Raw genomic sequence first — 55,328 nt, 5'->3', positions numbered from 1 at the left:
ACCACCGAGCCGAGCGGCGTGTTGCCCTGCCGTGGATCGCCAGCGATCAGGGTCTTGGCCTTTTTCGCAAGCTTTTCGACAAACGCGTCGGCAATGGTATCCATCACCACGATCCGCTCCGTCGACATGCAGATCTGGCCCTGGTTCATGTACGAGCCAAAAGCTGCTGCCGCCACTGCCGCATCGAGATCGGCATCGTCGAGCACGACAAAGGGCGCTTTCCCGCCCAATTCCAGCAAGGTAGGCTTGAGGTGCCGGCCAGCCTTTTCCGCGATCACCCGTCCGACCCGCGTCGAACCGGTGAAATTGACCCGGCGCACAGCCGGATGCGCGATCAGCGTTTCGACGATCTCGGCGGCATCTTCTGGCGCGTTCGACACTGCGTTCAGCGCGCCTTTGGGCAGGCCCGCTTCAATCAGGGTTTCAACGATCAGCCGATGGGTGCGCGGGCATAGTTCGGAGGTCTTCATCACCACTGTATTGCCACAGGCCAGGGGCGTCGCCAGAGAACGCACGCCCAGGATAACCGGCGCATTCCACGGTGCCATCGACAGCACTACCCCTGCCGGTTGCCGCACCGCCATGGCGAGGCTCCCCGGACGGTTGGAAGGCACGATTTCGCCCTTGATCTGCGTCACGAGGCTTGCAGCTTCGCGCAGCATGTCTGCGGCGAGCGTGACGTTGAACATCGCCCAGCCTGCCGTGGCCCCGATTTCCGATCCCATCGCCTCGACAAACCGCGGGCCCTTTGCCTCAAGCAGGTCGGCGGCCTTGAGCAGGATCGTGCGGCGCTCTTTTGGCGACGTGCGCGACCACTCCGGAAACGCGGCGGCGGCGGCATCGGCGGCCCGCTGGGCGTCCTCTACCGTGGCGGCAGCGGCCAGCGTGGCGACTTCGCCGGAAATAGGGTTGAGCCGCTCGAACACCGCCCCGCCCGTCGCCCCATGATCTTCATTTGCAATGAGCAATCCAAGCTGATCCATCGCACTTTCCTTTCCAGATCAAGCGGCTGTGCCGCCAAGAAACGCCTGTTGAACCGCCGCATCAGTCTTGAGCGCTTCGGCGGCACCTTCTCCAACAATTCGGCCCGTTTCCATCAAGTAGCCTCGGTCCGAGATTGAAAGGGAAATCGATACATTCTGTTCGACCAGCAGCAATCCAACGCCGGTCTGTTTGATGCGCCGCAGCGCCCCAAACAATTCAGTCACCACAATCGGAGCCAGCCCTAGACTGGGCTCATCGAGCATCAGATATCTGGGATTGCTCATCAGTGCCCGTCCGATCGCCACCATCTGCTGTTCGCCGCCGGACATGGTGCGCACCATTTGTTTGCGGCGTTCCGCAAGGCGCGGGAAAAGCTCGTAGATCAGCGCGTTGCGTTCGGTCTCCGTGGCCCGCGCCCGGCGGGGGTTGGCGCCCAGCACCAGATTTTCGGCGACGGTGAGATCGCCGAACACGCCCCTGCCTTCCGGCACCAGCGCGATCCCGGCTTCAGGTATCCGATGGGGCGCCATGCCAACGATGGATTCCCCGTCGAGCCGGATTGCCGAACCGTCGTCTGGACGGGCCAGCCCCGCAATCGCCTTGAGCAGAGAGGACTTTCCAGCCCCGTTCGCGCCAAGGATGACGACCGTTTCACCTTCGGAGATCCTGACGGTGACGTCATCGAGTGCCTGGTGACGGCCATAGTGCAGCGACAGATTGACGACTTCAAGCATGGCCTTCTCCCAGATAGGCCGCGATCACGCCCGGGTCGGCGAGCACTTCGGCGGTCGGACCATCGGCGATCTTCTTGCCCACATTCATCACCACGGCGCGGCTGCACAGCGCCCGGACGGCCTCCATGATGTGCTCGACCAGAAGAATGGTCATGCCCCGTTCGCGCAGGGACATGATCAGGTCGATGCCGATCGCCAACTCAGTGGGATTAAGCCCCGACAGCCATTCATCGAGCAATAAGAGGCGCGGTTCTGCGGCAAGCGCCCGTGCCAGTTCCATCCGCTTTTGATCGATATAGGTCAGGTCGTCGGCATGTTCTCCGCCACGCCCCGCCAGCCCGACGTCGGCCAAGAGGTCCGAAGCTCGCTCCAGAGCAGGCGCGCCCCAAAGGGGATTCGGTCGGAATGCCAGGGCCGCGATGACGTTTTCCGCCACCGTCAGCGACGGCAGGATTTTCACCAGCTGGAACGTCCGCGCCACGCCCTTATGGGCGATCTTATGCGGCGGCAGTCCGGAGATCGTGTCCCCGGCCAGTGCGATATGTCCGGCAGTCGGCGTCAGGGCGCCGGAAATCATGTTGAGCACCGTCGTCTTGCCTGAGCCGTTCGGCCCCAAGAGCGCGACAATTTCCCCCTCATTGACGCCGAAGCTTACATCACTGACTGCGGCCAGCCCGCCGAACTGCTTTTTCAGTCCCGTGATTTCAATCAACGCAGTCATTGCGTTGCCTCACTTGCTTCAACTGGCACTTCAGGAGCACGGCGCGAACGAACCTGCTTTAGCGCATCCTCGAAAAACGCGAGCACACCACGGGGGACGACAAAGACAATTGCGATGAACATCAGGCCGAGAATAATCGAATAATGGTTCGGAAAGTTGGCGCTGAGCCATTCGAACAGCAAGAACAGCGGAATCGCACCCAGCATCGGCCCCCACAACCGGTTCGCACCGCCCAGAAGCGCCATGATCAGCGTCAGGAACGAGATGGTGGGATTGAACACGATCGAAGGTTCGACATAGGTCCAGCGCGGTGCCTGGATCGCCCCCACAAGCGTGATGATGGTGGCGCTCACCGCAAACAGGGCCAGTTTGACCCCCGCGATATTGATCCCCGTATGGGCGGCGACGGTTTCGTCATCACCGATCACCTTGAGCGCCAGCCCGATCCGCGAGCGGGAAATCCACCACCCGATGGCGATGGTGATCGCCGCAAGGCCCAATAACTGCCAGTAAATCTGCTCGGAACTGATCGGCAGGAAAATGTACCGTCCCAGCGTCCCGGTGACGTTCACCTCGTACCAGGTGACCAACTGCCGGATCAGTTCGGCGAGCCCAAATGTGAAGATCACGAAATAGATCCCCACCAGCCTCAATGTGGCCAGCCCCACGACAAGCGCCACCACCAGCCCGATCACCCCCGCAATCGCCAGCACCAGCGGATAGGGCAGGCTCTCACTGAGCACGGCGACCGTATAGGCACCGATCCCGAAAAACGCGACGGTCGCCAGCGAGATGTAGCGGGTCGGGCCCGAGAAAAGCGCCCAGGCGCTGGCCAGCGTGACGTAGCCGGTCATGCCCAGCAACAGCCCCACGCCATAGGCCCCAAACCGGGTCGGCAACCACGCCAGCGCGGCCAGAGCAAGCGCCGCAAGCCCAAATCCACCAACGATACGGATCATCGTCCCGCCGCCTTTCCGAACAGGCCAGACGGCTTCCAGAGCAATATGGCAAGAAAAATGACATAGGTCGCCGCCAGCGTCAGTCCCGGATCGACATAGGTTGCGACCATCGTTTCCACCACGCCCAGCAACAACCCCGCCACCAGCGCGCCCAGCAGATTGCCTAGCCCGCCCATGATCACGATGACCAGCGCCTTCATGGTGAACACGACCCCCATCGACGCGGTGAACGTCTGGTACATGGAAATCATCACCCCGCCCGACGCCGCCAGCATGGTGCCGAGCGCAAAGGCAAACCGCGCCGTGCGGTTGACATCAATACCGACCAGCGGCGCTGAAGCGGGCGCCACCGCCACCGCGCGGATGGCCGTCCCCCAGCGCGATCGGGTGAGCAGCACATACAGCGTGCCCCCGATCACCACCGCCATCGCAAACGCCAGCAGCCGGTTGGCGGCGATGTTGGAGCCCAAAACGTTCACGCCGAAATTGAGGAAACTGTAGCTCATGTAGTTCGAGCCGAACCAGACCAGCATGATGCCCTGAATGACGAACATCAGCCCGAATGTCGCGAGGATCGAATCCACCTCAAGCGTGCCGCTCCTGGCCGACCGCTTCACCAGCGGCTGCATCATGATCCCATAAACGAGATAGCCGAACGCAAACGCGCCGGGCAGCACAATCAGCATCCCCACGAGCGGATTGATGCCGAAGGTCGAAAACAGGATGAAGGCGGAGAAAGCGGCGAAAATCGTGATCTCGCCATAGGCCAGATTCATGATGCGCGAGATGCCGTATTGGAGCGTGAGGCCCATGGCGACCAGCGCATAGGTCCCCCCCAGAACCAGACCGGAGATGAGCGCTGTCAGAAGCATGGCAATGCCTGTCCTCGTATGCGTTTGGCGGCCCTGCGCCCGTTTCCGGGCGCAGGAGCCTAAGTCTTTACTTCCAGGGCTGCTTGGGCAGCCGGATTTCGCTGGCGCCTTCACGGTCAGAAGGTTCCAAAGCGACGAAAACGCCATCCTGCCACTGCCCGGTCCACCACAGGTCGCGCAACTGGTTATTCTCCAGCTTCGTTTCACCCAGGATGGTGGTGAAAGTACCGGTCGAGAGCTCCGAGGACACCGCCTCACGGTCGAGCCCAACCCGCTTGATCGCTTCCTCCAGCATTTCGAGGCCGGCATAGGTCATCTGCGACGCCCAGAAGTCAGGGGCCTGCCCGATGAAGTCCTCGTGCCGCTGGCGATAATCCATCAGCGCCGCGTTGGACGTATCGATGCCTCCAAGGCTCAGCACGCCTTCGGCATTGTCGCCATTGGCCCCGATATAGGTCGGGAACGGCGTCCCCACCCCGAGATAAAATACGTCGGGATTGAAGGCCGCAACCTGCGCTTGCTGGGTAAGGGCAAAGGTTTCAGGCGGATAGGAGAAGGCGACGAAACTGTCGGCACCCGAGGACTGCGCCTCGTTGAGCATCGGCGAGAAATCCGTGATCCCCGGCGGATAAGTGCGGTCCATCACGATGTTGAGGCCCGCGGCAGCGAACGTTTCTCGGGCCGCATTGACCAGATCGATACCAAAGCCATCGGCAACCGAGATAACGGCCACATCGGCGTTGATCTCGCCCGCCGCATGGGCTTCGCCGAGCACTTCAGCCAGCGCTCCGGCATAGTCGGCGCCCCCGCCCAACAGCCAGAAGCTGCCCGGCCAGCGCTCGGCGAATTCGGCGGCACGATCGGTCACAGCGGCCGAAGCGATCAGCGGATACCCGAACCGGTCCAGCAGCGGCGCAACGGCGAGATTGAACCCTGTCCCCCAGGGCGACAGGACGAAATCGACCTCGTCCTGGGTAACGAGGCGTTCGACGGCCCGCACAACCTCTTCTGCCGAGGACCGGTCATCATATTCGACCACCTCGATGGGCAGGCGCGATCCGTCCGGCAGTTCCAGTCCGCCGGCTTCGTTCACCTCATGCACCCAGAGGCGATAGTTTGGAATGGTGGTGATGCCTGCGCCCCCGGCGTTGCCGCCAGTGATCGAAACGGCATAGCCGATCTTGACCGAAGTACGGTCCTGCGCATGGACGGCAGCGGAGCTGACCCCGGCCAGAAGGGCTGTGGCAATACCGATGGTACGCAGGACATGCCTGCGGGAAATCAATGTCATGAAGTCCTCCTCTCGCCCAATCGGGCAATCACGCGCCCGGGAATTCTCCTCTTCCAGCGCTCAAGCCAGATTAGCCTGCTGGTCCCTCTGCCAGAATAGACTTTTTGCAGAGAAACTTGTACTTTTGGCGGAGCGTGGACGATAAGTTGGAGGCTTCAAGATGAACACGATCCTGTCGGCGGCCTCACCCCGAAGCCGTCTGGACCGGGCCCTCGAACTTGAAACCCAGGCCATCGGCTCTACGCTCGACACCGCGCAATGGTCGTTGCACGGGCGGCGCAACCGCATCTTCGTCCTGGTGGCTGGCACCGGAACAGTCCGCCACGCGGGCGAGGAAGCGCTGTTGCAGGCCCCCACTCTCGTCTGGATTCCCGTCGGACAGGGCGCCACGCTCACGCTCCATGCCGGTTCGCGTGGCGCGTGGCTGGCCATTGGCGAAGCGGTGCTGGGGCAACTGGTCCTCCCGGGCAATATCGGCGAAGATCTCAGGCGGCTTGCGACCCGCCCCCAATTGGGAACGCGGATCGACCGCAGTGTGGCCGACCGGCTCGCCATCCTGATGCAAGTCATGGAAACCGAATTGCGCGATGGCCATACCGGCGCCGAGGAAATGGTCCGCCATCATCTGGCCATCGTGTGCATCCTGCTCTGGCGGCATTCCGATCTCGTACCGGTCGATCCCCAACCCGCGCCGCGCGCCATCGTCGCCAATTTCCTGCGGCTGGTCGATCAGCGCATGCGCAGCCACTGGACCGTGGCCGATTATGCATCCTATCTGGGCGTTACCACCGATCGTCTCAACAGCGCCGTCCAGCGGGCGACGGGCCGTTCGCCCCTCGCCATCATCCATGCGCGGTTGCACACCGAGGCCCGCCAGATGCTGGAAACCTCCGGCATGCACATTGCACAGATCGCCTCGGTTCTGGGTTTTGAGGACCCGGCCTATTTCAGCCGCTTCTTCAAGCGCCTCAATTCAAAATCTCCCAGGCAGTACCGGGCAGATTTCGTCCGCGGCCAAACGCGGATTTCGGGTTCATTCGCCGCCTGGCCCTGATGGGCCACGCGACTCGGGCTCACCCCTTGCCTCTCGCGCCATCCGCATGGCTTTGAGCAACAGTCTCGACCAGTGGTCCTCGGCCGTGTTCCGTGTATTCACCGCTGCGATGCGGACTGAACGAGCAGCCCGGAATCCCTTCGGGGCAGGCGTCGCGCGCACCGGCGTTTGCGGGCGAAAGCCCGCAATCTTGCGCCGCAACTGTTCGAAATTGAGCGGCCTCGTCAGCGTCTCGATCGAGCGATACCGCGCCGCCATCGCCTCCTTGCCCCGCGCGATGACGAACGCCATGGGCACCCCATAGCCCATCAGGGTCTCGACCAGGTGCAGGACCTCCGCACCGAATTCCTTCACGTCGACGATTGCCCCGTCAAGACGGCGTTTACCGATGATCAGGCTCGCATAGTGGACGGTGGGCGCGGGCCCGAGTACCTCGACCCCATAGCGCCTCAGATCATCGCAGACCGCGCGGGCCAGCGCCTGGTCGCCTTCCACCACCAGTACGCATTTTCCGGCAAGAGAATTCAAGAATCCCTCGTCGCCCCGCCCGCTCATGTTGCCGCCACCGCCGCCATCATCGCCACCACGGCACCCTCCTCTGCTGTCCTGATAACAAGTGCTGGCCCAAGCTTTCGTTGCACGGCTGAGACTGCGGAACACGCCTTCGCCAAATTCGTTGACAGTGGCCCGGTGCGGTCGAACACAGGTGTAGGCCGCGCTACATTTTTGTCTCTTAACCTGCGTTAACGTTAATTGCGGAGCGGCACGATCACCCTATGACACCTCCCCTCACAGCCCCTGCACCCTGGCACTTTGATTTCCATCCCAGCGTCAGATGACCCGGAGCGCCAGTTGACCGAGTTACTTGTCGCCCGGCTGCAAAGCCATCTTCCGCTCGATCAGGCCGACCGAACCGGTCTGCTCGGACTGCCTGTCCGCGTGCTCCGCATCCCCGGTCGCAGGTCCGATCTTGCGGGCACGCTCGCCAGGGATCACATCCATGTCCTTGTCGATGGCTTTGCCTGCCGTTACCGCGATCTCCCCGACGGGCGGCGACAGATCATCTCTTTGCTGGTTGCGGGTGACGTCATCGATTTGCGCCGGTTCGTGCTTGGCGGTGAACTGTCACCGCTGGCGGCGCTCTCGCCGCTTGGCATTGCCGCAATCCCAGACGCGAGCCTGTTCGCCCTGCTCGAAACCGCACCCCGGATCACCCGCGCCCTGTGGAGCACGACGCTGATCGAGGAATCCATTTCCCGTGAATGGCTGGTGAGCATTGGCAAGCGCTCCGCCATCGAGCGGGTCGCGCATCTATTGTGCGAAACTTATCTGCGGCTGGCGGCGGTAGGCCGCAATGATGGCCACCGCTTTCCCTTGCCCCTTACCCAGAGCGAGTTGGCCGATGCGCTGGGCCTCTCCACCGTCCACGTGAACCGGACTTTGCAGGAACTGCGTCGCCTGAACCTGATTGCGTTTCACTCCGGCATCGTCGAACTCTTCGATTTCGATGCCCTGGCCCAATTGGGCCTGTTCTCGCTCCAATATCTGCACTTGCGCGTTCCTGCCCGCCCCCGTTGACGTTTTGCCCTACTCCAGCTGATCCTTGCGCAAGGACTGCCGCGTTTTCGCATAGCCCGACCAGAAGGCGCTGCCTGCCCGCTCGATTGCCGCGTCGAGCGAAAACACATTGGCCGCCGCAAGGCCCTCGATCTCGTCCCAGTCCACCGGAACCGCGACAGGCGCGCCTTCCCGCGCCCGTGTCGAGAACGGCGCGATTGCGGTCGATCCGCGTTCATTGCGCAGATAGTCGATGAATAGCCGCCCTTCGCGCGCTTTTTTGGACAGCGTCGCCGTAAACCGCTCCGGTTCATCTTCGGCCAATTGCCGCGCGAACCCTGCCGCGAACGTCTTGATGTCCGGCCATTGGAAACGGCGCGTAATGGGGACGACCACATGGATGCCCTTGCCGCCTGTGACCAACGGAAAACTCGTCAGCCCCCGCTCGCCGAGCTTGTCCCTGATATCGCGCGCCGCCGCCTTGACTTCGGCAAAATCCAGCCCTTCGTCGGGATCGATATCGAACACGATGCGGTCGGGCTTTTCGATGGCATCGCGGCGCGAACCCCAGATGTGGAATTCCAGCACCCCCATCTGAACCCCGGCCAACAGCCCACCAAGATTATTGAGCGTGAAATACTTGTCCGTGCTGCCGTCCTTCTCCCGGATCGCCACCGTGTCCATCCCCTGTGTGAAGCCCCCGGTATCGTGCTTTTGAAAGAAGCATTGTCCGGTTCGCCCGGCAGGACAGCGCACCAGACTGAGGGGTCGGTCGGCGATGAACGGCATCATCGTATCGGCAACAGCCGCGTAATAGGCCGCCAGCCTGGCCTTGGTTATGCCCTGTTCAGGATAGAGAACCTTGTCGGGACTGCTCAGCTTCACGCCTGCCTGTTTGGCAGCTGCAATGCCGTCTTCGTCGCGCAGCGTCATGGCGCCTCCTTTCAGCCCCGCCGGTTTTTCCAGCGCAATTCCCGTTGCCCGTTTGTCCTCGCGCAGGCCCAGAAACGAGGGATGGCGCAACGCTCCGTCCGGGGTCACCTCCGTATAGGCAATTTCCGCCAGATGCCTGGGCGAGACCCATTGGGCGTCCTTGGCCATCGCGACGGGCACTCCTCCGAGCGGTGCTGTCTTGCGGCGGTCGGCTTCGAGCATGCTTTGCAACTCGGCGCGCACCGCTTCGGAAAATCCGGTGCCGACCCGCCCCCGATAGACGAGCTTTCCGTCCTCCTGGGTCGCCAGCAGCAGCGAGGCAAACACCCCGGGTCGCTTTTTTGATGGCGACCAGCCGACGATGACAAATTCCTGCCGCAGCGTGCATTTGATCTTGAGCCAGTCGCCGCTCCGTCCCGACCGATACGGTGCATCCGGCGCCTTGGCGATGATCCCTTCATGGCCATTTTTGCAAATTGTTTCGAAAACTTGCGCCCCGTTGCCGGCAATATCGGGCGAATATTGGATAGGATCATCGCGTTTTCGCGTCCCCAACACCCCCCTGAGCAACGCCTTGCGTTCCACTAACGGCTTGTCCCGAATAGACTTCCCCCCCTGCTCCAGCATGTCGAACACAAAAAACACCAACGGCCCCCCCTCCGACAGGTGCGTTTTCAACACCGAAAATCCCCCCCTCCCATCCGCATTAAATGCGCAAACTTCGCCATCCAGAAGCACGCTCGATCCGGTCAGTTGCGCCAGCGGCAGCACCAGTGGCGCGAACTTTTCGGTCCAGTCGAGCCCGGAGCGCGTGTAGAGCCGGACGGTGTTGCCGGAGATCGCCGCCAGACAGCGATAGCCGTCATACTTCATCTCGAACAGCCAGTTCTCACCCCCGGGAACCCTATCGACCAGCGTCGTCAGTTGCGGCTCCACAAAGGCCGGCAGCGGCAGGACGCCAGCGCTTTTTCTTTTCACCGGTGGCTTGCCCGCAGCGATCGCCTTCATCTTGCGGCCCGTGCTGACGCTGGTTGCCGCGTCGAGCAAGGCAGCGCCATTTTCGGAAGTGGCATACTCATCCACTTCCTTGATCAACAACCAATTCTCGCGCTTTTCGCCCGGCCTGGGCTTCATGCGGATCAGCGCCCAATTGCCTTTCATCCGCTCGCCGTCGAGCCGGAATTTCAGCTTGCCGGTGCGGAAACCTTCTTCCGGGTCCTCGATCGGTGCCCACGTGCCAAAGTCCCAGAGCATGACGGTGCCTCCGCCATATTGCCCTTTAGGGATAGTGCCTTCGAAGGTTGCATAGTCGAGCGGGTGATCTTCGGTGCGTACGGCGAGCCGTTTGTCCGCCGGGTCGGTGCTCGGCCCGCGTGTGACGGCCCAGCTTTTGAGGACGCCCTTGTATTCCAGTCGGAAGTCGTAATGCAGGCGCGTCGCATCGTGCTTTTGAACAACAAAAACATTGCCGATCTCCGCCCGATTTTCGCCCGCAGGTTCTTGTGTCCGCGAAAAGTCGCGCTTGGCGCGATACTCGGCCAGCAGATCGTCAACGCGGGTCATGTCACCCGCACCCATCTGTGGACCGACCCTGTCCAGCCCTTGCATGGCATCAATCCAACCAAGATTGCGCTCCCTTTACGGTCGCTTGCTCTCTGGCTGATCAATTCTCTGGAGTGCAGGCTGGTTCCCCCCCTGGCTTTCCAGCACGGCGGATCGGAGGCAGTAACCGGAAGAGTTCAGGCAGCAATGGTTCGCGTCAATGTGGGCCTTGCCAACGCCGCCATGGACATCATCAACGCCTGGGCAGACGACGTGCCGGTAACACTGCTATCTGGATGCACGCCCCTGGCCTCGCTCACCTCCATGCCGCCATAGAGGGCAAAGAGCGGACCGCCATGCCTCCCTGCCAGCGTTTAATCAGGTGATTGCAAATAACCACGCACTGCACGAATCTGGCATAGCCTCACCATCGCGGCGATCCATTCTCCCTAAACCAATCTCTTGCCAACCAGCCCGGACACATCCCCGACCAGGTCGTTTTCTTCCGCGAAATCGCGGCCGTAGAGAGTCGAGAGGATGGTGAGGCCGGCGTGGTGCAGCGGCATGTCGACGCCCGCGGCGCGGCCAAGATTAATCAGCGGGGCAAGGCCGAAGGGCGCGTCTTCAAGCACATATCGGCTCTGTTCGGTTGTCGGGCCCATCTGCCCGGCTCCCTCGGCGCGAATGGCGATGGCCATCGTCTCCAGTGGCGCGATAGCAAAACCATAGGTACGATTATAATGCTCGGCCATGGTGCGGACCGTCAGCCCGAGCTTCGTCGCCAACGCCAACCGTTCCCCATCGAGCTTTTCGAGAAAGCGGGCGACGCCGGAGGTAAGGTTTTCGCTCTGTCCCCAGGCCTCGCCGCGCTCCATGCGGGTGAAGTTGGCCAGCGCCAGCGCCAGATGCGCCTGCGGGTTGATGTTGGACAGCGAGATCGACAGCATATCCGGGCGCATCTCGAAATGATCGCCAAAGGCTGCCCGGCACAGCGCCACCGCCGCGTCCGTACCCGAGGCCGACATCGCCATATCCACCGATTTGCGAATGGTATTGACCCGCACGCCCGATGCCCCCACCGCACGGCAGCGCAGCAAAGTGGTGCCCCAGACAAGGATCGGATTGGCTTTGCCCTCGTCGCGCAGCCGCGCTTCAAGCGCATAACCGGCAAGCACCGGCTGGGCGTTGATGACGATTGGCTGCTCCGGCGTCGCCGAGCGGGCGATGTGATCATAGACAAGCCTATGCCCATTGGCCGGCAGCGCCACGAGGATCAGATCAGCGCCCGCAATGGCATCAGCTGCGCTTTCGGCGATCTCGGGGCGGAAGTCTCCTCTAATCTCACCTTCGACCACCAGCGGCGTGTCGCGATACCCGTCAGCGCCCTTGCCCGAAGGCGACCAGATGACCGGCGTGTGGTCGCGCGTCAACAGATAGGCAGCGCTGGCACGGGCGATAGCGCCCGCGCCCAAAATGGCGATCCGCATTGAGGGGTACTCCTTAGAAAAACCGCGACAAGCGGAACTCGGCAAATTCCGAAACGCTCTTGCCATGCACGATCTCGTCGGTGACGCCTTCACCGATGAATGCCGCCATGGTCACACCGCTATGGGTCACCGTCACATAGTAGTTCGACAAAGCCGGGTGCGGTCCGATGGCGGAATATCCGTCCGCCGGAATCGGGCGAATAGCGGTCCGCACGGCTTCCACATGCACGCCCTTGAGCGCCGGCATCAGTTGCGTGACGCGGTCGAGCAGTTCCTGCGCCGCCGGGTTGGACGGCACCGCTTCGGTATCGAATGGCAGCGTCTTGTCGATATCGTTGGCGCGCAACAGGATGCGGCCAGCCCCATCCGGTCGGCAATTGACCAGCGGCGTGCGCAGGCCGTGGCGCAGGCTCGTGTCGCCGCTCACCGTATAGGCGATGAGCCCCACAGTCGGGGCCAGCGGCAGTTCATGGTCCGCGTTGCCCACGGCCTCATTGGCCCAACGGCCCGAGCTGTTGATGACGGTATCGGCTTCGATTGTCTCACCATTGGCCAGCTTTACGCCGACTGCCGCGCCATTGCGGGTCAGAAGCTCCGTCACCTGCCCATACACCACTTTGAGGCCAAACCGCTGGCGAGCGGCCGCAACCATGGCTCCGGCATAAACCGGGCCATCGAGCCAGCCGTCTTCCGGGTAATAGATCGCCCCCTCCGGGTTGAACGTCGACAGGTCGACATCGGGCTCAAGCTCGGCCAGCGTCTGCGTGTCGATCTTTTCGGCGGGATAGCCCCACTCCTTGAGGCGTTCGAGCTTGTCGAAATCACCCTCGTCAAAGCCTGCGGCTTCGGCACCTGCGCCTTGCCACTGCACCACACCCGGACGGTGCAGCCAGTTCGATCCCTCGAACTCTTCGGCAAGACGGCGATGGCTTTTCACCCCGGCCCAGTTGAGCTCGAAATAGGCACGTGACGTCAGCTTTTCACAGGCATTGACCCAGGCATAGCTGGTGGACGACGTGCCGCCGCCAATGCGACGGGCTTCCACCAGCGTCACATCAGCACCAGCTTCCGACATGCGATAGGCGATCGACGATCCGATGACGCCGCCTCCGATAACGATGGCTTTCATCGTTGCAATCCTTTTACTTGCTCTCATTCCACACACGCCCCAACTCGGTCAGCATCAGCGGCCAGCACACGATGCCTTGCTTGATGCTGTTGATGGCGTAGGATTCATTGGGCGCGTGCACCCCGTCTTCGGGCAGGCTGAAGCCGAACATCAAGGTATCGATGCCCAGCCGCTCGCGAATGGTCGAGGTGATCGGCGAGGTGCCGCCACTGCGCACCCGCACCGGCGTTTCTCCCGTCACTTCGCGGAGCACGCGATCGGCGGCCACCACCAGCGGGCTGTCTTCATCGAGACTATAGGCCGGCGCACCATTGCGATCGGACTGGATCTCGATGCTGGTGCCCTTGGGCGCATGGGCTTGCAGATGGGCAATCACGGCATTTGCCGTTTCCTGCGGGTCCTGCCCGGCCACCAGACGAATGGTGATCTTGGCGTGCGCTGTGTTGGGAATGACGGTTTTCGAGCCCGGCCCGGTATAGCCGCCCCACATGCCGTTGATTTCCACAGTCGGCATCAGGGTCAACCGCTCGATGGCGGTGTACTCGGGATAGCCGTGGGCAACGCCACCAAATGAGGCGAAAAACTCGTCTTCGTTGAGGTTCAGCTCGGCAGCGTGCTGGCGCTGCTGCTCGGTCGGCTTGGCGGCTTCCGGAAGGAACCCTTCGACCACAACCGTGCCCTCATCATCGTGGAGCGAGGCCAACAGGCGCGCCATATCATGCAGCGCGTTGCGTGTGGTGCCACCATAACGCCCCGAATGCAGATCGCGCACCGCAGACGTCTTGAGCGTCACTTCCAGCGCATTGACACCGCGACAGCCCACATTGATCGCCGGCCAGAATCCGTTGCGCCCGCCATCGGCAGACAGCACGAGATCGGCCTGCAGCAGGTCGCGATAGCGCTCGAAGATGGCGGGCAGCGAGACCGCCCCCACCTCTTCTTCACCCTCGAACAGGCAACGAACGTTGAACGGAAACTCACCCTCGATGGCGAGATAGGCCGCAAGGCTCTCGATCGCGATCGTCGAGGAGCCTTTGTTGTCAGACGCACCGCGCCCGTAAATACGGTCACCCTTGCGGGTCAGAACGAACGGCTCTGTTTCCCAGGCCGACAGCGGATCGGGCGGCTGCACATCATAGTGGCCATAGACCAGCAGCGTCGGCTTTCCCGGCGCGTGCAGCCAGTCCGCATACACAGCCTTGTGGCCGCCGCCATCGAGCAATTGGACGTTCTCCAGCCCGATCTCTGTAAAGCGCTTGATCAGAAATTCGCGCGCTGCGGCCATGCCCGGCTCAAATGCCGGATCGGCACTGACGCTGGCGCAGGCTACATACTGTCCGAGCCTGTCGATAATGGCGTCCAGTTGTCCGCCCAGATGGTCGGCTACTCGCTGGGACATCGCATACTCCTAATTTTGGTCAGTTATCGCGCGGGTCGAGCGCATCGCGAAGGCCATCGCCCAGCAAATTGAACCCCAACACGACGAGAAAGATGGCTCCGCCTGGAAAGATCGACATCCAGGGAGCCTGGGTCATGAAATTCTTGGCCGTATTGAGCATCGAGCCCCAGGAAGGGTTTGGTGGCTGCTGGCCCAGTCCGAGAAACGACAGGCTCGCTTCGGCAATGATCGCCGTCGCGATGGTAATGGTTGCCTGCACCACAATCGGCGAGAGCACATTGGGCAGGATGTAGCGCACGATGGTCAGGCCGTTCGGTAGCCCGATGGCTCGGGCGCCTTCCACATAATCTTCTGTTTTGACGGCAAGTACCTGCCCGCGCGTCAGACGCACGAAAATCGGGGTCGCCGCGATACCGATCGCCAGCATGGCGTTCATCAGGCTGGGCCCAAGCGTTGCTGCCAGCGCAATGGCAAGGATCAGTGACGGGATGGCCAGCAACGCCTCGACCACCCGCGAGATCGCACCATCGATGAGGCCGCCGAAATACCCGGCAATCAAACCCAGCGGAACGCCCAGCCCCAATGCGATGGCCACGGACACGACGCCTGCCATCAACGAGGCGCGGGCACCGTAGAGCAGGCGGCTGAAAATATCGCGCCCGATTTCGTCTGTTCCCAGAAGGAACTCGGCTGAAGGCGGTTTGCGCACATTGGTAAAGGACGAGAAAAAGGGATCATATGGCGCAATGAGGGGCGCGAACACCGCCAGCATTACAAAAAACAGCACGATGGCGGCGCCAAACAACGCCCCGCGATTGCGCGCCAGCTTGCGCAGCCCGCGAAAGCGACGGCGCGGCGCGACCATTTCGGTCTGTACAACCGTAGTCATTGGGGATGCCTCAGGCGCGGATTGATGACGATGTAAAGCACATCAGCCAGAATGTTCATGGCGATGAAACCGATGGCGGTGAACAGCACGACGCCCTGGACCACGGCATAGTCGCGGGTAAAAACCGCATCGACGATGAGCTTGCCAAACCCGGGAATGACAAAGATCTGCTCGGTCAGCACAGCCCCGGCAAGCAGATCGCCAAACAGCAGCGTGGCCAGGGTCACAATCGGCATCAGCGCATTGCGCAACGCATGACGGATAATAACCGTCTTGCTCAGCAGGCCCTTGGCCCGCGCCGTACGGATATAGTCCGAGCTCAGAACGCTCAGCATGGCGCTGCGGGTATGGCGCATCAGATAGGCAGCCACCGCCGTCGACAGCACGAATGCGGGCATCAACATGCTCTTGATGGACAACCAGAAATCCTGGGTGATCGGGACATAGCCCGAGGCTGGCAGCACTTTCCAGCTCACAGCAAAAATCATGATCATGATGATTCCGAGCCAGAAATTGGGCACCGACATGCCTGACAGGGCCACCGCATTGGCGGCGTAATCAATCATGGAATTCTTATGTACGGCGGCCAGAATACCCGCTGGAATGCCAACCATCATCGCCATGATCATGGCCATGGTGGCCAGTTGCACGGTGATCGGCAGCTTTTGCAGGATGATCTCGGTCACCGGCAAGCCCGTGCGCAGCGAACTGCCGAAATCACCCTGCAGCACGTTGCCGACCCACGCCAGATACTGAATCGGCAAAGGATCGTTGAGGCGATATTTTTCCCGCAGGATCTCAATGACCTCCGGGTCCGACTGCTCGGCCATCATCGTCTGGATGGGATCGCCGGGCAGCAGACGCTGCAAACCGAAAATGATCACCGACAGGATGATCAGGGTCGGCAAGGCGACGAGAATGCGTCTGACGATAAGTTTAAGCACTGCGGCGAAGCTTTCCTGAACGGGCAGGCGGCGGACCATCCGCCGCCTGCCTTTTGCGATTAGTTTTTGGGCTTGAGACCACTCAGGCGCAGAACGCCGTCAGGGTAGGACACGAAGCCATCCAGGTTGGCGCTGTAGCCCCAAGTGCGGGGGGTGTAGTAGAAATACAGCGCAGGAAGGTCTTCAACAGCGATCCGCTGAGCCTGGTCGTACAGCGCCTTGCGCTCTTCGACATTGTTGATGACACGGGCCTGGTTGAGCAGGTCGGTCAGTTCATCATTGCAGTAATGACCGACGTTGCCGGCACTGCCGCACGCCAGATAGCGGTGGAAGTTCCCATCGGGATCGATCCGACCCGATGCGCCGAACTGGCTGGCGTCAAACTTGCCCTCTTCGCGTTCAGCGACGTAGGCAGCGAATTCGGTCGGACGCAGCGAAATATTGAAGCCCGCTTCGCTGGCCATCGCCTGCACCAGTTCAAACAGCGACTGCATGGCGGTGTTGTTGGCATAGAGGATTTCGAACGAAACACTCTCATGACCGGCTTCGGCCATCAGTTCCTTGGCCCGCTCGATATCGCGTCCACCACCGTCAAACTCGGGGTTGTAGGCCCAGGAAGCCGACGAGAAGGGCTGATAGGCGGGGGGATAGGTGCCCATGCCCAGCACGTCGTTGAGCACGTTGCGATCAATGGTCAGGTTCAGCGCTTCACGCAGACGCGCATCCTGGTTGATCGGGTTCTGCGAGCGCTCGCCATTGCCCATGTTGAAGTTGATGCCATAAAAACCAAGACCCGAGACGATGTCGAAGACAAGGCTGTCATCGGCTTCGATCGCTGCCATATCGGAGGGTGCCGGGCGCTCGATGATGTCGAGGTCACCAGACTGCAGATTGGCCAGACGTACGGTCGTGTCGGGGATGGGGCGATAAATCACGCGGTCGAAGTGGTAATTGTCCGCTTCCCAGTGATCGTCGAACTTTTCCATGACAATGCGGTCATTCTGGACACGCTCGGCGAGCTTGTAGGGACCGGCGCAAACCAGTCCGCCTTCACCGGCAGTGTCAAAGCTTGCCGGCGAAACCAGCATGCCCGCACGATCGGTCAGATTGGCCAGGAACGCTGCGTCAGGGGCCTTGAGCGTAATGGCGACCTGCGTTTCACCGAGCACGTCGATCGAAGCGATCGAGGCCAGCTCTGCCTTGCGGTTGCTCTCGGGCAGGTTCAGGCCGCGTTCGAGGTTGGCCTTGACCGCCTCGCCATCGACCTTGGTGCCGTCATGAAACAGCGCATCATCGCGCAGGTTCATGGTCAGAACCGTTTCATCGTCCGACCAGGACCAGTCAGCGACCAGACGCGGCACGATATTGAGTGCCGTGTCGATATCAAACAACGCATCGCACATCGGACCGAACACCATGCGACCGACGAAGGTGTTGCCGCGATGGGGGTCGAGGATATCGGGATCGTCCTGCATGGCGACGTTGAGGTCGGCCGCCGAAACAGCGCTCGCCCCCGTCATCGCGGCGAGCATGACGCTCATCACTATTTTTTTCATATTGGGTCTCTCCTTTTGCGTTGTCTCCGGCAGCCGGTGCGGCCTCCCCCGGAAATTATTTTGATCCGCTCAATTCAGGTAAGCGGGTCTGTTTTTTCTCCGCCTGCTTGGCGCGATAGAGGCCGAGGCGCAGGTTGAGTTTCTCGCGGCGTGCCGAAGCGGCGGGCGCACTGACCCCGGCTGACTGGATTTCCCGCCAGAAGTGGCAGGCCACGTGACGGCCATCGCCCACGGCTTCAAGCGCCGGGTGCTCCTGGCTGCAGCGCGGCTTGGCGTGCGGACAGCGTGTATGGAACCGGCAGCCCGATGGCGGCGCGGTGGGGCTGGGCAGATCGCCTTGCAGCAATTGGCGCTGCCCCCGCTCCGCCGGATCAGACACCGGGATCGCCTGCAACAAGGCCGAGGTATAGGGATGGAGCGGCGCGTCGTAGATGTCATCGGCAGCGGCCAGTTCCACGACCTCGCCCAGATACATCACCGCGACACGGTCGCTCATATGGCGAATGACAGCCAGATCATGCGCCACGATCACCAGTGTCAGCCCGAAATCATCCTTGAGTTCGCCAAGCAGATTGACGACCTGGGCCTGGATCGAAACGTCCAGCGCCGAAACCGGCTCGTCGCCGATCACCAGCTTGGGGTCGCCAGCCAGTGCACGGGCAATGCCGATACGCTGACGCTGGCCGCCGGAAAATTCGTGCACATAACGATCGCTCCAGTCGGCCCGCAATCCAACCGTCCGCATCAGCTGATCGACGCGATCCTCGACATCCTTGCCCGCCGCCAGCTTGTGCAGGCGGATCGGCTCGGCGAGAATCTGACGCACGGTCATACGCGGATTGAGCGAAGCGAACGGGTCCTGAAAGATGATCTGCAATTCACGGCGCAGCGCGCGCATCTTCCGCTGTCCCAGCGCCGTGATCTCTTGCCCCTCATAATGAACGGTGCCCGAAGTCGGCTCGACCAGCCGCAGGAGCAGACGTCCGAGCGTGGACTTGCCGCAGCCCGATTCTCCCACAATCGCCAGCGTTTCGCCCCGCCTTACAGCGAGCGACACCGCGCTCACTGCATGCACCAGCGTAGAGGGACGCATGAAATTAGCAGGCTGGCCAAAGCGCTTGGTAATGCCACGCGCTTCGAGAATGATGTCGTGAACGTTATCCGGACCCGTGCTCATACCACGCTCACATGCTCTTCGAGCGGGGCGTACCAGCACGCAACGCGGTGGCCTTCCCTCGGCTCGTAGTTGGGGGGAACCTCGTTGAAGCACCGCTCATCGGCGAACGGGCACCGCGTGGCAAACCGGCATCCGCGCGGCATGAGTTCAAGCGGCGGCACCGACCCTTCGATAGTCGCCAGCGTACCGCTGCGCTTGCCCACCGAGGGCACCGAACCGAACAATCCGAGCGTATAGGGGTGCTGCGGGTCGGAAAAAATATCGTCGACCGAGCCCATTTCGACAATCCGCCCGGCATACATCACCGCAACATCGTCAGCGACTTCCGCCACCACGCTCAGATCGTGGGTAATCAGGATCATCGCCGTGCCCGTCTCAGCCTGAAGCCGGCTCACCAGCGCCAGAATCTGGGCCTGAATGGTCACGTCGAGCGCCGTTGTCGGCTCGTCGGCAATCAGCAGTCGCGGCTCATTGGCCAGCGCCATGGCAATCATGGCCCGCTGGCGCATGCCGCCCGAAAGCTGGTGCGGGTAGGCGTGAAAGCGCTTTTCCGGAGCAGGAATGCGCACAAGGCTGAGCATTTCGAGCGCCCGCGCCTCTGCGTCTTCGGCTGAAACCGCCTTGTGCCGCCGGATACCTTCAACGATCTGCCGCCCGATGGTCATCGACGGATTGAGCGAGGTCATCGGCTCCTGAAAGATCATAGCCATATCGTTGCCGCGCAAATCCGCCCGGCTGCGCTCGGGCAGCGCAAACAGATTCTGGCCGTCGAAATTAGCCTCACCCTGCGTGATGCGCGCTGCGCCTTTCGCCAGCAATCCCATCAGAGCCAGAGAGGTGACACTCTTTCCGCATCCGGATTCCCCGACAAGACACAGCGTCTTGCCCGGCGTGACCGTGAAGGAAATATCGTCGATGAGGTTGGTTTTGCTTCCACCGAAGCTGAGCGAAAAATGCTCGACACTGAGAAGCGGTTCTTGCGTGGTCATGCAGCCGCCTTGAAAAAACGATCGGGCCGATAGGGCGCATATTCAGGGGCAGCGCGGCCATCGAGGATTTCATCCCGCAGGGCCGTACCGATGAAGGCACTGGTGTTGATGCCGCCATGAGTGACGGCCACCCAGTAATTGTCGAGACCGGGAAGCGTGCCGACGCAGGGCAGCCCGCCAGCGGGAATCGGACGCGTCGCAATGCGCACGGCTTCAGCGCCGATCCCGGCCAGCGCTGGCACCAGATCGCCGAGCCGCCGCGCCAGTTCCACCGCCGCTGGATGCTCGGGATGCGGCACATCCGTTTCGGTCAGCGTCTCATCGAGATCGTTGGCCCGCAACAGCAACCGCCCGCCCCCATCGGCCCTCACATTGAGATTTGGCGTGCGCAAGATCTTGCTCAGCGAGGTTCCGACGGCTTGCGTATAGGCAATCAGCCCCAGCGTCGGGGCAAGAGGAATTTCCAGCGCCGGATCCCCCACCACGGAATTGGCCCAGCACCCGGCGCAGTTGACGACCACATCGCCCGACAAAATCTCACCGTTCGCCGTTTCGACCCCGGTGGCGCGACCGTTGGTGACGATCAGGCGGCGCACCGGTGTGTGTGTACGCAACTCAAGCCCAAAACGCTTCATGGCCGCTTCGACAAGCGTCCCAATCATGATCGGCGCTTCGACATATCCGTCTTGCGGGTAATGGATCGCCTGTCCGTCGGGCCCCAGCGCGTCGCGCCGCAGGTTTGGTTCGATCCGCGCCAGATCGTCCGGTCCGATCAGGTCTGCCGGATAGCCAAGGGCTGCGAGCCGCGCCAGTTTCTGCTCCAGCGGGCTATCGCTCAGCGCCAGCCCTTCATAACCGGCATCCAGCCACTGGATGACGCCGGGACGCTTGTACCAATTGCCCTCGCTGCCGAATTCGGCAACGAGATCGGCATGGGCCTCCACCGCCGCGAGGCTGAGCCGATAATAGCTGTCGGAGTCGATTTTTTCGCAGGCGCTCACCCAGGCGAAACTCGTGAGCGATGTGCCTTCGGCGAGGCGGCCGGAATCGACCAGCGTCACATCCGTGCCGGCCTGCGCCAGCCGGTACGCCACCGCTGCTCCGATAACCCCTCCGCCTACGACGATCGCCTTCATGTCCCCTCACCAGAATGCATTAGGAGGGACAGCATGCCCAATATTGAATTCAACTCAAGAGGAAATCGCGCATGTGAATACAATTATTGCCGCATGATGGGATACCGAAGAGATCGAATTCCGGTGCGACGCGCTGGACCTGGCCCTATTCAGACCTCTGCATCCGACGCATGATCGTCCAGATAGCGCTGGGCCGCGACCCGCTTGTTCTGCAGATGGCGGAACAGGATGTCGCTCAACTCCAGTCCTGCCCGGCGTTGCAGGGCGTTGAGAATATGCTCATGCTCACGCATGGCCTCCCCCCAGCGATCCTTGTGATTTTCGCGGTTGGCATAGTAGCGCACGCGCTGCAACCGACTGGAGAAATTGGCATAGGTCGACGACAGAACCGAGTTCCGTGCGGCCGCCACAATCGCCAGGTGGATTTTCTGATTGAGCGCGAAATAAGCTGGCAGATCGCGCTGCATATAGCTGGCATACATATCGTAATGCAGCCGCTCAACCTCAGCAATCTCGGCATCGGTGATACGTTCGCAGGCCAGCCGGCCGGCCAGGGCATCCAGTCCGCCCATCACCTCGAACAGCTCGCGGATATCGCTTTCGGTGAACGCTCTCACCCGGGCGCCGCGATTCGGCAACAGCTCGACCAGCCCTTCCGCCGCCAGCACCTTGAGCGCTTCTCGCAGGGGCGTCCGCGACACCCCCATCGTCTCGCACAGCAGGCGCTCCGGAATGCGGGCGCCATCGGCAAGATTGCCCTCGACGAGATAGCGGCGCAAGCCGACCAGGATTTCGTCATGCAGTGAACCGCTCGCGCCGTTCACCGGCTCCAGAGCGATCAGGTCACTCACCTCTTCCTCACCACTCGCCATCGCCGTCGCTTCTCCCCAAAAATACCGCCCGATTATAGCATCGCCAATATTGAATTCAAAACTCTTGTTGTTTTTTAGGAATGAATACAAACTGGCTCCATTTCTTACGCAAGGACCGGACATACGATGACTCAGCATTTTGGCCAACATTTCCTGCAGATTCCCGGCCCCAGCACCGTCCCCGACCGCGTCCTCCGCGCGATCAGCATGCCCGTCATCGACCACAGGGGCCCCGAATTCGCCGACCTCGCACAGACCGTCCTTACCGGCATCAAACGCATCTTCCGCACCCGGCACCCTGTGCTGATCTTCCCCGGCTCGGGAACTGGAGCCTGGGAATCAGCGGTGGTCAATCTGCTCGCCGCCGGGGATACGGTCCTCACTGTCGAAACCGGCCATTTTGCCTCCCAGTGGCGTGCCTTGACCCAAAAATGGGGCATCGAGGCCGACCATATCCCCGGCAACTGGCGCAATTGGGCCGACCCCGAAGCCATACGGGCCCGATTGGCCGCCGATACCGACCACAAGATCAAGGCGGTGATGGTCGTTCACAACGAAACCTCCACAGGCGTCGTCAGCCCGATCAAAGCCATCCGCGAGGCGATCGACGCCGAAGGACATCCGGCCCTGCTACTGGTCGATGCTATCTCCTCGCTCGGCGCCTTGCCCTATGAGCACGATGGCTGGGGGGCGGATGTAACGATCACCTCCTCACAAAAAGGTCTGATGCTGCCTCCCGGCCTGTCCTTCATCGCTTTGTCGCCCAGGGCAATCGAAGCGGCCGAAAACGGTGGTTCAGTCCGGTCCTATTGGGACTGGCGCGAGATGCTCGCCTTCAACAAGACCGGCTATTTCCCCTACACCCCGGCGACCAATCTCCTTTATGGCCTGCGCGAAGTCATCATGCTTCTGGAGGAAGAAGGTCTCGACAACGTCTTTGCCCGGCTCGATCGCCTTGCAGCCGCCACGCGCGCCGCCGTCAAGGCCTGGAACCTCGAAATCCTCTGCGAGAATGAGGCGGCGCACTCATCCGTGCTCACCGCGGTCATCATGCCCGAAGGCCACGATTCCGACGCCTTCCGCCACCATGTGCTTTCCAAATACAACCTGTCCCTCGGCCAGGGTCTGGGCCGCGTCAAAGGTCGCGTATTCCGGATCGGGCATTTGGGCCAGTGCAACGAACTGACCCTGATGGCGACCCTCTCCGGCATCGAAATGGGGCTGCGAAACCTCCAGATCCCCCACGCTCAAGGCGGCCTCCAGGCTGCAATGAGCCTGCTCTAGCTTTTCCTCTCCCCTGACTGCGCCGGACAGCCGAAAAAACTGTCCGGCTTTTTAATCGCCTACCGCCACCATCGGAGCCTGCAAAGAGCGCATTTTTGCGCGTGATGGTCTGCGGACGGATTGCGCGTTCAACGATGTTGGGGTCGATCTCGATCACACGCCGCAACGAAATTCTATATCGCGGGCGCCGATATGCACGAAGGCAGGCAGCGATCATCAGACAGAAGAAGCCAAAAAGGGACCATAGTGTGTAAAACTTGGTGCAAAACCGCGTTTTATTCTGGGGCTTCAAAATAGCCCGAAACCCTTGGTGGGTGGGCTGGAGCGGGTGAAGGGAATCGAACCCTCGTCGTAAGCTTGGAAGGCTTCTGCTCTACCATTGAGCTACACCCGCCCGAGGGTGCTGGATCCATCTGGTCCAGTCCCTTGTCTTCGCCCGATGGCCTTAAGGCAAATCACGATTTTGGTGGAGGGGGCTGGATTCGAACCAGCGTACGCTAAGCGGTCAGATTTACAGTCTGATGGATTTAACCACTCTCCCACCCCTCCCCAATCGTGACATCGGCGAAGCGAGGCGTCGTGATCGCGTTCGTTGCCGATCCGCCATCACGGCCCGGTTTATGGTGGTAGCAACGGCCTATGTCAACTGCCATCTAAAGGAAATTACACATCTTTCCCCAATGTCGAGACGACTTGCCGCGCGCGCGACAAAACGATACGCAATTCTCCATGAGCAAGAACAAATTTCCGCCCCGAAAGCGCCCCTCCGTCAGTGATGACGGGCCGGTCTTTCTCTATGGTCTGCACACCGTCCGCGCCGCGCTCGATAATCCGCGCCGGGTGCGAAGGCGTCTGCTGGCCACGCCCAACGGACTGAACCGGCTGGCCGAAGATGGGGCCTTGCCCAAACTTCCAATCGAGGAAATCACCCCCCGTGAGCTTGACCGGCTGCTGGGCGCCGACGCCGTGCATCAGGGTGTCGCGCTGGAAGTCGATCCCGTCGACCGGTTCGGGCTCGATGATCTGAAAAAGCTCGATCTGGTCATCGTTCTCGATCAGGTCACCGATCCGCATAATGTCGGGGCGATTCTGCGCACGGCCTGCGCCTTCGGTGCCGATGCGGTCATCACCACTGCCCGCTACGCCCCGCGCGAAACGGGTGTCATGGCAAAATCCGCGTCCGGCGCGCTTGATCTGATTCCGCTGGTTTCGGTGCGCAATCTTGGCCAGACGCTCGAAACGCTCAAGGCCCGGGGCATGCTGTGTCTGGGTTTTGATTCTGAAGCCGACGGCCTGCTGCGCCCTCGCGCCGCCGGTGGCAAGCTGGCGATCGTGCTCGGTGCCGAAGGCAAGGGTCTGCGTCAGAAAACCCGCTCGCTTTGCGACGAAATGGTCCGGCTCGACATGCCCGGCCCAATCAAATCGCTCAATGTGTCCAACGCTGCCGCCATCGCGCTTTTCGCGGCGACGACATCTTAGAAAGGCTTTTCCTCTCAGATCAGGTCCGCTGACGGACCTTCAGCGATCACCACCGGCATGTCGAACACCCCGCCACCGGTCGAGCGCAGCCCCACCACGCTGTAATTGCGCTCACGCAACGCGGTCAGAAACTCCGGCAACAGCTCTGCCGTTCGCAGATGGATGTCGTGAAACAGGATGATTCCCCCTCCCCGTGCGTCCAGCCGGGCCAGCGTTCGCTCCAGTACCTGCTCCGCCGTTTCCTTGTAATAGTCCTTTGAATCGATATCGACATCGAGGACGATGAACCGGCTGTCCACCGCACTGGTCCGGATCAGGCCGGTCTGGGCCAGATAGGGGAAGCGGAAAAACCGCGAGGGCGCACGCTCTGCGGGAGCCAGCGCTGCCGCCACCGCCTGCTGGCCTGCATAGATTTCCGCAACGGCCTCGGGAAGATCGAGCTTGGACAGGTCCACGTGGTCGTAGGTATGGGTGCCAATCGTGTGGCCGTGCTCGGCAACCTTGCGCACCAGCGCCGGGTGGCGTTCGGCCGACGACCCCAGCATCAGGAAGGTCGCCTTCACCCCGAACTGATCGAGCGTCGCCAGGATGGAATCGGTCGTTCCGGGGCGCGGTCCGTCATCGAATGTGAGAACCACCTCGCCCGGCCGCAGGACAATCTGTTCCGTCGCCCCTACCGTAACGGTCCGCCCCGAAAGCTGTGCGTTCGCAATCCCGGGCATCGGCTGATACGACGACCTGAACGTCGCCCGGGGCGCCGTTGCCCCCGTGGTAAGGGAATCGATGGAAGCCGTACCCAGCAGGCTTTCCCGCATTTCCGGCGGTTTTGCACAGCCCGCCAAAACCAGCACCGCCACTGCCAACACGCCAACGCTTCGTAACACTACGCTCACCCGACCAGGCCCTACTGCCGTGGCTCAAGGTGCTGCGATTATGGTTAACAATCCCTTCCGTCCGCACAGATTTATACTTAACGAGCAGTTACTTGCACACAGTGTCGGGTGGCATATGCATACTGGCCTGTTCCGATCGTTAAAGCCGAAACCGCTCTATGTGGCCCGCAGAACGCGCACCACAAGCTGGTCCAGGGTCTGGAGGAATGCGGACCGGTCGCGGCCCGAAAATTCCTTGTTAAACCCCCGGCTTTCGCCGGTTTCACGCAGGTGCTGGTTGAGGTCCCGCATGGCCAGCGCCATGCCGATCGAATCCGGTGTAAACGGGCGTCCGGTCGGCCCAAGGGCGTGCGCGCCCTTGTCCAGAACCCGCGCCGCCAGCGGAATATCCGCCGTCACGACGATATCATTCGCCCCGGCATTGTCCGCAATCCAGTCATCCGCCACGTCCGCGCCTTGCGACACCATCACATTGCGAATCATGGGATCACGCGAGGGGCGCAGGCCGAAATTGGCGACGAAAGTCACCGCCAATCCGTGCCGTTGCGCAACCCTCACCACCTCGTCCTTGACCGGACAAGCGTCCGCGTCAACGTAGATCTGGGGCACGCTCAGAAGAGCACCACCGAGCGAATCGACTCACCCGAACGCATCAACTCAAAGCCCTTGTTGATGTCTTCGAGGCGCAGCGTATGCGTGATCATCGGATCGATCTCGATCTTTCCCGACATGTACCAATCGACGATCTTGGGAACGTCGGTCCGGCCTCTTGCCCCGCCAAAAGCCGACCCCATCCAGTGGCGTCCGGTGACCAGTTGGAAAGGCCGGGTCGAAATTTCCTGCCCCGCGCCCGCAACGCCGATCACCACCGACTTGCCCCACCCGCGGTGGCTCGCTTCCAGCGCCTGGCGCATGACGGTGACATTGCCGGTGCAGTCGAACGTATAGTCCGCCCCACCGATCTGGTCGGCCCCGCGCTTGGTCATGTTGACGAGATGCTGGACGATATCGCCGTCGATTTCCCTCGGGTTGACGAAATGGGTCATCCCGAACCGTTCGCCCCATTCGCGCTTGGCGTTGTTGAGATCGACACCGATGATCATGTCGGCACCGGCCAGCTTGAGGCCCTGAATGACATTGAGGCCGATCCCGCCCAGGCCGAACACCACGGCAGTCGCGCCCTGCTCCACCTGTGCCGTGTTGAACACGGCCCCTACGCCGGTCGTCACACCACAGCCCACATAGCAGACCTTGTCGAACGGAGCCTTGGGATCGATCTTGGCGACCGCGATTTCCGGCATCACCGAATAGTTCGAGAAGGTCGAGCAGCCCATATAGTGATATATCGGCCTGCCCTTATACGAGAACCGGCTCGTGCCATCCGGCATCAGGCCTTGTCCCTGCGTCGCGCGGATGGCGGTGCACAAATTGGTCTTGCGTGACAGACAGGACGGGCATTCGCGGCACTCCGGCGTGTAAAGCGGGATCACGTGATCCCCCGGCGCAACGCTGGTTACCCCCGGTCCGACCTCAACGACGACGCCCGCACCTTCATGCCCGAGAATGGCAGGAAACAGGCCCTCCGGGTCCGCGCCGGACAAGGTGAAATCATCGGTATGGCAGATGCCTGTCGCCTTGATTTCAACCAGAACTTCACCGGCCTTTGGCCCTTCCAGGTCGAGTTCCACGATCTCAAGAGGCTGTCCTGCCTCGAAAGCTACTGCGGCGCGTGTCTTCATTGTGAGCCTCATCGATTCTGCGTTCGGGCCAAGGTGGCACAAGCGCATCGACAAGGGCAACGCTCTAGGCTTTCATCGCCCCCGGCCCCGGGATGGCTCCCGGTGGACATTTGCCCATGATGATCATGCCCAGAACCTCGTCCTTGGTGACGTCTGCGGTTCTGGCGATTCCCACCACCTGCCCGTTCTTCATCACGCAAACCCGGTCAGCCAGGTCGAACACATCATGGATATCGTGGCTGATCAGGAAAATCCCGATCCCTTCCGATTTGAGCTGTCGGATCAGGTCGCCCACCTGTGCTGTTTCCTGCGGCCCCAGCGCGGCTGTCGGCTCATCCATGATCAGGATGCGCGCGTTGAACAGGATCGCCCGGGCAATCGCCACCGACTGCCGCTGCCCTCCGGACAACGCCTTCACCGGCTCCTTGAACCGGCGGAAATTGGGATTGAGCCGCCCCATCACCTCGCGCGCCTTGGCCTCCATGGCCACATCGTCGAGCGTTCCGATCGCGGTCACCAGTTCGCGGCCCAGAAACAGATTGGCCGCCGCGTCCACATTATCGGCCACTGCCAGTGTCTGGTAGATGGTCTCGATGCCATAGGCCTTGGCGTCGCGCGGGTTGTTGATGGTCGCGTCCTCGCCATCGATACGGATTGCCCCCGAATCGCGCTTGTAGGCGCCCGAGAGAATCTTGATCAGCGTCGACTTGCCCGCACCATTATGCCCGAGCAGGCCCACCACCTCGCCCGGATAAAGATCGAGAGACGCGCCATCGACGGCACGAATTCCCCCAAACGCGATGGAGATATCATCGAGCTCGACGAGCGGAGTTTGCATGTGTTGGTTCATCTGCCCAAATCCTCACTGCGCCCGGTTGCGATAGAGCGTGTCGAGCCAGACCGCGACCACCAGCACGATGCCGACCACAATCGATTGCAGCGGACTGTCGAGCCCCATCAGCACCATCCCCGATTGCAGCGACTGCATGACCAGCGCCCCGATCATGGCCCCGACGATCGTTCCCACCCCGCCCGATAGCGATGTACCACCGATCACCGCAGCGGCAATCACATAGAGCTCATCCAGCGTGCCCATGGCGTTGGTGGCGGCATTGAGCCGTGCCGACGAGATCGCGGCGGCAATCGCGCACAGCCCGCCAAGCAGCATGAAAATCTTGACCGTCACCCAGCGGGTATTGATCCCGGCCAGGTCCGCCGCCTCCGGGTTGCCGCCCATGGCGAACACATACCGCCCGAAGCGTGTCCGCGTGGCGATGAAGGTCATCACCACCCCAACGGCCACTGCCAGCAGCACCGGGATGGCGATGCCGTGCGAGATGAACAGCCCGCCGTCGGGAATGGGAATGTTATGCGCATTGGCATAGTTTTGCGCGATGCGCACCGGCCAGGGATAGGCGTTGAACACCAGTACCGCGCCGATCACCGCCCCGCACCCCAGCGCCGCCAGCAAGGCTTCGGCCCATAGTGGGCGCTGTTGAAAACTGAACCGATGCCGCTGCCCGCGCGCATAGATTAGATAGGCCCCGATCCCCAGACACGCCACAATGGCCAGAATCCAGCTCACCGTCGCTCCCACTGCTCCTTCCGGCCCTCCACCCATGAGGCGGAAGCGCGAGTCGAGCGGCGCCACCGTCCGGCCCGAGGTGACCCACCATGCCGCCCCACGCCACACCAGATAGCCGCCGAGCGTCACGATGAACGCCGGAACCCGCAGATAGGCGATGATCGCGCCCTGCAACGCGCCGATGGCCACCCCGCACACGATCCCCACCGCCAGCGCGATGGCCCAGATCAGCGGATGGCCGAACCCGAGCATCCCCGGCAGATATTCCGCCTGCATCACCCCCATCACCATGGCGATGATGCCGAGCAGTGACCCGACCGACAGGTCGATATTGCGCGTGACGATCACCAGAACCATGCCCGTCGCCATGATCGAGATCGAGGCGGTTTGAACCGACAGGTTCCACAGGTTTCTGGGCGTCATGAACAGTCCGCCCGACAGAAAATGAAATCCCATCCAGATCAGGAGCAGCGCACCGATCATGCCAACAAGGCGCGTGTCGATTTCCGTCGCGCTCAGGAACCGCTGGATGGGCGAGCCGGCGATAAAGCCAGGCGTGCTGGATGACTCTATTGTATTTTGTTCAGCCATCGCTCCCCCCGAAGGATTGATGTCGCGGCGCCCCACCGGTGCCGCGACGGCTGTAACCGGGCATCGGACCCACGCAGCTCGCGCCGCGTTCGGATGGCCGATGCCCTTGGGTCAAAGTCTGGAGCGCCAGCGATAAGCCGACGCTCCGAAGTCCGTCCTCGCGTCAGTTGCAGGCTGCGACCGTTCCCGCGGCCACCCCCTGACACACCACGTCCTTGCTCACCCATCCCGCATCGATGACGATATCGAGATTGTCCTGGGTGATCGCGACCGGCGCGAGGAAATAGGACGTCATCGCCACCCCGTTCGGCCCGCCATCGAACATCACCGCGCCGTTGATGTCGGCGAGTGCGGCCCCATTGGCCAGGTCGATAGCGATTTCCGCCGCCTTGGCGCCGAGTTCACGCGAATCCTTCCAGACCGAAACGGTCTGTGTCCCGAGCGCAATGCGGTTGAGGGCGGCATGGTCGCCGTCCTGCCCCGAAACGGGCACGGCCCCGTCCAGTCCCTGTGCGGCCAGCGCGGCAATCGCCCCGCCCGCGGTGCCGTCATTGGATGCCACCACCGCATCGACCTCATTATTGTTAGCGGTCAGGAACTGCTCCATGTTCGCCTGGGCATTTTCGGGCAGCCAGCCATCGGTGTAGGCTTCGCCCACATTGACGATATCGCCGGCATCGATGGCGTCCTGAAGCACCTCCATTTGGCCCTCGAACAGGAAGTCCGCATTGGGGTCGGCACTGGAGCCCTTGATGAACACGTAATTGCCCGTGGGCTGAACCGCATAGACCGCCTCCGCCTGCAACCGCCCCACGCCCTTGTTGTCGAAGGTGATGTAGAACGCATCGGGATTTTCGATCAGCCGGTCATAGCCCACCACCGGAATGCCTTCCGCTACCGCCGCCGAGATCGCCGGCTGGATGGCATCGGAATCCTGAGCCAGCACGATCAGGGCGTCCGCGCCCTGGGCGATCAGGCTTTCGATATCGGTGAGTTGCTTGGAGGCCGAAGACTGCGCGTCAGCCGAGATATAGCTCGCCCCCAGTTCCGCTAGCTTGGCCTGAATGGCCGCTTCGTCGGTCTTCCAGCGTTCTTCCTGAAAGTTCGACCACGACACACCGACCGTGAAATCCTGCGCCACGGCACTCCCCACGAGACCGAACAGCACCGTCGTGCCCAATAGGACAGATGTAAGATTCTTCATGATTCTCCTCCCGCGGACGCCCCCGTCCGCCCACTCTCAATGAAAGAAAGGTCCTCCCGCAAAGCACCTCCTGAGCGCTTCGCACTGGATATTTTTCAATACCCGAAAAAATAATTGGCACGCGCGAAATGCTGTGTCAACGTCCAATTGCGCGCCAGGGGCAAAACCACGTGCAACCGGGCGGCGATGTCCCTAGAAGGGGCACGGTCACAAAGGGAGGTCGTCCTTGACGCAACGCGTTGCGGACACAGAAATGATCCGGCGTCAGAACCGGCAGCTTGTGCTCGGCGCCTTGCGTCGGCACGGCCCGCTGTCGCGTTCGCAAGTGGCAACGGCCACCGGGTTGTCCAACGCAACGCTCACCGCGATTGCGTCCGAGCTGGTCCGGGACGGCATTCTCACCGAACAGGCCGAGCCGGTTTCCGGCGCAAAGGCGCGCGGACGTCCAGCGGTTCAGCTCTCGCTCAGCCGCAGCGCCGGTTTTGTCCTCCTCGTCGAAATCGACGTGAACCGCTGCCGCCTGTCGCTTGTCGATTATGCTGGCATCCTGATCGACCGGGTGGAATCGCCCGTCGGGCCCACCCTCTTTTCCCAAATGGCCCCGGCCGAGTATTTCGCCGAGCGGATCGGCATGATGATCGAGCGCACACAGGGCGCGCACTGCGCCCTGCACGGGGTGTCCATTTCCGTTCAGGGCATACTCGAAGCGGGCGGCACCGGGCTGCAATGGTCTCCCATTGCCCATCTGGCCGGACACGACTTCATCGGGCCCATCGAGCGACAGTTCGGCGTCCCTGCCCGGCTGTTCAAGCGCGGACGGCTGATGGCCGACGGCATGCGCTGGGTCACCTCGGACCAGGGCGGCAAGACTGTTGCCACCATCTTTGCCGGTTCCACGCTCGGCATGGGACTGACCTTCCCCATCGGCGCCTCTCCGCAGACCGATCTGGGCACCGAATTCGGCCACATGATCCACGTTCCCGGCGGGGCGTTGTGCCGCTGCGGCGCGCGCGGCTGTATCGAGGCCTATGCCGGCGATTACGCCATCCTGCGCACGGCATACGCTGTGCCCGAACACACGCCCCCCGCCAGTGCCGTCCCGCCCGCCGATCTGCAAAAGATCATGGCTGATGCGCGCCACGGCGAACGCAACGCCCGCCACGCGTTCACTCTTGCCGGACAGGCCATCGGCTTTGGCATCAACCGGCTGATCTCGCTTGTCGAAATCGACCGGATCGTCATGCTGGGCCCGCTCACCGCCGCCTATGATCTCATGGAAACCGGCCTGGCCGAAGGCGTTGCCGCGTCGCTGATGGGCCGTGTGCGTGGCCTGCCGCCAGTCGATCTCGTACCCGATGCGGGCGAACCGATCTATCGCGGCCTGATGATGAAGACCCTCACCGGCATCGACACAGCGTTTTCCGGCAGAACCCTGAGCCCCGCAACGCATAGTCTTGAAACTGATCGGAAAAGTGGTGCCGGCAGCACGACTTGAACCCGCGACGGCAGCACACTAGCGGGCTCGCCCACCGCTCTCATCAGCTTAAGGGGCAAATAGTCGCTGCCTCTTGAAGCGGGCGGTTGCAAGGCCACATTGCAGCTTCGTTGCCAGGCAGCTGGATGTCCAGTCTGGAGGGCAGCGTTCATCTTTTGGAGAATGTGAATGAAGCTGTACTACATGCCCGGCGCCTGCTCTCTCGCGCCACACATTGTTGCGAACGAAGCTGGCTTGGCCTTTGAACTGGTCAGGGTTGATGGCGGAACCAAGAAGACAGAGCACGACACCGATTATTTGGAAGTGAATCCTAACGGATATGTGCCGACCCTTCTGATTGATGGCGACGAGACGCTGACCGAAGCGCAGATTGTAGTGCAGTATCTGGCCGACCAGAATCCGGAAAGCGCCTTGATGCCGGCGGTTGGCGACATGGCGCGTTACCGCGTCCAGCAGTGGCTGGCGTTCGTGTCGTCTGAGTTGCACAAGAGCTTCAGCGCGTTCTTCAAGCCGGAGACGACTGACGAGACGAAGGCTACCACCCGTAATCACCTCAACAAGCGCCTCGGCTTCGTAAATGAGAAGCTCGCCGGCAAGACGTACCTTATGGGCGACACGTTTACGGCGGCGGACGCCTATCTTTGGACCATCCTGGGGTGGGTAAGGTTCGCCGAGATTGATCTGGCGGCGTTTCCGAATGTGCAGAAATACGTTGCGGCCGTTGGCGCTCGCCCAGCAGTTCAGAAGAGCCTCGATGCTGAAGGATTGTTGCAGGCGGCATAAGCGTACCTGGCGTTTCAGTCTGCCTGCCAACCAAAATACCCCCCCGTTGGCTATCCGCCAGCGGGGGATTTTTTGTGCGTGCTGCGCGCACGTTGAAAATGATCCGCGAACCAGCCGTCACGAGCGCGATGGCTGAGCACCCGGCGCAGGCACGCAAGCGTAACGGACACGGCGAGTACCGCTATCGCGGCATGTGCCCGGCCGGTGTCGGCTGACGGGAATCCCATCGTCGCGACGAGAACACAAACCATTCCGGTTTGTTCTTTTCGACCCTGCTGTCAAACGTTGATTTTATTGAGTTTTATGGTGCCGGCAGCAGGACTTGAACCCGCGACCCTCTGATTACAAATCAGATGCTCTACCAACTGAGCTATACCGGCAACGCGTTGGTTGCTAGCACCAGTCTTGTGCCGATGCAAGCCGAAGAGATTTCCCGGTGCACCGCGCACTCATGAAACCTATCTCCCGGTCTGGTCGTTGTTCCTTTGGCACACACACCGGAGGATTATGTCATGAGCACTATCAGCCCCGAGCAATTCCCTGTCATTGAGGATCCGGCGACCGGGGCAGCGGCTCCCGAGTTTGCCGAACACGCGCGCACCTATGCCGGCTTCGTCCATATTCTGACGTGGTTTGCCGTGCATATGCTCCTGCTCCTGGGCGGGCTGTATGTCATGACGCTGGGCGGCTCTGTCGCTGGCGGCCTGCTCATCATGGCCTTTGCCGTCGGGATTTTGGTGTACGGCCTCTTGTCGACCGCCGCCCCCGCGCACTGACGCTGCCCGCGCGCACGCTGGTCAGTCCCGGCGGCGCGTGCTAATCCCCGGACGAGAGTTTGCGGAAATTCCGGGGAGAGGTCGCGTGGCGCTATATACCGATGGCAAGGTGGCTTTCGTATCCTCGGACACTGCGGAAGCCCGCGCCGCGCGTGACATGTTCGCTGCCCGTTTCGGTGATTGCGGCATCGACAACGCCTCGATCATCGTGGCTCTGGGCGGCGATGGCCTGATGCTTGAGACCCTGCACAGGGTCATGGACAGGGGCATCCCTGTCTATGGCATGAATTTCGGCTCGGTCGGGTTCCTGATGAACGAGTTCAGCCCCGATGCGCTTGATGTGCGCCTGCGCGCCTCCATGCCCACCACCATTCATCCCCTCAAGATGCGCGTGACCACCGCCGATGGCGCCGTGTCCGAGGCGCTGGCGCTGAACGAAGTCTCCCTTTACCGGTCCTCATACCAGGCCGCCAAAATCGAAATCCGTATTGATGGCGATCTGCGGCTGGAGGAATTGATTTGCGACGGGGTAATCGTCGCCACCCCGGCCGGGTCGACTGCTTACAACCTGTCCGCCCACGGACCCATCCTGCCAATCACCGCACCGTTGCTGGCGCTGACGCCGATTTCCCCGTTTCGCCCCCGCCGCTGGCGCGGGGCAATCCTGTCCAACCGCGCCCATCTCGCGTTTTCCACGCTCGAACCGAAAAAGCGCCCCCTCAGCGCTGTCGCCGATAACGTGGAATTCGAGCATGTCCTCAAAGTCGAGGTGCATGAAGACCGGCTCCATTCGGTAACGCTCCTGTTCGATCCCGGCCACAGCCTCGACGAACGCGTCCTGATCGAACAGTTCCGCTATTAGTAGGGACTGACTGGCTTTTTTACGGCGTTCACGCCGCCGGCAGGGCCAGCCGCTCCGCCTCCATGTCCGCCAGCATCACGGCCTCGCTCGCTTCTGCGGCAAAAGCCGGCATCACGCCGCGCGCTGCCTTGCGCGCCAGCGCAATGTTCTGTTCGTTGAGATAGGCAAAGGCCTCATCGAGGGAGGCAGGCAACGCCCCGTCATGTTCGGCAATCAGTTCCTCGATCAGCAAGGAAACGATGTGATGCCGTGCCGCGACATCGTCCGCCAGATCGTTGCGGCGGGCATGCGCTACCAACCGGGCAAGCAGGCTCCGCACCGCCGGCGAAAACCCGCATCGCGCAAACAGCGCATGCAGCGCGCCCCGGCTGCCGCTATCGAGAAGCGTGAACACTTTTGCCCGTGGCGTACCGGAAAGCTGCGCCAGCGCATCGGAAAAAAACAGCACCTGCCCATGCACCACCGCATGCAGCATCAGTCTCGTGTTGATCTTTTCACTGGCAGCCATCGTCGCGACGTAGCGCTGTGCGCCCCTGCCCGCCTCCCGTTCTCCGATCGTCGTCGCCGCAGAATCGCAAGCGTCGCGCATCAACCGGTCCAGCCTGCGCGGTTGGATCGAACCTTTGACGATACGCAGACCCGCCAGCGCCGCCCGGACACACTCCACCAGATGCAACCGGGCGGTGCCGGGCAGATCGGTGCGCTTGAGCAATGCCCCCCGCACCCGCGCATCCTCGCCCCACGTTTCAGCCAGCATCAACAAATCATCTTCGGGAAGCCCGATCTCGGTCCGTTCCAGCACCCTCACGCAAAGATCGGGGTCGTTCTGCCGCGTCAGCGCCAGTGCAATCCTCTGCCCCAGCGTGGGCCGCGCCGTGATCGCCACCAGCATATCGGGATCGCCGGACCGGATGATTCCCATCAGATCCGCATCGAGCAGCACCGGCGAAAACTGCACCACGGCGCGCGAAATCACCGGCGCGTCCTGCGCAAGCGACAGCATCAGCGGACGGGGTGCGTGTTCGGAATGCAGCAGCCCATAGGCAAGCGCCGCGCGCACTTTCACCGAAGGATCATCGAGAAAATTGACCAGCGCCGCATAGAGCGCCGCTTGCTCGTCCGCTGGCCCGCGATGGCCCAGATAGGCCATGGCAGCCAGATGCGCCGCCTGTCCGCGCTCCTCGCTATTTCGCGATTGCGACAGCTCCACATAACGCTGATAGGCGACCATACATTTCCCCAAACATTCTGGCCTCACCCTAGCGCGCAAGATTTAAGGATTGGTTCACCATGACGACCCGGATCAGACGCCCTACTCACCCGAATAGAACCCGCTGAACAGCGGCCGCCCGGGGGCAGCCGTCGGCAAGTCCACTGGCGACGCGCCAGACGGATCGACCTGCGTGGAAAACAGCGAGGTGAACGACACCCCCGGCGGGATCAGCGGGCGCGTCTCCATCTCCATCCGCGAGGGCAGCGCTTGCTGATTGGCCAATTGCTGGGCCTCAAACGCCGCGTTGGACGGTCCGCTTGCGTGGCGCGCCACCAGCACCTCGTAAACCTCGCGCACCGAGCGCGCCCGCCCATTTTGGTAAAAGATCGTCGGATTGGCCGCCGCGGGCCGTGGAAAATAATTGGCCGCCGGTGCGTCGGGCGCGGTCAGCCCCACCTCGAAAAATCGCTCGGCCCCACGCGGCCCCAGAAAATGGGCGATGTACAATTCACCCGGGCTGGGCATCCGCCCGAACTTGCTATGCAGATAGTCGCCATTGCGCCGCGTAAAGGCAGCGGCGAGATCAGCGGCAACCTGCGGGTCCTTGCGCAATTCGAGAATTTGCTGCCGCACCGCCGGATTGGCCACGAAGAATTCCCCGTCCCGCTCCTCGATATGATCGGAAAAATCCGCATAGCCGAGCCGCGGCCCTTCATCCTTCATCATTTCGAGCCAGGTGCTCTCGATGAATTGGAACAATCCCGTCGCCGAAGACGTCGAGGCCCTGGCGTTGGGATTAAGGCTGCTTTCGCGGATCGCGGTCTGCAACAGGTAGTCGAAATCCACGCCGTTGCGTGCCCCTGCCCTGTCGAGGGCATGGGCAATCGGTTGCGGAACGGAGGAAATCGGCGAAACCATGAGCATCCGACTCGGAAAAGTTCATGGTTAATGAAACCCTACAGGGGTTAACCGCGCGTTAACCTGCCAATATGTGGTCAGCGCCTTCACATCGGGGCGATCGCGATCTTCAAGCCGGGTCTGGGGCGTGCCGATATGCACAAACCCGACAAATTGTTCCCCCGGCTTGGCTCCCAGCATCGCCGCAGCGTCCGCATCAAACGCAAACCAGCGCGTCACCCAATGGGCCGCAAAACCGAGCGCATTGGCGCCGTGGCACAGATTGAGACACACATTGCCCGCCGCCAGCAATTGCTCCAGTTCGGGGATTTTCACGTGCGGAGCCGCCGTTGAAATGACCCCCACGGTCAGCGGCGCAGGCAGAAACCGGCTGCGTTCGGTGTCCAGCTCCTGTTCACTGCGCTCCGGCCACTTGGTTTTAGCCAGTTCATAGAGCTTTTCCCCCGCCGCCGCGCGCGCCGCCCCTTCGATAATCACGAATCGCCAGGGCGCGAGCTTGCCATGATCGGGCACCCGGCTGGCGATGGTCAGCAATTCATCGAGTTCGTCGGCATTCGGGCCGGGCTCAGCCAGAAACGGTGCGGTGACGGTGCGGCGGGTCTTGAGATAATCGCGCAGCGCGAGATTGACGCTCATGAAAACAATGCTCCAAACTTGCTCATCGTGCTCCCTTATGACACAGCTTTTCCCCATTCCAAGTCTAGGGATGGCCGCCCTGGGGCGGTGGTTTGGCAATGGGTTGGTTGATGTACCTGCGATCTGTGATTTTCTTAGGCATTCTGGCTCTGGGTATCATGCCCGCCGCCGGACAACAGATCGATGACGATCTTGTCGCACCTGTCCCCCCGCCCCGCCCTGCTCAATACGGCGGCCCCGAGCAGCCTGACGATGCCGACGAAATCGCGTCCGACATAGACATCGATGACGATATCGGCCCCGATCGGCGACCGGATTTTTCCGGCATCACCGACCCGCAGCCTGTCACGCTTTCCGCCCGCCTGACCGATGACGGCCCGTTCATCCCCGACGGCCTCGTCTGGCGCATCTTCGATACCCGCACCGACGAAACCGGCGAACTGGCGCTGGTGGCCAAATCCGAGGACGCGACGGCGGCGTTCAGCGTCCCTCCGGGAGAGTATGTGATCCACGTCGCCTATGGTCGCGCGCAAGCCAGCGACCGCCTTTTTGTGGAGCCCGGTCCCAATACCCATACCATCATTTTCGAGGTCGGCGGCCTGCGTCTCTCGGCAATGATCACCGGCGAAATTCCCGTTCCAGCCGACCTGTTGCGGTTCGATGTCTATTCGGACGGTCCAAACGGACGCACGACGGTTGCCGAAGACGTTCCTGCCGACGAACTCATGCACCTGAGCGCGGGCATCTACTCCATCGTGTCCCGGTTCGGCCCCATCAACGCCGTGGTCCGTTCCCAATTGCGCGTCGAATCCGGCCAGATCACCGAGGCGACCCTCTATCACAAGGCAGCGCAGGTCTCCCTGCGACTGGTCTCCGAAGAGGGTGGCGAGGCCATCGCCGACGTGGAATGGACCATCAAGACGCAGCAGGGCGAAACCATCTTCACCGACATCGGCGCCTTCCCCGCCACCGTTCTGGCCGAAGGCGACTACCTCGCCTTGGCCAAGCTGGGCGAGAATGTTTACAATCGCGAATTCGAAATCACCGCCGGCAGCCCGCGCCAGGTCGAAATCCTGACGGCTGTGTACTAAGGACAGTTCCTTTCACAGTCATCCCTGCTTGAGCCGAGCCCCAGTACCCGGCGGCGGCCAAGAAAGAACCGCAACCCTGCCGGTTACTGGATCCCGGGTCTCCGCCCGGGATGACGGTGGGGGTTGGGATAGCTTAGCACCCCTCGTCCGGCCGCTGCCCGGCCACCCTCTGCCGCAAGGGGAGAAGGGAAAGGGGGCAACTGTAATCTCCTGTCATCCCGGATCAAGTCCTCGGGATAACGATGGGAGTTGGGGGAGCTTAGTGCCCCCTCATCTGCCCACCTTCTGTAGCTGGCTCAGCGTTTCCATACGAGAACCAACGCCTCCCAAAGAGCCCCCCTCTCCCCTTGAGGGAGAGGGCCGGGGTGAGGGGTGCGCTGAATTTCAACGCCCCCTTTGGCTGGCAGATCAGCTCAGCGCACCCGGTGCCCCATCACCAGCGCTGTCATCCCGGACTTGATCCGGGATCCAGTAACCGGCAGCGCTGAAGCTTGTACTCCAGCGCCCACCCTACTGACCAACACCCAAGCCAATTCGCTTTCCGGGTTAACCCGCCTTGCGCTGCAAGTCCGGCGGCACCACCGCCCCGGCCAGTTCGGCAATCGCTTCATCGAGCGGCTGCACCGTCTGGCCCTGGCTGCCGAGACGGCGGATGGACACGGTTTTTTCCTCCGCCTCGCGCCGTCCGGCGACAAAGATGAACGGCACCCGCCCCACGGAATGCTCGCGCACCTTGTAGTTGATCGACTCGTTGCGCGTATCGATTTCGGCCCGGATGCCCCGCGCCTGCAATTGCGCAACCACATCACGCGCGTAATCGTCCGCATCCGACACAATCGTCGCCACCACCACCTGCACCGGCGCCAGCCACAGGGGCATCCGCCCGGCATAGCTCTCGATCATGATGCCGATAAAGCGCTCCAGCGTGCCCAGCACGGCCCGGTGCAGCATAACCGGACGCTGGCGCGACCCGTCCTCGGCCACATAGGACGCTTCCAGCCGCTCGGGCATCACGAAATCGAGCTGCAACGTCCCGCACTGCCACGACCGGCCGATCGCGTCCTTGAGATGGAATTCAAGCTTGGGACCGTAAAACGCGCCCTCGCCTTCCGCGATCTGGAACTGGCGTCCCGTGGCCTTGAGCGCATCGCCAAGGCTCTTTTCCGCAAGGTCCCAGACATCGTCCTCGCCCGCCCGCACCTCAGGCCGCGTCGCGAGCAAAATCTTCACTTCGGTGAAGCCCATGTCCTCATAGACGGAGTCGAGCAAGGCGCAGAACGCCTCGGTCTCCGCCTGAATCTGGTCCACCCGGCAGAAGATATGCGCATCGTCCTGGGTCATCTGCCGCACGCGCATCAGTCCATGCAGCGCCCCATGCGCTTCATTGCGATGGCAACAGCCAAATTCCGCAAGCCTCAGAGGCAGATCGCGGTAAGACTTGATTCCCTGATTGAACACCTGCACGTGGGCCGGGCAGTTCATCGGCTTGAGCGCCAACAGGTTCGCATCCGGCGAGATCACCGGCTGATCACCTTCGGTCGAGGGCGTCTCGTCGGGTACCACGAACATGTTCTCGCGGAACTTGCCCCAGTGGCCCGATTTCTCCCACAGCTTGTTGTCGAGCAGCTGCGGCGTCTTGATTTCCTTGTAGCCGGCGGTGTTCAGACGGCGGCGGATATACTCCTCCATCTGATTGTACATGACGAACCCTTTCGGGTGCCAGAACACCGAGCCCTGCGCTTCGGGCTGGAAGTGGTACAGATCCATCTCCTGCCCGATCTTGCGGTGATCGCGCTTTTCGGCTTCCTCGACCATGTGCAGATACTGGTCGAGCTGTTCCTTGGTCGCCCAGGCCGTCCCGTAAATCCGGCTCAGCACCTCGCGATTGGAATCGCCGCGCCAATAAGCGCCCGCCACTTTGGTCAGCTTGAACGCCTTGCCCACATCTTTCGTGGTGCGCATATGCGGCCCGCGGCACAGGTCAAACCACTGACCCTGCTTGTAGATACGGATCGACTGATCTTCAGAGATTGCGTCGATCAGTTCGACCTTGAAGTGCTCGCCCTTGGCGGCAAACACCTTTTTGGCCTCTTCGCGGCTCCAGATTTCCTTGGTGAACGCGGCCCCCCGGTCGATGATTTCGCCCATCTTCTTTTCGATCTGGCGCAACTCATCTTCCGAGAACGGCTCGGCGCGATAAAAATCGTAATAGAACCCGTTCTCGATCACCGGCCCGATGGTGACCTGCGTATCGGGCCACAATTCCTGCACCGCCTCGGCCAGCACGTGAGCCGCGTCGTGACGGATCAGCTCAAGCGCCGCCTCGTCATCGCGCAACACGAACTCGATCCGCCCATCGGCGTCGAGCGCATCCGACAGGTCGGCGAGCTCCCCGTCCCAGCGCATGGCCACGGTCTTCTTGGCCAGCGACTTCGAGATACCCTCGACGATGGTGGTCCCGGTCGTGCCCTTCGCGTATTCGCGCATTGCACCGTCGGGGAACGTCACCTTGATCATCTTGGGTCTCCATAAATTTCGCTGTTGCGCACACTTTGTGCGCAAGGCCGGTTGATTAGCACGATTACGCCGGGATTCCAGCCCTTAGTTGGCTCCCAAACCCGCCTGATGCTTCCCTTTCCCCCCACTGGCCCGAGACGGTTGAGGGGTGCCCAGCACCCCATCCACCAACCCACGCGCATAGTGAACTCAACCCGACCCTACCCCCACCGCCCATACCGCCATGGCAGAAACCAATGCGCACCGCCCGGCATATCCTCCGGCACCGGATCATACCCATGGGTCCCCCCCGGCCGGCAGCGCCAGATACGCGCCGCCCCCATCCACCCCCCCGGCCAAAAGCCGTGCCGCAAAATCGCGTCGCGGGTGAACTCGGAACAGGAGGGTGCGTGGCGGCAGGTGCGGCCCATGAGGGACGACAGCGAATAGCGATAGCCTTGAATCAACAGATAAGCGGTCCATTTGAACGGCCAGTCGATCACCGCCCAGATGCGCGCCATCACGCCCCGGCCTTGTCGAGCGCCGCAACCACCGCCTCGAACACCAAAAGGGTCGACGCATGCCGGGCCGGAAAAGCCCGCACCGGTTCGAGGTATTTCAGATCGCTCCAGCGCCCCACGGGCGGCGGTCCATCCGCCTTGAGCATTGCAACCATAGTCTCCCGCAAGCGGCGCAAATCTGCGGGCGTTTCGCCGATGATGTGCTCGGCCATGATCGCCGCGCTCGTCTGCCCCAGTGCGCAGGCACTGATCGTGGCCCCGTACGCAACCACTTTTCCAGCATCGAGTTTGAGATCGACTTCCACCGCCGAACCGCACACCCGCGACACTTTGCGCGCCGTTCCGTCCGGAGCCGCGAGTCGCGCCATCGGTCGCGCAGCACCGGCGATTTCGAGGATGCGATTGCTGTAAAGGTCGGAAAATTCCATGTTTCAGTCGATTCCCGGGTCGCAAACCCGCTTGTTCACCCAAACTCGCCAATCTGTTTTCTTGTCGACCGGCTTGCCCCGACTATATAAGAAGCGCTGTCGAGGCCCGCAAACGCGAAGGCCACAGATAAACCCTTCGGCATGCGCATGTCACATGCAGCGCCGATAGCAGGGAACTTCCGTATGGACATGAACGTCAAGCCCATCGCCAAAACTGCGCTTGAGCGCGTCATTGATCGTCCGAGCCGCGAAGAGGCGGAAGCTGCCGTGCGCACGCTGATTGCCTGGGCGGGCGACAATCCCGAGCGCGAGGGCCTGCTGGAAACGCCCCGCCGCGTCGTCGATGCCTATCGCGAGTATTTCGCCGGTTACGATCTCGACGCCACCTCGATCCTGCAAACAACCTTTTCCGAAGTGGGCGGCTATGACGATATCGTCCTCGTCCGCGATATCCCCTTTTCCTCCCATTGCGAGCACCACATGGTGCCCTTTGTGGGGAAAGCCCACATCGCCTATCTCCCGCATGATGGTGTCGTTGGCCTGTCCAAGCTGGCCCGGGCGACGGATGTGTTCGCCAAGCGGCTGCAGACTCAGGAAAACCTCACAGCCCAGATCGTCGATGCGATCAACGAGGCGATCAACCCGCGCGGCGTAGCCGTGATGCTCGAAGCCGAGCATATGTGCATGTCCATTCGCGGAGTGCACAAGCACGGAGCCTCGACCGTAACGCAACGGTTCACCGGGGTCTTCGCCGAAGACCGTCAGGAACAGGAGCGCTTCTTCGCGCTGATCCGCGCCGGCCGCTAGGATCAAAAATCCGAGAGAAGAACACCGCACCATGAAGCCATTCGCTGATTCAGCCACCCTGTCCGGCGACGAACTCGAAGCCGGATCGGTCTTTGCCCCGCGTTTCGATGCGAATGGGCTGGTCACCGCCGTCACCGTCGAAGCGCAAACCAACGAAATCCTCATGGTCGCGCATATGAATGCCGACGCCATCGCCGAGACGCTGCGCTCGGGTTTCGCCACCTATTGGTCGCGCTCGCGCAACACCTTGTGGAAGAAGGGCGAAAGCTCAGGCGAACTGCAGAAATTGGTCGAAATGCGCACCGATTGCGATCAGGACGCCCTTATCGTTGTTGTTGAGCAAACAGGACGGGGCGCTGCTTGTCATACGGGCCGTAAGACATGCTTTTACCGCACCGTCCAACTGGACGGCGACGAAGCGAAACTGCGCGACAACGGGGCAAAATCCCTGTTCGACCCCAACGAGGTCTATGGCAAGGGCTGAACTCCCCAGCCCTTACCCCCGCCGCGAAAACCGGTCCAACGCCGAAGGCAGCAGCAATCCGGCCAGGAACCCGCCGATATGAGCCTCCCACGCAATCGCGATATTGGCTCCCAGAATCAGCGGCGCAAATCCGATCATCAGGTTGAGCACAAACCAGATGACGATGAAGGCGCGGCTGCGCGGATTGCGGAACACCCCCGCGAGCGAAGCCGTCTTCCGCCCCAGCGGAATCGCCTGCCCCGTCTCCGGGTCACGCCGGAAAATCACTGGCTCGAATATGAACCGCATGGCCGCACCGGTCAGCGCTGACACCCCACCCGATGCCCCCAAAAGTATCGCGAACTGGCTGATGGAAAACAGCAGCGCCACCGTCTGCACCAGCGCCCCGGCCAACGCGCCGAGCAAGAAGATAATCAGCAAACCGCTTGTCCCGTAGCGGCGCGCCACCGGCGTTCCAAAGATCGCCAGCCAGGCCGTGTTGACCGCAAGATGCATGTAGTCGACATGCAGGAACGCGTGGGTGAACCCGGTCCACACCAGGGGCAGCCACCCGCCCGGCCATTGGGCCGCAGCCGTGAACCGGTCGGGGATAAAGGCAAACCAGATACGCAGATTGCCCATCCCATAGGCGTCCAGCACCAGCCCCGAGGCGATGTGAATCGCCCACATCAGGCCCACCAGCACCGCGATCACGCCCGGTACGTTGAAAATCGGCTCGCGCCGGTCCGGAACTGAGGGATTGTCTGTATCGGCCATCAGGGTTGTCCCTTGAATTCCGGCGTGTTTCCGGTCGGTTGGTGATTTATCCACATAGCGACCGTGGAAATTAACCTTAATGATTGTTTAAGAGCGCATTTGCGCAGCGAATTTGCCAGTCTGGCGTTTGTCTTGGCGAGGTCCTGATCGGCCCCGCCCTCTATCGCAGATCCAGGACTTGCCGGGTACAGAATGCAACAGCGCAGCACCAGAACGCTCTACTCCTATTGGAACGAGATCCGCGGCGCCCGGTCGACTCCGGAACGTCGCGATATCGATCCTACACGGATTCGCGATGCCCTGGCCCACACCTTCATTCTCGAATCGCTGGACGGTGCCGATTTCACCTTCCGCCTCGCCGGCTCCCACATTTGCGCCACCTATTGCCGCGAGCTCAAATCGCGCCCGTTTTCCATGCTGTGGTCCGCGCGCGATCATGATGCGCTCGAAACGCTGATGCGCGCCGTGACCGAAGATCACGCCGTGGCGCTGGTCACCTTCGAAGGCGCGACCGAGCGCGGCGAAAAGCTGATGTTCGAATTGGCGCTCTTCCCGCTGCGCCATAACGGCGTCACCAGTTCACGCATTCTCGGCGGACTCACCGCGCTGGATACCCCCTATTGGCTGGGCATCCACCCCATCGTTGACCAGCGCATCACCGGCCTGCGGCTGATCTGGCCCGATGACCGCGAAACCGTCACCGCCGATGGCTATCGCAATCCGGTGCTCGACGATATCGCCGCCGCCATGAACGACAGCGCCATGCCAATGCCGGCGACCGTTGCTGGATACTCCGCGCGCCGCTACGCTCATCTTTCGGTGATCGACGGCGGCAAGAACTGACGCTTGCGCACCCGCCACATCAGTTGAATCAATTGGTTATCCCCCGCCTTACCCTCCGTTAACGCTGTACCTGATATTGTTGGCCCGTAATCGGCGGTTATGGGAGCGATAGCGGGACATGCTCATCGAAGATTCGGCGCTTGCAAAGCACTATTCGGCCGCGCCCGCCCGCGCGTCCGAAAGCCGTTTCCAGCGCGTCAATGTCTCGGTGCTGGGTCGCTACATGCTCGCCGACCGTCGTGAATTTCCCTGCCAGATCATTGAGATGTCTCCGGGCGATGCCATTGTCATCGCGCCCGCAAGCGGCCGGATCGGTGAAAAAGTCATCATCTATCTCGACCATCTGGGACGCGTGGAAGGACCGATCCTCCGGTTGATCGATGGCGGCTTCCACATGAGCCTCATTGCCTCATCGCGCAAGCGCGAGAAGATGGCCGCCCAGCTTACCTGGCTGGCCAACAAGGACCTGCTCGACCTGCCCGAAGACCGCCGCCACGAGCGCGTGGTGCCCGACAATCGCCATTCCTCAATTCTGCTCGAAGATGGCCGCCGCTATCATTGCAAGATCACCGATATCTCGCTGTCGGGTGCTGCCGTTGAAATCGACGTGCGCCCGGCGCTGGGCACGCCGATCACCCTTGGCCGCATGCGCGCCCGCGTCGTGCGCCATTTTTCCGATGGCATCGCCGTCGAATTCGGCTCGGTCCAGGAAATGCTGCCAGTCGTGCAGCAGAATCTGACGGTGAACTAGAGCGATTCCGCCGCCGAAAAATTTCCCACCGGCGAATCGTAGTGAACTTATCCTTAACCCGCTGGCTGGTATTTTTGATGCAGTCGCGCAGGTCCGGTCGCGGGGGGCGGGGTCGGGCGGCGCAACCACCCGCGTATTCTGGATGGTTCTTTGTCATGCGTATCGTAAAAAAGGCTGCGGCGCTTGCCGTCTGCCTGACCGCCCTCACCAGTCTTTCCGGTTGCGCCACCTTGTTTGGTCTGTTCGGCGCGAAAACACCTCATGAGTGCATGACCCGCGTCATGTATTTCGAATCGAACCGCTCCAGCCCCGATGGCATGCTGGCGGTCGGCACCGTGGTGATGAACCGCGCAGCCTCCCCACAGTTCCCCGGCGATGTGTGTGGCGTGGTGGGACAGAAGAACCAGTTCGCCGACGGGGTGCTGCACAAGAAGATGACCGAGCCGCGCAGCATGCAGCTTGCCTCACAGATGGCCTCGCGCGTGCTCGCCGGCGAGCGGCATTACGGAGTGCAGGATGCGATGTATTTCCACACCGCCGGTCTCACCTTCCCCTATCGCAACATGCACTATGTGCTGGTGGCCGGGGGCAATGCGTTCTACGCCCGCCGCTGATCTCTCATGGCTAATGCCGGGTAAATCAATCCGATAAAACACGCTTAAAAACTGCGTGGCAATTTTTCGATAGGGGCAATTGCCCCCGCCTATCGTGGTCTCCGTCGGGGAGATCACGAAAATGAAAAAAACATCGATCCTTGTTTCGGGCCTTGTCGCCCTCGCTGCTTTTTTGGGTGCCGCCGCACCGGCCGCTGCTCAGGACGGGCGCATCCACACGGCCTACGCCCAGATTTCCGGCCAGACCTCCATCCCGGTCGGTCACATGGAATATTGCCAGAAGCGCCCCTATGACTGCCAGCCCATGGCTGCAGCTGCGCCGGTCGCTCTCAACGATGACCTGTGGCGCGAGCTGCAGGACGTGAACAACCACTTCAACACCACCATCACCGCCGTCAGCGATCAGGATTTGTATGGCGTTCCCGAGTTCTGGACCATTCCAGCCTCCGGTTATGGCGACTGCGAGGATTTCGTCCTCGCCAAGCGCGCCGAACTGATCGGTCGCGGCTGGAACCCGGCCAATCTTCTGATCTCGGTGGTGATGCAGAGCAATGGCGAAGGCCACGCCGTGCTGATGATCCGTACCGATCGCGGAGATCTGATCCTCGATAACCAGGACGGCCTGATCAAGCTGTGGACCGATACGCCCTACACCTATCTCAAGCGCCAGTCACAGGCCCATGCGGGCCAGTGGGTCGATATCCTCGATGGCCGTGACGCTGTCGTGCTGGCCACCGCAGGTTACTGAGCCTGCACTAAAGACACTGATTTTACGGGTTCCACTCCCCGACAGGAGTGTGCACTGGGCCAGTCTCCCGCAAGGGAGCTGGCCTTTTTTTATGCCGCAGCTTTCAGCATCGACACATACGTTCCCATGATCATCAGGCCGGTCACGAAACTCCAGCCAAAGCCGATGAATGCAGCCAGCAGGATGTTGACTGTCGAGGGCCTGCCTCCTGCATCGGCCTGCCAGCCGAGCCGCAGCATCATGTAAGGCCCGCAGATGAACAGCACGAACAGATTAGCCACGCTCTCGATGGCGTTGCGCCCGTCGACACGGAACTCGGCGACTTTTCGCGCGATCTGCTGATAGAGGTGCGTTCCGGTCCCGGCGACGCTCATGCCGATGCCGATCAGAAACAGTGCAAGCAGCAATTGGGTCACGTCCGGTCCTTCCAGCGCCATTCGGCGCGCGCCGCTCACGTTTACGATTTGTTAAACATAAATAGCGCCAAACTCGCTGTCATCGCCCTCGCGCATTTATGGTTAATGTGAACAGCCGGTCTTCGACATCGCGAACTGCCCACTCCGCGCCAACGGCGGGATCGGCACTGTATCTGGTGGCGATCATCGCGCTGGCCGTTGCCATTGCCGCGCTGCTAGGGGCCTATGGATTGCGCGCCTGGTTCGATCGGCTGGACAGGGCCGAGCCATTACCGGCGCTTGCCGCCGTCCACATCGTCACCATCGGCCCCCAGCCCTATATCGTCCCCGCCGCCCTGCTGGCCGATCCGTCCCAGCGCCGCGATGGTTTTGCCGAACGCATCGATCTCGTTCTCGCGCTCCCGCTCGCTGCCGGGGGCAAGTTCAGCGATGTTGCCGTCACCATCACCCCGCGCGGGCGCACCCGCACCAGCGCCGCGCTCCTCGACAGTGTCTATCTGCATCAGTTTTCCGACGCGCAGCTGTCAGGTCCACCCGGCCTTGTCGGCAAGCCGCTCACCGCTGACCCGGGCACGGTCGGCGAAACGGTCTGGTACGATCCTCTCAGCCCCAATCCCTTCGTCGCCAAATGCATGACGCCGGTGTCCATCACCCCCGGCGCCCGCACCTGCATCCGTGTCATGGCGCTTTCGGATCGCAACACGGCGATTGTCTCGTTCGATCCCGAAGCGCTCGACACCTGGCGTCAGTTCGATACCCGCATCGAGGACGCCCTCGCCGCGCTGCGCAAATAAAAAAGGACCCCAAAGGGCCCTCTTTTCTCTGACGATCTCGTCCGATCAGACCTCGTCGAGGTCGATGTCGAGAATGGAAATCTGCACCATGTAGGACTTTTCGCCTTCGTCCTCGTCGGAATAGATCAGGCCGATGAATTCCTCACCCAGATACAGCTCGACGGAATCGTCCTGCTTGGGACGGGGCCGCACGTCGATCGACGAGTTACCGAACTGTTTTTGCAGATATTTCTGCAGCTTGATGATTTCTTCGTGCTTCACAGGGTCTCTCCGTTGCGTGCGGTCGCCGGCGAAATGCAAAATCCGCCAACGGGAGCACAATCACCGATAGTGTTGAATCGGCGCGACTGTATCCAACGTGAGCCATAACGCAAGAACGCCGGGGCGATTTCCCCGCTCCGCATCAATCGCGCGGCACCATGACGATCTGGTCCATGACCGTGGCGGGCTGATTGCAGCCCGCTTCCCCCACCACCCGCGCCGGAACGCCGGCAACCGTGGTGCGCGGCGGCACTTCCTTGAGCACCACCGATCCTGCCGCCACCCGCGAACATTCGCCGACCCGTATATTACCCAAAATCTTGGCCCCTGCCCCCAGCAGCACGCCATCGCCGATCTTGGGATGCCGGTCCTGATCGGATTTGCCCGTCCCTCCCAGCGTCACCGAATGCAGGATCGAGACGTGATCGCCGATCACCGCCGTTTCTCCCACCACGAACCCGGTCGCGTGATCGAGCATGATGCCCTTGCCAATCCGTGCGGCCGGATTGATATCGGTCTGGAAAACCTGGCTCGACCGGCTTTGCAGATAATAGGCGAAATCCCTGCGGCCCGACTGCCACAAGGCATGGGCAATGCGATGGGTCTGGATCGCCTGGAAGCCTTTGAAGAACAGGAATGGATCGATAATCCGGTGGCACGCCGGGTCACGCTCCAGCGTCGCGGCAAGGTCCGCCCGCGCCGACGCTGCGATGTCGCTGTGCTCTGCCAGCGTCTCGTCGAAGGCCTTGCGGATCAGGTCCGCCGGAACGTCCGGATGATCGAGCTTTGCCGCCAGCCGGTGGGCCAGCGCCGATTCGAAGCTGGTATGATTGAGCACGCTCGTGATCGCCATCTGCGTCAGGAACGGCTCCGCGGCGCAGATATCCTCCGCCTGCGCAATCATCGCATCCCAGATGGGATCGACCGTCTGGAGCTTACCTGACTTCTGGACGCTGCTCGACATGCGTGCCTCCGCAATAGGATTTTCCTGTTGCCCTGATATAGGCGAACCCGTTGTGTCAAACAAAGGGTCCGCTGGCAAATTGGTTCATTTTTCGCCCTGGTTTCGAAAATGCATAGGCCTCACGCCGGATATACCCGCGCCAGAAACTCCACCGCACCGCGCTTGAACTGAGGGTCCCCGGTGGCGCGCATGTGGTCGCGCCGTTCGATGACCAGCGCCTCGCCTTGCGGCAGCATGTCCGCCAGCGGCTGCGGCGGTCCCGCGACATCGTCTTCGCTACCCACCGCGACCAGCACCGGCAGGTCGATCGTTTCGAGACCTTCGACCGGCACCGGGGTCCGCGAGCCCTCCATGCAAGCAGCCAGCGCCATCAGGTCGCTTTTCGTATGCTCGGCAAAGATGCGGAACTGCCGCGCCGTGGGATGGGTCACTTCCGACAGCGCCTCCGCCTTCAGTCCCGCGATGATTTCCGGACTGTCGAGCGTGGGCGTCGGCATGTTGGCGCCCAACCCGCCAAAAATCGCACACGCCACCTTCTGGGGATTCTGGATGCAGACAAAAGCGCTGATCCGCGCCCCCATCGAATAGCCGATCAGCCCCACCTGCGCGTGCCCCAGATGATCGATCAGATTGGCCACGTCCTTTGCCATCTCGTCGGCCCCGTAAAGCCCCGCCTCATAGAGCTTTTCCGATGCGCCGTGGCCCCGATTATCCAGCGTGATCACCTGATATCCCGCATCGTTGAGGGCCTCGGCCCACCCCGTTGCCACCCAGTTGACCACGCCATTGGACCCAAAGCCATGCACGGCCACGATCGGCCTGCCGGTTCCATAGATCTCATAGGCGAGCGTCAAACCTTCAGATTGAAAAACCGGCATAAGGGATTCTTTCGACTCTGGATTTCGCGAACGCGACCACCGTTGGCCACGCCACCATCCGCTTCAATTAAGCTGGTCCCTCTCTTAACAAGCTCTCGCCAGCCCGCCAACCGGGCCAACATGGGTCTGGCCATCAGGGGGGCAAATCGCTATGGTCCCGCCGACTTCCGAACCAGCCGGATACTGACTTGCATGGCACAGAACCGTACGCCCCATTTCCACAATACCCAGGGTCTGGCCCGCATCGAAATCGGCGCGAAGGAATTCCAGTGCATTGGCGCCATTCCGCCGTTCGACCACCCGCACGTCTTTCTCGACATGGGCGCCGACACTGAGATCGTCTGCCCCTATTGCTCGACCCTCTACGTCTTTTCTCCCGAACTGCCCGCGGGCCTCGCCAATCCCGCGAGCGCCGTGTTCACCGTCGAACACGCCTGATCGCCGCCCCTATGGGCGCGCCGCGCACCATCGCGATCGCCGGCGCTGGCATAGCGGGGCTGACCCTCGCTCTCGCTTTGGCGAAATTCGGCGTCCGCGTCGTCGTTCTTGAACGCAATCCCACCATCAGCGAGGTCGGGGCCGGCCTTCAGATCAGCCCCAATGCCCGCAAGAGCCTCGACCGGCTCGGTCTTTCCCAGGCCATCGCCCAAAAGAGCTTTGTGCCCGAGGGCATCGATGTCTTCCCCGATGGCCGGACCAGTCCGCTGCAAACCCTCACGCTCGGAGACGCAATCGCCACCCGTTTCGGCGCGCCCTATGCCGTCATGCACCGGGCCGATCTGGTGGACATCCTCTATGCGTCCGCCCGGCGCTTCGCCAATATCGATATCGTCTTCTCGGTCCCGGAGTTCACCGTCCGCCCTGAAGGTTCCGGCGTCTCCGTCGAATTAGCCGAACCCGATGGCAAGACCCGCCGCATGCGCGCCTTTGCCTTTGTTGGCGCCGATGGCGTCCGCTCCATCACCCGCACGCATGTGCTTGGCGGCCCCCAGGCTCAATATAGCGGCAAGGTCGCGTGGCGGGCTCTGGTTGCCCCCGATGCGGTGGATGGCGCGATAAACCTTGCGCGCACCACCCTGCTGCTCAACCCGCGCTTTCATCTGGTGGTCTATCCCCTGCCCCACCGTAACGCTGTCAATCTCGCGCTTTTCACCCAGGAATCGAAAAACAATCTGGCCGTGCTCGATCAGCGCGCGCCCCGCATCCGCGCTGGCAACAATCACCGGGTAACGCAATTGCTCGCAGCGGTCGGCGAAAGCTGGACGCCTTGGGTGCTCTCCAGCGTCCACACCAGTCCCTGGCACCATGGGCCCATCGGCCTTGTGGGCGATGCCGCCCACGCCATGCTGCCCTTTCAGGCGCAAGGGGCCGCCATGGCCATCGAGGACGCTGCGGTGCTGGCCCCGCTGCTGGCCGCCGCGCCCGATGCCAACCATGCCTTCACCCGCTTCACCGCCCTGCGGCTCCAGCGCGTCACCCGGGTGCAGACTGTCTCCCGGCAAAACGGGAAAATTTTTCACATGGGCTTTCCGCTGGCCACCGCCCGCAACGCGGTTATGCGATTGCAGGGACCGCGCGGCCATTTCCGGCGGCTCGACTGGCTCTATGGCTACGATCCCGCCGCTTCCCCGTAGAGCGTTTTGCAGGCATCCATGCAACCTGTGCATGGTCCTTGCCATTTCCCCGGCCTATGTGCCAACTGAACGTTCCAATGACCTAAGCGGAAGCCTATGCCCGTAAAGCCTCAGTCGAGATTGACGCTCGTCTTTATCCTGATCACCGTTTTTCTCGACATTGTGGGCCTCGGCATCATCCTGCCGGTCCTGCCCAATCTCATCATTGAGCTCACTCATGAGACGGTCACCAACGCCGCCGTGACCGGCGGCTATCTGGTATTCGTCTATGCGCTGATGCAGTTCCTGTTCTCGCCCATCCTCGGCAATCTGTCGGATCGCTGGGGCCGTCGGCCCATATTGCTGCTCTCGCTGGTTGGCCTGTCGCTCGACTATCTGATCATGGCCCTCGCGCCCACCCTGCTCTGGCTGTTCGTTGGCCGGGTGCTTTCGGGCATTTGCGGAGCGGCCATGGGCACCGCTACCGCCTATGTCTCCGACATCACCCCCCGCGAAGACCGCTCCCAGCGCTTCGGGCTGATCGGGGCGGCGTTCGGGCTTGGGCTGATCGTTGGCCCCGTCATTGGGGGCGAATTGGGCGAATTCGGTCCCCGCGCGCCGTTCTTCCTCGCTGCTGCCCTTGCCGCTGCCAATGTGGTGTTCGGCTTTTTCGTCCTGCCCGAAAGCCTGTCGAAATTCCGCCGTCGCCGCTTCGATTGGCGTCGGGCCAACCCCCTTGGGGCTATTCTCGCCTTCCGCCACACGCCGGTGATCTTTCTCTTGCTCGGCGTGCTGTTCCTGTTTTCGCTGGCCGGACAGACCTATCCCAATGTCTGGAACTTCTTCACCATCGAACAGTTCGACTGGGGCCCGTCACAGGTCGGACGGTCGCTGGCCATTTTCGGCATTCTGTTTGCGCTCAGCCAGGCCCTTCTGGTCGGCTTTGCCACCCGCCATCTGGGGGTCACCGCCACGGTGATCATCGGGCTCACCCTTGCCGTTATCGCCTTTGTCGGGGTCTCGCTGATCCACACCGAGCTCGGCTTGTGGACCTTTCTGGTCATCGGGGCCTTTTCCGGCATCGCCGCGCCTGCCCTCACGGGGCTTCTGGCCAACAATGCCCGCTCCAATCAGCAAGGCGAGCTGCAAGGCGCCGTCAATGCCGTCAATTCGCTGACGGCCATCATCGCGCCACTTGCCGCCACGCAATTGTTTTCGTTCTTCACCACCAACCCGCTGCGCCCGATCACCTTTCCGGGCATGCCGTTCTTTGCCGCCGGGCTGCTGGTGGCTGGCGCCATCGCGCTGTTCATCATCGCCGCGCTGCGCTTCAACATTACCCGCCAGCCCTATGACGCGGCGCGCAAGAAGCCGCGCTTTACCCAGCCCACCGGTCAGGCCGTCAGCCAGCCAGACGAAGAGGATATCGACACCGCCAACGGCAGCGAAAATGGCAACGGCGGGAATGAACCATCCCCGCCGTCAACATCAGATCAAAAGGCTTAAGGCCTATTTCTCCACAAGGCTCGGCCATTCGTGGTGGAAATCGCCGTCCCGATCCAGCCGCTTGAAGCCGTGCGCGCCGAAGAAGTCGCGCTGCCCCTGCGTGAGGTTGGTTGTCCCGCGCGCCTGCCGATAGGCATCGAAATAGGCCAGCGCCGAAGAGAGGCACGGAGCGGGCAGCTCATTGATGGCGCAGGTCGCCACCACCGCCCGCAAGGCAGCGCTGCTGTCCTTCATCATCTCCACAAAGGCTGGCTGCACCAACAGGTTCGTTCCTGCCCCACCGGCAAAGGATTGCGCAATCTGGTCGAGGAACCGCGAGCGGATGATGCACCCTGCCCGCCAGATGCGCGCAATGGCGTCGAGCGGCAGGTTCCAGCCATGTTCCTCGGAGGCCTTGGCCATCACCGCAAAGCCCTGCGCATAAGCCGCGATCTTTCCGGCCAGCAAGGCTTTTTCCAGCGCTTCGAGCGAGATTGTGGCCTTGCCCTTGGCACCGGCCCCATAGATTTCCTCGCCCTTGATGCGTTCTTCGCGCATCGCCGAGATCGACCGCGCCGCCACAGCGCCTTCGATGGTGGTTGCCGAAACGCCCAGGCTGAGCGCCTCGATCGCTGACCATCGCCCGGTGCCCTTCTGGCCTGCCGCATCGACGATCACGTCGACCAGCGGTTTGCCGCTATCGGCATCCATCGCCGCCAGCACATGGCCGGTGATTTCGATCAGGTACGAATCGAGCGGCCCCGAATTCCATTCGGTGAACACTTTTGCGCAGGCTTCTGGCGACATCCCCAGCCCGTCACGCATGATCCCGTATATTTCGGCGATCATCTGCATGTCGGCATATTCGATGCCGTTATGGATGGTCTTGACGAAATGACCGGCCCCACCGGTCCCGAGATACGCACAGCACGGCTCGCCGTTAAACTTTGCGGAAATCGCCGTCAGCACGCCTTCGGCATTCTTCCATTGCGCTTCCGATCCGCCGACCATGATCGATGGACCATGCCGCGCCCCTTCCTCGCCACCGGACACCCCGATCCCCAGGAACCCGATTCCCGTTCCATCCAGTTCGGAAAAGCGCCGCACCGTATCGTGATAATTGGCGTTGCCCGCATCGATGATCACGTCGCCTTCGGCCAGATGCGGCTTGAGTTCGGCAATCACCTCATCGACCGGCTGGCCCGCCTTGACCATGATGATCACCGAGCGCGGCCGCTTGAGCATGGCAACGAACGCGGCGAGATCGCCACTGCCCATCACATTGGCCCGCAGCTCTCCGGAATTATTGAGAAACGTCTCGACCTTTTCCGCGGTACGGTTGAAGACGGCGACCTTATAGCCGTTGTCGGCAATATTCAGGGCGAGGTTCTCGCCCATCACGCCCAGCCCGATCAGGCCAATATCAGCCTCTTCCATGCATAAGCCCTCTTGATCTTTCGTATATGACTTGTCTGTAGCCGTCCTCGTCGGAGCGGGCAACACATGCCTTCCCTCTCGCCCCTCGCCGGGTCGATTGCCGGGCTATTGTGGCCCCGATGCCATTGCGAGCCATAACAGGGCATGCAAAATGCTGGCCCCGCCAACCCGCAACTGGACCTTTCATGCCCCTGCCCCCGCCCCACAATCCCCGTCTGATCGTGGTAATGGGCGTCTCGGGGTCGGGTAAATCCACCA

Annotated in this window: 55 protein-coding genes, 3 tRNA genes and 2 pseudogenes (1 of these 60 running past the window's edge); 20 read left to right on the top strand and 40 right to left on the bottom strand. The window is 61.8% G+C overall.

The features are described from left to right. From VNS12_RS03910 to VNS12_RS03885, 6 genes are all read right to left on the bottom strand, one after another. Positions 1-983, bottom strand: the 5' portion of a protein-coding gene (locus VNS12_RS03910) for an aldehyde dehydrogenase (protein ID WP_325486533.1). 469 nt of this gene lie to the left of the window's left edge; only the first 983 of its 1,452 coding nucleotides appear in the window; the start codon lies at positions 981-983; its stop codon lies off the left edge, out of view. Positions 984-1,001: 18 nt separating this feature from the next. Further along, positions 1,002-1,718 (bottom strand): ABC transporter ATP-binding protein, encoded by a 717-nt coding sequence (locus VNS12_RS03905; RefSeq protein WP_325486532.1) that lies wholly within the window; start codon positions 1,716-1,718, stop codon positions 1,002-1,004. Continuing rightward, positions 1,711-2,439: an ABC transporter ATP-binding protein gene (locus VNS12_RS03900; protein ID WP_325486531.1), complete on the bottom strand. Its 729-nt coding sequence runs from the start codon at positions 2,437-2,439 to the stop codon at positions 1,711-1,713. The genes VNS12_RS03905 and VNS12_RS03900 overlap by 8 nt, the downstream gene beginning before the upstream one ends. Further along, a complete protein-coding gene (locus tag VNS12_RS03895) occupies positions 2,436-3,398 on the bottom strand; it encodes a branched-chain amino acid ABC transporter permease (protein ID WP_325486530.1) in 963 nt (320 codons plus the stop codon). The genes VNS12_RS03900 and VNS12_RS03895 overlap by 4 nt, the downstream gene beginning before the upstream one ends. Further along, positions 3,395-4,270: a branched-chain amino acid ABC transporter permease gene (locus tag VNS12_RS03890; protein ID WP_325486529.1), complete on the bottom strand. Its 876-nt coding sequence runs from the start codon at positions 4,268-4,270 to the stop codon at positions 3,395-3,397. Before VNS12_RS03890 ends, VNS12_RS03895 begins: the two co-directional genes overlap by 4 nt. 67 nt (positions 4,271-4,337) lie before the next feature. Next, a complete protein-coding gene (locus VNS12_RS03885; RefSeq protein ID WP_325486528.1) occupies positions 4,338-5,561 on the bottom strand; it encodes an amino acid ABC transporter substrate-binding protein in 1,224 nt (407 codons plus the stop codon). Positions 5,562-5,721: 160 nt separating this feature from the next. Between VNS12_RS03885 and VNS12_RS03880 the strand changes: the two genes are divergently transcribed. Then, the gene (locus VNS12_RS03880; RefSeq protein WP_325486527.1) at positions 5,722-6,615 is read left to right on the top strand and encodes a helix-turn-helix domain-containing protein; all 894 of its coding nucleotides are present in this window, start codon (positions 5,722-5,724) and stop codon (positions 6,613-6,615) included. Here the strand turns inward: VNS12_RS03880 and VNS12_RS03875 are convergent. Further along, positions 6,595-7,143 carry a response regulator gene (locus VNS12_RS03875; protein WP_325486526.1) on the bottom strand — a complete coding sequence of 183 codons (549 nt, stop codon included), beginning with the start codon at positions 7,141-7,143 and terminating at the stop codon, positions 6,595-6,597. The genes VNS12_RS03880 and VNS12_RS03875 overlap by 21 nt on opposite strands. Positions 7,144-7,467: 324 nt before the next feature. Between VNS12_RS03875 and VNS12_RS03870 the strand changes: the two genes are divergently transcribed. Beyond that, on the top strand, positions 7,468-8,193 hold the full coding sequence (locus VNS12_RS03870; protein ID WP_325486525.1) for a Crp/Fnr family transcriptional regulator: 726 nt from the start codon (positions 7,468-7,470) through the stop codon (positions 8,191-8,193). Between the two features lie 9 nt (positions 8,194-8,202). Here the strand turns inward: VNS12_RS03870 and ligD are convergent, their stop codons facing one another. After that, a complete protein-coding gene (ligD, locus tag VNS12_RS03865) occupies positions 8,203-10,668 on the bottom strand; it encodes a DNA ligase D (protein WP_325486524.1) in 2,466 nt (821 codons plus the stop codon). Between the two features lie 186 nt (positions 10,669-10,854). Here ligD and VNS12_RS03860 point away from each other — a divergent pair, with 186 nt between their 5' ends. Continuing rightward, on the top strand, positions 10,855-10,983 hold the full coding sequence (locus tag VNS12_RS03860) for a hypothetical protein (protein ID WP_325486523.1): 129 nt from the start codon (positions 10,855-10,857) through the stop codon (positions 10,981-10,983). 113 nt (positions 10,984-11,096) lie between these two features. On the opposite strand, the gene VNS12_RS03855 is transcribed toward VNS12_RS03860, so the two are convergent. The 10 genes from VNS12_RS03855 to VNS12_RS03810 form a co-directional block, all read right to left on the bottom strand. Then, positions 11,097-12,134, bottom strand: a complete 1,038-nt coding sequence (locus VNS12_RS03855; RefSeq protein WP_325486522.1) for an NAD/NADP octopine/nopaline dehydrogenase family protein — start codon at positions 12,132-12,134, stop codon at positions 11,097-11,099. Positions 12,135-12,147: 13 nt separating this feature from the next. Beyond that, positions 12,148-13,263 (bottom strand): NAD(P)/FAD-dependent oxidoreductase, encoded by a 1,116-nt coding sequence (locus VNS12_RS03850; RefSeq protein ID WP_325486521.1) that lies wholly within the window; start codon positions 13,261-13,263, stop codon positions 12,148-12,150. 13 nt (positions 13,264-13,276) lie between these two features. Beyond that, on the bottom strand, positions 13,277-14,662 hold the full coding sequence (locus tag VNS12_RS03845) for a M20/M25/M40 family metallo-hydrolase (RefSeq protein ID WP_325486520.1): 1,386 nt from the start codon (positions 14,660-14,662) through the stop codon (positions 13,277-13,279). A gap of 19 nt (positions 14,663-14,681) precedes the next feature. Further along, positions 14,682-15,551: an ABC transporter permease gene (locus VNS12_RS03840; protein WP_325486519.1), complete on the bottom strand. Its 870-nt coding sequence runs from the start codon at positions 15,549-15,551 to the stop codon at positions 14,682-14,684. Beyond that, positions 15,548-16,534, bottom strand: coding sequence for an ABC transporter permease (locus VNS12_RS03835; RefSeq protein ID WP_414693056.1), 987 nt, complete (start codon positions 16,532-16,534; stop codon positions 15,548-15,550). The genes VNS12_RS03840 and VNS12_RS03835 overlap by 4 nt, the downstream gene beginning before the upstream one ends. Before the next feature lie 20 nt (positions 16,535-16,554). Further along, the gene (locus tag VNS12_RS03830) at positions 16,555-18,051 is read right to left on the bottom strand and encodes an ABC transporter substrate-binding protein (RefSeq protein WP_325486518.1); all 1,497 of its coding nucleotides are present in this window, start codon (positions 18,049-18,051) and stop codon (positions 16,555-16,557) included. Positions 18,052-18,106: 55 nt separating this feature from the next. Further along, positions 18,107-19,228, bottom strand: coding sequence for an ABC transporter ATP-binding protein (locus VNS12_RS03825; protein WP_325486517.1), 1,122 nt, complete (start codon positions 19,226-19,228; stop codon positions 18,107-18,109). Then, positions 19,225-20,217 (bottom strand): ABC transporter ATP-binding protein, encoded by a 993-nt coding sequence (locus VNS12_RS03820; protein ID WP_325486516.1) that lies wholly within the window; start codon positions 20,215-20,217, stop codon positions 19,225-19,227. The genes VNS12_RS03825 and VNS12_RS03820 overlap by 4 nt, the downstream gene beginning before the upstream one ends. Continuing rightward, complete coding sequence (locus VNS12_RS03815) at positions 20,214-21,353, bottom strand: NAD(P)/FAD-dependent oxidoreductase (RefSeq protein WP_325486515.1); 1,140 nt, start codon at positions 21,351-21,353, stop codon at positions 20,214-20,216. The genes VNS12_RS03820 and VNS12_RS03815 overlap by 4 nt, the downstream gene beginning before the upstream one ends. 149 nt (positions 21,354-21,502) lie before the next feature. Then, positions 21,503-22,225 (bottom strand): GntR family transcriptional regulator, encoded by a 723-nt coding sequence (locus VNS12_RS03810; RefSeq protein WP_325486514.1) that lies wholly within the window; start codon positions 22,223-22,225, stop codon positions 21,503-21,505. Positions 22,226-22,351: 126 nt separating this feature from the next. On the opposite strand from VNS12_RS03810, the gene VNS12_RS03805 reads away from it, so the two are divergent. Next, positions 22,352-23,509 carry a pyridoxal-phosphate-dependent aminotransferase family protein gene (locus VNS12_RS03805; RefSeq protein WP_325486513.1) on the top strand — a complete coding sequence of 386 codons (1,158 nt, stop codon included), beginning with the start codon at positions 22,352-22,354 and terminating at the stop codon, positions 23,507-23,509. Between the two features lie 61 nt (positions 23,510-23,570). Here VNS12_RS03805 and VNS12_RS03800 read toward each other — a convergent pair. The 3 genes and pseudogenes from VNS12_RS03800 to VNS12_RS03790 all read right to left on the bottom strand — a co-directional run. After that, positions 23,571-23,663: pseudogene (locus tag VNS12_RS03800) on the bottom strand (IS66 family transposase); the annotation flags it as partial. 166 nt (positions 23,664-23,829) lie between these two features. After that, a tRNA-Gly gene (locus VNS12_RS03795) sits at positions 23,830-23,903 on the bottom strand. Between the two features lie 70 nt (positions 23,904-23,973). After that, positions 23,974-24,058 (bottom strand) — tRNA-Tyr (locus tag VNS12_RS03790). 180 nt (positions 24,059-24,238) lie between these two features. On the opposite strand from VNS12_RS03790, the gene rlmB reads away from it, so the two are divergent. Beyond that, positions 24,239-24,988, top strand: a complete 750-nt coding sequence (gene rlmB / locus VNS12_RS03785; protein ID WP_325486512.1) for a 23S rRNA (guanosine(2251)-2'-O)-methyltransferase RlmB — start codon at positions 24,239-24,241, stop codon at positions 24,986-24,988. Between the two features lie 14 nt (positions 24,989-25,002). Here rlmB and VNS12_RS03780 read toward each other — a convergent pair whose 3' ends face one another. The 6 genes from VNS12_RS03780 to xylF all read right to left on the bottom strand — a co-directional run bounded on the left by VNS12_RS03780 (position 25,003) and on the right by xylF (position 31,000). Then, complete coding sequence (locus tag VNS12_RS03780; RefSeq protein WP_325486511.1) at positions 25,003-25,881, bottom strand: polysaccharide deacetylase family protein; 879 nt, start codon at positions 25,879-25,881, stop codon at positions 25,003-25,005. 156 nt (positions 25,882-26,037) lie between these two features. Next, the gene (locus tag VNS12_RS03775; RefSeq protein WP_325486551.1) at positions 26,038-26,496 is read right to left on the bottom strand and encodes a YaiI/YqxD family protein; all 459 of its coding nucleotides are present in this window, start codon (positions 26,494-26,496) and stop codon (positions 26,038-26,040) included. Next, positions 26,493-27,620, bottom strand: coding sequence for an S-(hydroxymethyl)glutathione dehydrogenase/class III alcohol dehydrogenase (locus VNS12_RS03770; protein ID WP_325486510.1), 1,128 nt, complete (start codon positions 27,618-27,620; stop codon positions 26,493-26,495). The genes VNS12_RS03775 and VNS12_RS03770 overlap by 4 nt, the downstream gene beginning before the upstream one ends. 64 nt (positions 27,621-27,684) lie before the next feature. Beyond that, positions 27,685-28,470 carry an ATP-binding cassette domain-containing protein gene (locus VNS12_RS03765; protein ID WP_325486509.1) on the bottom strand — a complete coding sequence of 262 codons (786 nt, stop codon included), beginning with the start codon at positions 28,468-28,470 and terminating at the stop codon, positions 27,685-27,687. Positions 28,471-28,482: 12 nt separating this feature from the next. Continuing rightward, positions 28,483-29,796 carry a sugar ABC transporter permease gene (locus VNS12_RS03760; RefSeq protein WP_325486508.1) on the bottom strand — a complete coding sequence of 438 codons (1,314 nt, stop codon included), beginning with the start codon at positions 29,794-29,796 and terminating at the stop codon, positions 28,483-28,485. Positions 29,797-29,959: 163 nt separating this feature from the next. Continuing rightward, positions 29,960-31,000 (bottom strand): D-xylose ABC transporter substrate-binding protein, encoded by a 1,041-nt coding sequence (gene xylF / locus VNS12_RS03755; RefSeq protein ID WP_325486507.1) that lies wholly within the window; start codon positions 30,998-31,000, stop codon positions 29,960-29,962. A 226-nt stretch (positions 31,001-31,226) separates the two neighbouring features. On the opposite strand from xylF, the gene VNS12_RS03750 reads away from it, so the two are divergent. Continuing rightward, positions 31,227-32,495, top strand: coding sequence for an ROK family transcriptional regulator (locus VNS12_RS03750; protein ID WP_325486506.1), 1,269 nt, complete (start codon positions 31,227-31,229; stop codon positions 32,493-32,495). Positions 32,496-32,663: 168 nt separating this feature from the next. Beyond that, the gene (gene gstA / locus VNS12_RS03745; RefSeq protein WP_325486505.1) at positions 32,664-33,278 is read left to right on the top strand and encodes a glutathione transferase GstA; all 615 of its coding nucleotides are present in this window, start codon (positions 32,664-32,666) and stop codon (positions 33,276-33,278) included. Positions 33,279-33,582: 304 nt separating this feature from the next. Here the strand turns inward: gstA and VNS12_RS03740 are convergent. Continuing rightward, positions 33,583-33,658, bottom strand: a tRNA-Thr gene (locus tag VNS12_RS03740). A 132-nt stretch (positions 33,659-33,790) separates the two neighbouring features. On the opposite strand from VNS12_RS03740, the gene VNS12_RS03735 reads away from it, so the two are divergent. After that, entirely contained in the window at positions 33,791-34,054 is a 264-nt protein-coding gene (locus tag VNS12_RS03735; RefSeq protein WP_325486504.1) for an aa3-type cytochrome c oxidase subunit IV, read from the top strand. Between the two features lie 85 nt (positions 34,055-34,139). Further along, entirely contained in the window at positions 34,140-34,916 is a 777-nt protein-coding gene (locus VNS12_RS03730; RefSeq protein WP_325486503.1) for an NAD kinase, read from the top strand. Positions 34,917-34,944: 28 nt separating this feature from the next. On the opposite strand, the gene VNS12_RS03725 is transcribed toward VNS12_RS03730, so the two are convergent. The 3 genes from VNS12_RS03725 to VNS12_RS03715 form a co-directional block, all read right to left on the bottom strand. Continuing rightward, positions 34,945-36,147, bottom strand: coding sequence for a DUF2336 domain-containing protein (locus VNS12_RS03725; protein WP_325486502.1), 1,203 nt, complete (start codon positions 36,145-36,147; stop codon positions 34,945-34,947). An 81-nt stretch (positions 36,148-36,228) separates the two neighbouring features. Further along, the gene (locus tag VNS12_RS03720) at positions 36,229-37,047 is read right to left on the bottom strand and encodes a transglycosylase SLT domain-containing protein (RefSeq protein WP_325486501.1); all 819 of its coding nucleotides are present in this window, start codon (positions 37,045-37,047) and stop codon (positions 36,229-36,231) included. A gap of 27 nt (positions 37,048-37,074) precedes the next feature. Beyond that, entirely contained in the window at positions 37,075-37,683 is a 609-nt protein-coding gene (locus VNS12_RS03715) for a nitroreductase family protein (protein ID WP_325486500.1), read from the bottom strand. A gap of 110 nt (positions 37,684-37,793) precedes the next feature. Here VNS12_RS03715 and VNS12_RS03710 point away from each other — a divergent pair, with 110 nt between their 5' ends. Continuing rightward, positions 37,794-38,774 (top strand): hypothetical protein, encoded by a 981-nt coding sequence (locus VNS12_RS03710; protein WP_325486499.1) that lies wholly within the window; start codon positions 37,794-37,796, stop codon positions 38,772-38,774. Between the two features lie 546 nt (positions 38,775-39,320). Here the strand turns inward: VNS12_RS03710 and thrS are convergent. The 3 genes from thrS to VNS12_RS03695 all read right to left on the bottom strand — a co-directional run bounded on the left by thrS (position 39,321) and on the right by VNS12_RS03695 (position 42,219). Then, on the bottom strand, positions 39,321-41,291 hold the full coding sequence (gene thrS / locus VNS12_RS03705; protein ID WP_325486498.1) for a threonine--tRNA ligase: 1,971 nt from the start codon (positions 41,289-41,291) through the stop codon (positions 39,321-39,323). A 200-nt stretch (positions 41,292-41,491) separates the two neighbouring features. Then, positions 41,492-41,791 carry a membrane protein insertion efficiency factor YidD gene (gene yidD, locus VNS12_RS03700; protein ID WP_325486497.1) on the bottom strand — a complete coding sequence of 100 codons (300 nt, stop codon included), beginning with the start codon at positions 41,789-41,791 and terminating at the stop codon, positions 41,492-41,494. Continuing rightward, a complete protein-coding gene (locus VNS12_RS03695; RefSeq protein ID WP_325486496.1) occupies positions 41,791-42,219 on the bottom strand; it encodes an iron-sulfur cluster assembly scaffold protein in 429 nt (142 codons plus the stop codon). Before VNS12_RS03695 ends, yidD begins: the two co-directional genes overlap by 1 nt. A 183-nt stretch (positions 42,220-42,402) precedes the next feature. Here VNS12_RS03695 and folE point away from each other — a divergent pair, with 183 nt between their 5' ends. Beyond that, positions 42,403-43,026: a GTP cyclohydrolase I FolE gene (gene folE / locus VNS12_RS03690; RefSeq protein WP_325486495.1), complete on the top strand. Its 624-nt coding sequence runs from the start codon at positions 42,403-42,405 to the stop codon at positions 43,024-43,026. Positions 43,027-43,057: 31 nt separating this feature from the next. Then, positions 43,058-43,510, top strand: coding sequence for a phosphoribosyl-AMP cyclohydrolase (hisI, locus tag VNS12_RS03685; protein WP_325486494.1), 453 nt, complete (start codon positions 43,058-43,060; stop codon positions 43,508-43,510). Between the two features lie 12 nt (positions 43,511-43,522). On the opposite strand, the gene VNS12_RS03680 is transcribed toward hisI, so the two are convergent. Next, a complete protein-coding gene (locus VNS12_RS03680) occupies positions 43,523-44,266 on the bottom strand; it encodes a rhomboid family intramembrane serine protease (protein WP_325486493.1) in 744 nt (247 codons plus the stop codon). A gap of 192 nt (positions 44,267-44,458) precedes the next feature. On the opposite strand from VNS12_RS03680, the gene VNS12_RS03675 reads away from it, so the two are divergent. The 4 genes and pseudogenes from VNS12_RS03675 to VNS12_RS03660 all read left to right on the top strand — a co-directional run bounded on the left by VNS12_RS03675 (position 44,459) and on the right by VNS12_RS03660 (position 47,222). After that, positions 44,459-45,109, top strand: coding sequence for a PAS domain-containing protein (locus VNS12_RS03675; RefSeq protein WP_325486492.1), 651 nt, complete (start codon positions 44,459-44,461; stop codon positions 45,107-45,109). A gap of 118 nt (positions 45,110-45,227) precedes the next feature. Beyond that, on the top strand, positions 45,228-45,860 hold the full coding sequence (locus tag VNS12_RS03670) for a PilZ domain-containing protein (RefSeq protein ID WP_325486491.1): 633 nt from the start codon (positions 45,228-45,230) through the stop codon (positions 45,858-45,860). A 263-nt stretch (positions 45,861-46,123) separates the two neighbouring features. Continuing rightward, positions 46,124-46,471 (top strand): annotated as a pseudogene (locus tag VNS12_RS03665) (cell wall hydrolase); the annotation flags it as partial. Between the two features lie 124 nt (positions 46,472-46,595). Beyond that, positions 46,596-47,222, top strand: a complete 627-nt coding sequence (locus tag VNS12_RS03660) for a transglutaminase-like cysteine peptidase (RefSeq protein ID WP_325486490.1) — start codon at positions 46,596-46,598, stop codon at positions 47,220-47,222. Positions 47,223-47,311: 89 nt separating this feature from the next. Here the strand turns inward: VNS12_RS03660 and VNS12_RS03655 are convergent, their stop codons facing one another. Beyond that, entirely contained in the window at positions 47,312-47,638 is a 327-nt protein-coding gene (locus VNS12_RS03655) for a DUF6949 family protein (protein WP_325486489.1), read from the bottom strand. Positions 47,639-47,736: 98 nt separating this feature from the next. Between VNS12_RS03655 and VNS12_RS03650 the strand changes: the two genes are divergently transcribed. Next, complete coding sequence (locus VNS12_RS03650; protein ID WP_325486488.1) at positions 47,737-48,432, top strand: hypothetical protein; 696 nt, start codon at positions 47,737-47,739, stop codon at positions 48,430-48,432. A 45-nt stretch (positions 48,433-48,477) separates the two neighbouring features. Here the strand turns inward: VNS12_RS03650 and VNS12_RS03645 are convergent, their stop codons facing one another. The 3 genes from VNS12_RS03645 to VNS12_RS03635 form a co-directional block, all read right to left on the bottom strand. Beyond that, complete coding sequence (locus tag VNS12_RS03645) at positions 48,478-48,693, bottom strand: DUF3126 family protein (RefSeq protein WP_325486487.1); 216 nt, start codon at positions 48,691-48,693, stop codon at positions 48,478-48,480. A gap of 142 nt (positions 48,694-48,835) precedes the next feature. Continuing rightward, a complete protein-coding gene (gene cysE, locus VNS12_RS03640) occupies positions 48,836-49,657 on the bottom strand; it encodes a serine O-acetyltransferase (protein ID WP_325486486.1) in 822 nt (273 codons plus the stop codon). Positions 49,658-49,776: 119 nt separating this feature from the next. Continuing rightward, positions 49,777-50,535, bottom strand: a complete 759-nt coding sequence (locus VNS12_RS03635) for an alpha/beta fold hydrolase (protein WP_325486485.1) — start codon at positions 50,533-50,535, stop codon at positions 49,777-49,779. A 192-nt stretch (positions 50,536-50,727) separates the two neighbouring features. On the opposite strand from VNS12_RS03635, the gene VNS12_RS03630 reads away from it, so the two are divergent. The 3 genes from VNS12_RS03630 (at position 50,728) to VNS12_RS03620 (ending at position 53,654) form a co-directional block, all read left to right on the top strand. Next, a complete protein-coding gene (locus tag VNS12_RS03630) occupies positions 50,728-50,973 on the top strand; it encodes a zinc-finger domain-containing protein (protein ID WP_325486484.1) in 246 nt (81 codons plus the stop codon). Between the two features lie 11 nt (positions 50,974-50,984). Continuing rightward, positions 50,985-52,169, top strand: a complete 1,185-nt coding sequence (locus VNS12_RS03625) for an FAD-dependent oxidoreductase (RefSeq protein WP_325486483.1) — start codon at positions 50,985-50,987, stop codon at positions 52,167-52,169. Positions 52,170-52,265: 96 nt separating this feature from the next. Further along, entirely contained in the window at positions 52,266-53,654 is a 1,389-nt protein-coding gene (locus VNS12_RS03620) for a TCR/Tet family MFS transporter (RefSeq protein ID WP_325486482.1), read from the top strand. A 3-nt stretch (positions 53,655-53,657) separates the two neighbouring features. On the opposite strand, the gene gndA is transcribed toward VNS12_RS03620, so the two are convergent. Then, positions 53,658-55,070 (bottom strand): NADP-dependent phosphogluconate dehydrogenase, encoded by a 1,413-nt coding sequence (gndA, locus tag VNS12_RS03615; RefSeq protein WP_325486481.1) that lies wholly within the window; start codon positions 55,068-55,070, stop codon positions 53,658-53,660. Positions 55,071-55,328 lie beyond the last annotated feature (258 nt).

This window comes from Pelagibacterium sp. (assembly GCF_035555455.1).
GTDB lineage: Bacteria > Pseudomonadota > Alphaproteobacteria > Rhizobiales > Devosiaceae > Pelagibacterium.
The sequence above is the reverse complement of the archived record's forward strand: the minus strand, read 5'-3'. Positions and strand labels throughout refer to the sequence as shown.

Excerpts from the sequence above, each read along its gene's own strand:
- VNS12_RS03905 (WP_325486532.1), bottom strand. The coding sequence starts at position 1,718 with ATGCTTGAAGTCGTCAATCTGTCGCTGCACTATGGCCGTCACCAGGCA.
- VNS12_RS03900 (WP_325486531.1), bottom strand. The coding sequence starts at position 2,439 with ATGACTGCGTTGATTGAAATCACGGGACTGAAAAAGCAGTTCGGCGGG.
- VNS12_RS03895 (WP_325486530.1), bottom strand. The coding sequence starts at position 3,398 with ATGATCCGTATCGTTGGTGGATTTGGGCTTGCGGCGCTTGCTCTGGCC.
- VNS12_RS03890 (WP_325486529.1), bottom strand. The coding sequence starts at position 4,270 with ATGCTTCTGACAGCGCTCATCTCCGGTCTGGTTCTGGGGGGGACCTAT.
- VNS12_RS03885 (WP_325486528.1), bottom strand. The coding sequence starts at position 5,561 with ATGACATTGATTTCCCGCAGGCATGTCCTGCGTACCATCGGTATTGCC.
- VNS12_RS03880 (WP_325486527.1), top strand. The coding sequence starts at position 5,722 with ATGAACACGATCCTGTCGGCGGCCTCACCCCGAAGCCGTCTGGACCGG.
- ligD (WP_325486524.1), bottom strand. The coding sequence starts at position 10,668 with ATGACCCGCGTTGACGATCTGCTGGCCGAGTATCGCGCCAAGCGCGAC.
- VNS12_RS03860 (WP_325486523.1), top strand. The coding sequence starts at position 10,855 with ATGGTTCGCGTCAATGTGGGCCTTGCCAACGCCGCCATGGACATCATC.
- VNS12_RS03855 (WP_325486522.1), bottom strand. The coding sequence starts at position 12,134 with ATGCGGATCGCCATTTTGGGCGCGGGCGCTATCGCCCGTGCCAGCGCT.
- VNS12_RS03850 (WP_325486521.1), bottom strand. The coding sequence starts at position 13,263 with ATGAAAGCCATCGTTATCGGAGGCGGCGTCATCGGATCGTCGATCGCC.
- VNS12_RS03845 (WP_325486520.1), bottom strand. The coding sequence starts at position 14,662 with ATGTCCCAGCGAGTAGCCGACCATCTGGGCGGACAACTGGACGCCATT.
- VNS12_RS03840 (WP_325486519.1), bottom strand. The coding sequence starts at position 15,551 with ATGACTACGGTTGTACAGACCGAAATGGTCGCGCCGCGCCGTCGCTTT.
- VNS12_RS03835 (WP_414693056.1), bottom strand. The coding sequence starts at position 16,534 with ATGGTCCGCCGCCTGCCCGTTCAGGAAAGCTTCGCCGCAGTGCTTAAA.
- VNS12_RS03830 (WP_325486518.1), bottom strand. The coding sequence starts at position 18,051 with ATGAAAAAAATAGTGATGAGCGTCATGCTCGCCGCGATGACGGGGGCG.
- VNS12_RS03825 (WP_325486517.1), bottom strand. The coding sequence starts at position 19,228 with ATGAGCACGGGTCCGGATAACGTTCACGACATCATTCTCGAAGCGCGT.
- VNS12_RS03820 (WP_325486516.1), bottom strand. The coding sequence starts at position 20,217 with ATGACCACGCAAGAACCGCTTCTCAGTGTCGAGCATTTTTCGCTCAGC.
- VNS12_RS03815 (WP_325486515.1), bottom strand. The coding sequence starts at position 21,353 with ATGAAGGCGATCGTCGTAGGCGGAGGGGTTATCGGAGCAGCGGTGGCG.
- VNS12_RS03810 (WP_325486514.1), bottom strand. The coding sequence starts at position 22,225 with ATGGCGAGTGGTGAGGAAGAGGTGAGTGACCTGATCGCTCTGGAGCCG.
- VNS12_RS03805 (WP_325486513.1), top strand. The coding sequence starts at position 22,352 with ATGACTCAGCATTTTGGCCAACATTTCCTGCAGATTCCCGGCCCCAGC.
- rlmB (WP_325486512.1), top strand. The coding sequence starts at position 24,239 with ATGAGCAAGAACAAATTTCCGCCCCGAAAGCGCCCCTCCGTCAGTGAT.
- VNS12_RS03770 (WP_325486510.1), bottom strand. The coding sequence starts at position 27,620 with ATGAAGACACGCGCCGCAGTAGCTTTCGAGGCAGGACAGCCTCTTGAG.
- VNS12_RS03765 (WP_325486509.1), bottom strand. The coding sequence starts at position 28,470 with ATGAACCAACACATGCAAACTCCGCTCGTCGAGCTCGATGATATCTCC.
- VNS12_RS03760 (WP_325486508.1), bottom strand. The coding sequence starts at position 29,796 with ATGGCTGAACAAAATACAATAGAGTCATCCAGCACGCCTGGCTTTATC.
- xylF (WP_325486507.1), bottom strand. The coding sequence starts at position 31,000 with ATGAAGAATCTTACATCTGTCCTATTGGGCACGACGGTGCTGTTCGGT.
- gstA (WP_325486505.1), top strand. The coding sequence starts at position 32,664 with ATGAAGCTGTACTACATGCCCGGCGCCTGCTCTCTCGCGCCACACATT.
- VNS12_RS03735 (WP_325486504.1), top strand. The coding sequence starts at position 33,791 with ATGAGCACTATCAGCCCCGAGCAATTCCCTGTCATTGAGGATCCGGCG.
- VNS12_RS03725 (WP_325486502.1), bottom strand. The coding sequence starts at position 36,147 with ATGGTCGCCTATCAGCGTTATGTGGAGCTGTCGCAATCGCGAAATAGC.
- VNS12_RS03720 (WP_325486501.1), bottom strand. The coding sequence starts at position 37,047 with ATGGTTTCGCCGATTTCCTCCGTTCCGCAACCGATTGCCCATGCCCTC.
- VNS12_RS03715 (WP_325486500.1), bottom strand. The coding sequence starts at position 37,683 with ATGAGCGTCAATCTCGCGCTGCGCGATTATCTCAAGACCCGCCGCACC.
- VNS12_RS03710 (WP_325486499.1), top strand. The coding sequence starts at position 37,794 with ATGTACCTGCGATCTGTGATTTTCTTAGGCATTCTGGCTCTGGGTATC.
- thrS (WP_325486498.1), bottom strand. The coding sequence starts at position 41,291 with ATGATCAAGGTGACGTTCCCCGACGGTGCAATGCGCGAATACGCGAAG.
- yidD (WP_325486497.1), bottom strand. The coding sequence starts at position 41,791 with ATGGCGCGCATCTGGGCGGTGATCGACTGGCCGTTCAAATGGACCGCT.
- VNS12_RS03695 (WP_325486496.1), bottom strand. The coding sequence starts at position 42,219 with ATGGAATTTTCCGACCTTTACAGCAATCGCATCCTCGAAATCGCCGGT.
- folE (WP_325486495.1), top strand. The coding sequence starts at position 42,403 with ATGGACATGAACGTCAAGCCCATCGCCAAAACTGCGCTTGAGCGCGTC.
- hisI (WP_325486494.1), top strand. The coding sequence starts at position 43,058 with ATGAAGCCATTCGCTGATTCAGCCACCCTGTCCGGCGACGAACTCGAA.
- VNS12_RS03680 (WP_325486493.1), bottom strand. The coding sequence starts at position 44,266 with ATGGCCGATACAGACAATCCCTCAGTTCCGGACCGGCGCGAGCCGATT.
- VNS12_RS03675 (WP_325486492.1), top strand. The coding sequence starts at position 44,459 with ATGCAACAGCGCAGCACCAGAACGCTCTACTCCTATTGGAACGAGATC.
- VNS12_RS03670 (WP_325486491.1), top strand. The coding sequence starts at position 45,228 with ATGCTCATCGAAGATTCGGCGCTTGCAAAGCACTATTCGGCCGCGCCC.
- VNS12_RS03660 (WP_325486490.1), top strand. The coding sequence starts at position 46,596 with ATGAAAAAAACATCGATCCTTGTTTCGGGCCTTGTCGCCCTCGCTGCT.
- VNS12_RS03650 (WP_325486488.1), top strand. The coding sequence starts at position 47,737 with ATGGTTAATGTGAACAGCCGGTCTTCGACATCGCGAACTGCCCACTCC.
- cysE (WP_325486486.1), bottom strand. The coding sequence starts at position 49,657 with ATGTCGAGCAGCGTCCAGAAGTCAGGTAAGCTCCAGACGGTCGATCCC.
- VNS12_RS03635 (WP_325486485.1), bottom strand. The coding sequence starts at position 50,535 with ATGCCGGTTTTTCAATCTGAAGGTTTGACGCTCGCCTATGAGATCTAT.
- VNS12_RS03630 (WP_325486484.1), top strand. The coding sequence starts at position 50,728 with ATGGCACAGAACCGTACGCCCCATTTCCACAATACCCAGGGTCTGGCC.
- VNS12_RS03625 (WP_325486483.1), top strand. The coding sequence starts at position 50,985 with ATGGGCGCGCCGCGCACCATCGCGATCGCCGGCGCTGGCATAGCGGGG.
- VNS12_RS03620 (WP_325486482.1), top strand. The coding sequence starts at position 52,266 with ATGCCCGTAAAGCCTCAGTCGAGATTGACGCTCGTCTTTATCCTGATC.
- gndA (WP_325486481.1), bottom strand. The coding sequence starts at position 55,070 with ATGGAAGAGGCTGATATTGGCCTGATCGGGCTGGGCGTGATGGGCGAG.